General features: G+C 71.4%; 44 protein-coding genes and 9 pseudogenes (2 of these 53 running past the window's edge). 19 read left to right on the forward strand and 34 right to left on the reverse strand.

What is annotated here, in order from left to right; translation table 11 throughout:
- From BM536_RS21480 to BM536_RS21500, 5 genes and pseudogenes are all read right to left on the reverse strand, one after another.
- Positions 1-685: pseudogene (locus BM536_RS21480) on the reverse strand (SCO1860 family LAETG-anchored protein); it reaches 217 nt to the left of the window's first position.
- Between the two features lie 122 nt (positions 686-807).
- Complete coding sequence (locus BM536_RS21485; protein ID WP_094103351.1) at positions 808-1905, reverse strand: amidohydrolase family protein; 1098 nt, start codon at positions 1903-1905, stop codon at positions 808-810.
- A 22-nt stretch (positions 1906-1927) separates the two neighbouring features.
- A complete protein-coding gene (locus BM536_RS21490) occupies positions 1928-2719 on the reverse strand; it encodes an amino acid ABC transporter ATP-binding protein (protein ID WP_073494135.1) in 792 nt (263 codons plus the stop codon).
- Positions 2716-3552, reverse strand: a complete 837-nt coding sequence (locus tag BM536_RS21495) for an amino acid ABC transporter permease (RefSeq protein ID WP_073494166.1) — start codon at positions 3550-3552, stop codon at positions 2716-2718. The genes BM536_RS21490 and BM536_RS21495 overlap by 4 nt, the downstream gene beginning before the upstream one ends.
- Complete coding sequence (locus BM536_RS21500; RefSeq protein WP_073494137.1) at positions 3549-4400, reverse strand: ABC transporter substrate-binding protein; 852 nt, start codon at positions 4398-4400, stop codon at positions 3549-3551. Before BM536_RS21500 ends, BM536_RS21495 begins: the two co-directional genes overlap by 4 nt.
- A 175-nt stretch (positions 4401-4575) precedes the next feature.
- Here BM536_RS21500 and BM536_RS21505 point away from each other — a divergent pair, with 175 nt between their 5' ends.
- The 6 genes from BM536_RS21505 to thpD all read left to right on the forward strand — a co-directional run bounded on the left by BM536_RS21505 (position 4576) and on the right by thpD (position 9880).
- Complete coding sequence (locus tag BM536_RS21505) at positions 4576-5676, forward strand: pyridoxal-phosphate-dependent aminotransferase family protein (protein ID WP_094103512.1); 1101 nt, start codon at positions 4576-4578, stop codon at positions 5674-5676.
- Positions 5677-5865: 189 nt separating this feature from the next.
- On the forward strand, positions 5866-6378 hold the full coding sequence (locus tag BM536_RS21510; protein ID WP_073494139.1) for a DinB family protein: 513 nt from the start codon (positions 5866-5868) through the stop codon (positions 6376-6378).
- Positions 6379-6649: 271 nt separating this feature from the next.
- Positions 6650-7159: a diaminobutyrate acetyltransferase gene (ectA, locus tag BM536_RS21515; protein WP_073494141.1), complete on the forward strand. Its 510-nt coding sequence runs from the start codon at positions 6650-6652 to the stop codon at positions 7157-7159.
- A 75-nt stretch (positions 7160-7234) separates the two neighbouring features.
- The gene (gene ectB / locus BM536_RS21520) at positions 7235-8524 is read left to right on the forward strand and encodes a diaminobutyrate--2-oxoglutarate transaminase (RefSeq protein WP_073494143.1); all 1290 of its coding nucleotides are present in this window, start codon (positions 7235-7237) and stop codon (positions 8522-8524) included.
- 41 nt (positions 8525-8565) lie between these two features.
- Positions 8566-8970, forward strand: coding sequence for an ectoine synthase (locus tag BM536_RS21525; protein ID WP_073494145.1), 405 nt, complete (start codon positions 8566-8568; stop codon positions 8968-8970).
- Between the two features lie 7 nt (positions 8971-8977).
- Positions 8978-9880: an ectoine hydroxylase gene (thpD, locus tag BM536_RS21530; RefSeq protein WP_073494147.1), complete on the forward strand. Its 903-nt coding sequence runs from the start codon at positions 8978-8980 to the stop codon at positions 9878-9880.
- 105 nt (positions 9881-9985) lie between these two features.
- Here the strand turns inward: thpD and BM536_RS21535 are convergent, their stop codons facing one another.
- The 4 genes and pseudogenes from BM536_RS21535 to BM536_RS21550 all read right to left on the reverse strand — a co-directional run bounded on the left by BM536_RS21535 (position 9986) and on the right by BM536_RS21550 (position 14207).
- Positions 9986-11038, reverse strand: coding sequence for an aminotransferase class V-fold PLP-dependent enzyme (locus tag BM536_RS21535; RefSeq protein WP_211362924.1), 1053 nt, complete (start codon positions 11036-11038; stop codon positions 9986-9988).
- A gap of 113 nt (positions 11039-11151) precedes the next feature.
- Positions 11152-11867: pseudogene (locus BM536_RS21540) on the reverse strand (DsbA family oxidoreductase).
- Positions 11868-12027: 160 nt separating this feature from the next.
- Positions 12028-12636, reverse strand: a complete 609-nt coding sequence (locus BM536_RS21545; protein ID WP_073494151.1) for a DUF1349 domain-containing protein — start codon at positions 12634-12636, stop codon at positions 12028-12030.
- A 41-nt stretch (positions 12637-12677) separates the two neighbouring features.
- Positions 12678-14207 (reverse strand): aldehyde dehydrogenase (NADP(+)), encoded by a 1530-nt coding sequence (locus BM536_RS21550; protein ID WP_094103352.1) that lies wholly within the window; start codon positions 14205-14207, stop codon positions 12678-12680.
- A gap of 144 nt (positions 14208-14351) precedes the next feature.
- Here BM536_RS21550 and BM536_RS21555 point away from each other — a divergent pair, with 144 nt between their 5' ends.
- The 3 genes from BM536_RS21555 (at position 14352) to BM536_RS21565 (ending at position 17289) form a co-directional block, all read left to right on the forward strand.
- Complete coding sequence (locus BM536_RS21555; RefSeq protein ID WP_094103353.1) at positions 14352-15125, forward strand: IclR family transcriptional regulator; 774 nt, start codon at positions 14352-14354, stop codon at positions 15123-15125.
- 3 nt (positions 15126-15128) lie between these two features.
- Positions 15129-15599, forward strand: a complete 471-nt coding sequence (locus BM536_RS21560; RefSeq protein ID WP_073494152.1) for a GNAT family N-acetyltransferase — start codon at positions 15129-15131, stop codon at positions 15597-15599.
- Positions 15600-15840: 241 nt separating this feature from the next.
- Complete coding sequence (locus tag BM536_RS21565; RefSeq protein ID WP_073494154.1) at positions 15841-17289, forward strand: peptidoglycan D,D-transpeptidase FtsI family protein; 1449 nt, start codon at positions 15841-15843, stop codon at positions 17287-17289.
- Between the two features lie 61 nt (positions 17290-17350).
- Here the strand turns inward: BM536_RS21565 and BM536_RS21570 are convergent, their stop codons facing one another.
- Positions 17351-18802: an NCS2 family permease gene (locus BM536_RS21570; protein ID WP_073494169.1), complete on the reverse strand. Its 1452-nt coding sequence runs from the start codon at positions 18800-18802 to the stop codon at positions 17351-17353.
- Positions 18803-19075: 273 nt separating this feature from the next.
- Between BM536_RS21570 and BM536_RS21575 the strand changes: the two genes are divergently transcribed.
- The 3 genes and pseudogenes from BM536_RS21575 to BM536_RS21585 all read left to right on the forward strand — a co-directional run bounded on the left by BM536_RS21575 (position 19076) and on the right by BM536_RS21585 (position 21468).
- Positions 19076-19645: a SigE family RNA polymerase sigma factor gene (locus tag BM536_RS21575; RefSeq protein ID WP_073494155.1), complete on the forward strand. Its 570-nt coding sequence runs from the start codon at positions 19076-19078 to the stop codon at positions 19643-19645.
- Positions 19642-20510, forward strand: a pseudogene (locus tag BM536_RS21580) (hypothetical protein). The gene BM536_RS21575 and the pseudogene BM536_RS21580 overlap by 4 nt, the downstream one beginning before the upstream one ends.
- Positions 20511-20638: 128 nt before the next feature.
- Positions 20639-21468: pseudogene (locus BM536_RS21585) on the forward strand (pectate lyase).
- A 102-nt stretch (positions 21469-21570) separates the two neighbouring features.
- Here BM536_RS21585 and BM536_RS21590 read toward each other — a convergent pair.
- The 21 genes and pseudogenes from BM536_RS21590 to BM536_RS21690 all read right to left on the reverse strand — a co-directional run bounded on the left by BM536_RS21590 (position 21571) and on the right by BM536_RS21690 (position 46428).
- Entirely contained in the window at positions 21571-22725 is a 1155-nt protein-coding gene (locus BM536_RS21590) for a right-handed parallel beta-helix repeat-containing protein (protein ID WP_073494159.1), read from the reverse strand.
- Positions 22726-22877: 152 nt separating this feature from the next.
- Positions 22878-24031: pseudogene (locus tag BM536_RS21595) on the reverse strand (dienelactone hydrolase family protein).
- Positions 24018-25091 (reverse strand): pectinesterase family protein, encoded by a 1074-nt coding sequence (locus BM536_RS21600; RefSeq protein ID WP_094103354.1) that lies wholly within the window; start codon positions 25089-25091, stop codon positions 24018-24020. Before BM536_RS21600 ends, BM536_RS21595 begins: the two are co-directional and overlap by 14 nt.
- A gap of 1 nt (position 25092) precedes the next feature.
- The gene (locus BM536_RS21605; RefSeq protein ID WP_094103355.1) at positions 25093-26220 is read right to left on the reverse strand and encodes a pectinesterase family protein; all 1128 of its coding nucleotides are present in this window, start codon (positions 26218-26220) and stop codon (positions 25093-25095) included.
- 28 nt (positions 26221-26248) lie between these two features.
- A pseudogene (locus BM536_RS21610) lies at positions 26249-27554 on the reverse strand (pectate lyase family protein); the annotation flags it as partial.
- Positions 27555-27597: 43 nt separating this feature from the next.
- Entirely contained in the window at positions 27598-28392 is a 795-nt protein-coding gene (locus BM536_RS21615) for a rhamnogalacturonan acetylesterase (RefSeq protein WP_073497607.1), read from the reverse strand.
- 147 nt (positions 28393-28539) lie between these two features.
- A complete protein-coding gene (locus BM536_RS21620) occupies positions 28540-29880 on the reverse strand; it encodes an ABC transporter substrate-binding protein (RefSeq protein ID WP_094103356.1) in 1341 nt (446 codons plus the stop codon).
- Positions 29881-29948: 68 nt separating this feature from the next.
- A complete protein-coding gene (locus BM536_RS21625) occupies positions 29949-31928 on the reverse strand; it encodes a pectinesterase family protein (RefSeq protein ID WP_094103357.1) in 1980 nt (659 codons plus the stop codon).
- A gap of 33 nt (positions 31929-31961) precedes the next feature.
- A pseudogene (locus BM536_RS44015) lies at positions 31962-33505 on the reverse strand (glycoside hydrolase family 43 protein).
- A 56-nt stretch (positions 33506-33561) separates the two neighbouring features.
- Positions 33562-34413: a DUF6807 domain-containing protein gene (locus tag BM536_RS21635; RefSeq protein ID WP_073497609.1), complete on the reverse strand. Its 852-nt coding sequence runs from the start codon at positions 34411-34413 to the stop codon at positions 33562-33564.
- Positions 34413-35590 (reverse strand): annotated as a pseudogene (locus BM536_RS21640) (Gfo/Idh/MocA family protein). Before BM536_RS21640 ends, BM536_RS21635 begins: the two are co-directional and overlap by 1 nt.
- Before the next feature lie 14 nt (positions 35591-35604).
- On the reverse strand, positions 35605-36861 hold the full coding sequence (locus BM536_RS21645; protein ID WP_245873685.1) for a pectate lyase family protein: 1257 nt from the start codon (positions 36859-36861) through the stop codon (positions 35605-35607).
- A 20-nt stretch (positions 36862-36881) separates the two neighbouring features.
- Positions 36882-37784 carry a carbohydrate ABC transporter permease gene (locus tag BM536_RS21650; protein ID WP_073497613.1) on the reverse strand — a complete coding sequence of 301 codons (903 nt, stop codon included), beginning with the start codon at positions 37782-37784 and terminating at the stop codon, positions 36882-36884.
- Positions 37781-38716, reverse strand: a complete 936-nt coding sequence (locus tag BM536_RS21655) for a carbohydrate ABC transporter permease (protein ID WP_073497615.1) — start codon at positions 38714-38716, stop codon at positions 37781-37783. The genes BM536_RS21650 and BM536_RS21655 overlap by 4 nt, the downstream gene beginning before the upstream one ends.
- Positions 38717-38876: 160 nt before the next feature.
- A complete protein-coding gene (gene araD / locus BM536_RS21660; protein WP_073497617.1) occupies positions 38877-40613 on the reverse strand; it encodes an L-arabinonate dehydratase in 1737 nt (578 codons plus the stop codon).
- Positions 40610-41521, reverse strand: a complete 912-nt coding sequence (locus BM536_RS21665) for a dihydrodipicolinate synthase family protein (RefSeq protein ID WP_073497618.1) — start codon at positions 41519-41521, stop codon at positions 40610-40612. Before BM536_RS21665 ends, araD begins: the two co-directional genes overlap by 4 nt.
- Positions 41518-42174 carry a GntR family transcriptional regulator gene (locus BM536_RS21670; protein WP_094103358.1) on the reverse strand — a complete coding sequence of 219 codons (657 nt, stop codon included), beginning with the start codon at positions 42172-42174 and terminating at the stop codon, positions 41518-41520. Before BM536_RS21670 ends, BM536_RS21665 begins: the two co-directional genes overlap by 4 nt.
- 145 nt (positions 42175-42319) lie before the next feature.
- Positions 42320-43069, reverse strand: a complete 750-nt coding sequence (locus BM536_RS21675) for an MBL fold metallo-hydrolase (protein WP_094103359.1) — start codon at positions 43067-43069, stop codon at positions 42320-42322.
- A gap of 498 nt (positions 43070-43567) precedes the next feature.
- Complete coding sequence (locus tag BM536_RS21680; protein WP_094103360.1) at positions 43568-44209, reverse strand: TIGR03086 family metal-binding protein; 642 nt, start codon at positions 44207-44209, stop codon at positions 43568-43570.
- 117 nt (positions 44210-44326) lie between these two features.
- Positions 44327-45490 carry a hypothetical protein gene (locus BM536_RS21685; RefSeq protein ID WP_094103361.1) on the reverse strand — a complete coding sequence of 388 codons (1164 nt, stop codon included), beginning with the start codon at positions 45488-45490 and terminating at the stop codon, positions 44327-44329.
- Positions 45487-46428 carry a 5-dehydro-4-deoxyglucarate dehydratase gene (locus BM536_RS21690; protein WP_073496813.1) on the reverse strand — a complete coding sequence of 314 codons (942 nt, stop codon included), beginning with the start codon at positions 46426-46428 and terminating at the stop codon, positions 45487-45489. The genes BM536_RS21685 and BM536_RS21690 overlap by 4 nt, the downstream gene beginning before the upstream one ends.
- A 305-nt stretch (positions 46429-46733) precedes the next feature.
- On the opposite strand from BM536_RS21690, the gene BM536_RS21695 reads away from it, so the two are divergent.
- The 7 genes and pseudogenes from BM536_RS21695 to BM536_RS21725 all read left to right on the forward strand — a co-directional run bounded on the left by BM536_RS21695 (position 46734) and on the right by BM536_RS21725 (position 54258).
- Complete coding sequence (locus tag BM536_RS21695) at positions 46734-47543, forward strand: NAD-dependent epimerase/dehydratase family protein (protein WP_094103362.1); 810 nt, start codon at positions 46734-46736, stop codon at positions 47541-47543.
- A gap of 206 nt (positions 47544-47749) precedes the next feature.
- Positions 47750-48565 carry a DeoR/GlpR family DNA-binding transcription regulator gene (locus BM536_RS21700; RefSeq protein WP_073496816.1) on the forward strand — a complete coding sequence of 272 codons (816 nt, stop codon included), beginning with the start codon at positions 47750-47752 and terminating at the stop codon, positions 48563-48565.
- A 191-nt stretch (positions 48566-48756) separates the two neighbouring features.
- Positions 48757-50130, forward strand: a complete 1374-nt coding sequence (locus BM536_RS21705) for an ABC transporter substrate-binding protein (protein WP_073496818.1) — start codon at positions 48757-48759, stop codon at positions 50128-50130.
- The gene (locus BM536_RS21710) at positions 50127-51065 is read left to right on the forward strand and encodes a carbohydrate ABC transporter permease (RefSeq protein ID WP_073496820.1); all 939 of its coding nucleotides are present in this window, start codon (positions 50127-50129) and stop codon (positions 51063-51065) included. The genes BM536_RS21705 and BM536_RS21710 overlap by 4 nt, the downstream gene beginning before the upstream one ends.
- Positions 51062-51904 carry a carbohydrate ABC transporter permease gene (locus tag BM536_RS21715; RefSeq protein ID WP_073496822.1) on the forward strand — a complete coding sequence of 281 codons (843 nt, stop codon included), beginning with the start codon at positions 51062-51064 and terminating at the stop codon, positions 51902-51904. Before BM536_RS21710 ends, BM536_RS21715 begins: the two co-directional genes overlap by 4 nt.
- Complete coding sequence (locus tag BM536_RS21720) at positions 51901-52890, forward strand: zinc-dependent alcohol dehydrogenase family protein (protein WP_073496824.1); 990 nt, start codon at positions 51901-51903, stop codon at positions 52888-52890. The genes BM536_RS21715 and BM536_RS21720 overlap by 4 nt, the downstream gene beginning before the upstream one ends.
- A 170-nt stretch (positions 52891-53060) precedes the next feature.
- Positions 53061-54258, forward strand: a pseudogene (locus BM536_RS21725) (TerD family protein).
- Positions 54259-54359: 101 nt separating this feature from the next.
- Here the strand turns inward: BM536_RS21725 and BM536_RS21730 are convergent.
- From BM536_RS21730 to BM536_RS21740, 3 genes are all read right to left on the reverse strand, one after another.
- A complete protein-coding gene (locus tag BM536_RS21730) occupies positions 54360-54932 on the reverse strand; it encodes a TetR/AcrR family transcriptional regulator (protein WP_073496828.1) in 573 nt (190 codons plus the stop codon).
- A 241-nt stretch (positions 54933-55173) separates the two neighbouring features.
- Positions 55174-56634 (reverse strand): alkaline phosphatase PhoX, encoded by a 1461-nt coding sequence (locus BM536_RS21735; protein ID WP_073496830.1) that lies wholly within the window; start codon positions 56632-56634, stop codon positions 55174-55176.
- A gap of 341 nt (positions 56635-56975) precedes the next feature.
- Positions 56976-57396, reverse strand: partial view of a hypothetical protein gene (locus tag BM536_RS21740; RefSeq protein ID WP_094103513.1) — the 3' portion only. 1007 nt of this gene lie beyond the right edge of the window; 421 of the gene's 1428 nt are visible here — the last part of the coding sequence; the start codon falls outside the window, past its right edge — the gene reads right to left on this strand; its stop codon occupies positions 56976-56978.

Below are 57396 nucleotides of genomic sequence, written 5' to 3' on the forward strand. Positions count from 1 at the left end.
GTCACCGTGCCGGTGACCTCGGCGACGTTGAGGTTCAACGGGTTGATGGAGACGGTGAGTTCGAGGGCTGTCGCGGCGGCCGTACGGGACGTCGTCCCGCGTTCCCCGAGATCCAGCCGGACCTCGCCGACGCCCGGCACCTTCACATCGGTGGGGCCGCCGGCCGACACGGACACCCGCTTGCCGAGGACGGTGACCGCGCCGACCGGGGTGGAGGTGGCGACCGGTGCCTTCCCGGCCTCGCAGACGGCCCGGGAGGAGACGGCTCGATCTCGACGAGGGAGAGGAGAGGCAGACCGGGCACGTGCAGCTCGGCGTGGGCGAGCCGGGCGGAGGCCTCGGCCCTGCCCTTCTCGACCGTGGCCTTCGCCTCGGCCACGTCCGCGCGCAGCACGCTGAAGGGGCGGCCGCCGTCGACGCCGTCCAGTTCGACGGTCAGTGCGGTCTTCTCGGCGCTCCGCGGCGCCCGCACCTCGTTGAGGGAGACGGCGAGGGGCACGTCGACGGTCTTGTCGAGCAGGGCCACGTCGAGGCCGGTGCGCAGCACGACGGCGCCGGCACTCCCCTCGTCGGTCGCGTGCGCGAGGGGCGCGCCGGCCAGCGCCGCGGGACCGGCGGCGAGGGCGGTGGCGGCCAGCACGGTGGCGCAACGGCGTGCGGGCATGCGGAAGTTGTAGCCGTTCAAGGTGTGGGACCCCCAGAGAGGAAGCTTGGGACCTCGAAAGGATGTCGCACCGCCGCCCGTTCGACAGCGCCCTCACACGACTTCACCCCAACGTGGCACACCCGCACACGCCTTCGACGGATTCAGCCCACGATCCGCCCGTTCAGCACCACCCGCGCCGGCGCCGCCAGTACTCGTACGTCCGCTCGGGGGTCCTGGTCGTAGACCGCCAGGTCGGCCGGGGCGCCCTCGTCGAGGGTGGGGCGCCCGAGCCAGGTGCGGGCGGACCAGGTGGTCGCCGCGAGGGCCCGCACCGGGGGGATGCCGGCCTTCACCAGTTCCGCGACCTCCGCGGCGATCAGGCCGTGGGGCAGGGTGCCGCCCGCGTCGGTGCCTGCGTAGACGGGGATGCCGGCGTCGTAGGCGTTGCGGACGGTGTCGTAGCGGCGGGCGTGGAGGCGGCGCATGTGGGCCGACCAGGCCGGGAACTTGGTCTCGCCGCCGGCCGCGAGCTGCGGGAAGGTCGCGATGTTCACCAGGGTCGGGACGATCGCGACGCCGCGGGAGGCGAACAGGGGGATCAGGTCGTCGGTGAGGCCCGTGGCGTGTTCGATGCAGTCGATGCCCGACTCGACCAGGTCGCGCAGGGAGGACTCGGCGAAGCAGTGGGCCGTCACCCGGGCGCCCAGGCGGTGGGCCTCGGCGATCGCCGCCTCGACGGCGTCCCGCGGCCAGCATGCCGTCAGGTCGCCGGCGTCGCGGTCGATCCAGTCGCCGACCAGCTTGACCCAGCCGTCGCCGCGCCGGGCCTCCCGGGCGACGTAGGCGACGAGGTCGTCCGGCTCGATCTCGTGGGCGTAGCCGCGGATGTAGCGACGGGTGCGGGCGATGTGCCGGCCCGCTCGGATGATCTTCGGGAGGTCCTCGCGGTCGTCGACCCAGCGGGTGTCGGAGGGCGAGCCGGCGTCGCGGATCAGCAGGGTCCCGGCGTCGCGGTCCGTGAGCGCCTGCTTCTCGGCGACGTCGGCGTCGACCGGCCCGTGCGCGCCCAGGCCCACATGGCAGTGGGCGTCGACCAGGCCGGGCAGCGCCCAGCCGGTCACCGTGCGGATGTCGCGGGCCCCGGCGGGACGGTCGTAGGAGACACGTCCGTCGATCACCCACAGCTCGTCGCGGACCTGGTCCTCGTCCGGTCCGGCGAGGACCCTGCCCTTCACGTGCAGCACCGTGTCGTCGCTCATGCACGGCACCTTAGACCGACCCTCAGGTGGCCCCGCCGACCTGGTCCGAGGTCTCCTCCTCCACCTCGGCCATCGCCGGGTCGAGGAGGCGGGAGAGGAAGTGGCGGGTGCGTTCGTGGCGGGGGGCGCCGATGACCTGTGCGGGGGTGCCGTCCTCGACGACCAGTCCGCCGTCCATGAAGACGACCCGGTCGGCGACCTCGCGGGCGAAGGTCATCTCGTGGGTGACGACCATCATGGTCATGCCCTCGTTCGCGAGCATGCGCATGACCGCGAGGACGTCACCGACCAGTTCGGGGTCGAGGGCCGACGTGGGCTCGTCGAAGAGCATCGCCTGGGGGCCCATCGCCAGGGCGCGGGCGATCGCCACGCGCTGCTGCTGGCCGCCGGAGAGGGAGGAGGGGTAGGCGGTCGCCTTCTCCGACAGGCCGACCCGCTCCAGGTTCTCGGCGGCGACGCGCGCCGCCTCCGCCTTGCCGCGCCCGAGCACCCGGCGCTGCGGCAGCGTCAGGTTCTCGGTCACCGTCAGATGCGGGAAGAGGTTGAACTGCTGGAAGACCATGCCGATACGGCGCCGGGCGGCGTCGATGTCGACGTCGGGGTCGGTCAGTTCGACGCCGCCGACGATCACCTGCCCCTTGCTGGGTTCCTCCAGGAGGTTCACACAGCGCAGCAGGGTGGACTTGCCGGAGCCGGACGGGCCGATGACGCAGACGACCTCGCCCTGGCCGATCTCCAGGTCGATGCCGCGCAGCACCTCGTTGTCGCCGAACGACTTGTGCAGTCCTCGTACTTCGATCTCCGGTCGGCTCATTTCACGGCCTCCTGGGCCTTCGCCTCCATACGGCGCACGACGAAGCCGAGCGGGATCGTCACCAGCAGGTAGCACAGGCCGGCGACGAGGATGGGTGTGGAGTTGGCGGTCGTACTGGCCAGGTCGCGGCCGTACTTGGACAGTTCGCGTTCCTCCAGGGTGACGCCGAGGAACAGCACCAGCGAGGAGTCCTTGAACAGGAGCACCAGCTCGTTGGTGAGCGGCGGGAGGATGATGCGGAAGGCCTGCGGGATGATGATCGAGATCATGGCGCGGGCGGGTGAGAAGCCCAGCGAACGGGCCGCCTCGATCTGCCCCTTGGGCACCGCCTGGATGCCCGCGCGGATCGTCTCCGCCATGTATGCCGCCGCGACCAGGCCGAGGGCCAGGGCGACCTTGCCGTACGTGCCGCCGATGATCTCCGTGCCCGGGAAGGCCAGTGGCACGGCGACGCCGATGAAGATGAAGATCAGCAGGGCGGGCAGGCCGCGGAAGATCTCGATGTAGATGCCGGCGAGCCAGCGGTAGGGGCCCACGGACGACAGCCGCATCAGCGCGATGACCATGCCGAGGGCCAGTCCGACGGCGAAGCCGGACAGGGTGTACAGCACGGTGTTCTTCAGCGCCAGCGTGATGACGTCCGGGAACATCTGCTCGGCGATGTCCGCCTGCGCGAACTGGTTCTGCAGCCGGTCCCAGTCCGCCGAGGCCGCGAACGCGATCAGGGCGGCGACGAAGACGACGTACTGGACGCCGCGCGACAGCCTGCGCTTGTGGCTTCTCGACAGGCCCTTCCGGCGGGGCGGGGCTTCCGGCTTCGTGGCGTCGCTCATGAGGCGGACGGGGAGGCCGCGGTCGCGTCGTACGGGCCGATCCACTGCTCGTAGAGCTTCTTGTAGGTGCCGTCGGCCCTGGCGTCGGCGATCGCCTTGTTGATCGCCGCCACCAGCTGGGTGTTGCCCTTCTTCACCGTGAAGCCGTACTGCTCACCGGTGTTGAGGTTGTCGACGACCTCGAAGGCGTCGGCGTTCGCCTTGTCCTTCAGCCAGCCCTGGACGACCGGGTAGTCGATGACGACGGCCTTGACCTGGCCGGTGCGCAGGCCGTTGAGGACGGCGTCGGAGGACTCGAAGGAGACCGGGTCGAAGCCCTGCTTGGTCACGTAGTCCTCGCCGGTGGTCTGCGCCTGCGCCCCGAGCTTGACGTTCCCGGACTTGATCTCGGCGAGGGAGTCCACCCCGGCGTCCTTGTTCACCAGGACGGCCTGGGTGGCGTCGAAGTAGGGGTCGGAGAAGTCGACGTTCTTCTTCCGCTCCTCGGTGATGGTCATGCCGGCGGCGGCCAGGTCGCACTCGCCGGAGTTCAGGAAGGCGCCGGTCTTGAAGTTCTCGAACGGCGTGTCCAGGATCTCCTGCTTCACGCCCAGGTCGTCGGCGACCAGGTCGATCACGGAGACGTCGAAGCCCTGCACCTTGCCGTCGATCTCCGACTGGAACGGCGGGTAGGGCAGGTGGGTGCAGGTGGTGAGCTGACCCGCCTTGACCAGCTCCACACCGCCCGCGGCGGTCTTGGAGCCGCTGCCGCCGTCGTCGCTGGAGGTACAGGCGGCCATGAGCATGAGCCCGGCCGTAGCGGTGGTGGCGGCCAGGACACGGGTGCGACGCCCGAGGAGCGTGTTCACGGCGGGCCTTCCTGTGGGAGAACTGTAGCTTCCGATTATAAGGAGAAGTTTGAGGCTCTCAAATCAAACCCTTGGCAGCGGGGTCCGTCGACCTAAGAAGTCGCCGGTCCGGGGTGGCCGGGGTCACGCCGGTTACTCTCGTCACCCTTACCCCGTGAGTGAAGAGAGCACCGCCGTGACCCACCCCTTCCTGGATCTCGCTCCGCTGAGCGCCGCCCGGTTCGCCTCCGTCGAGGACCGGGTGGCACGGCTGCTGGACACCCGGCAGGACGTCGTGATCATGCAGGGCGAGGCGCTGCTGCCGCTGGAGGGCGCGATCCGTGGGACGGCCGGGCCGGGCACGACCGCGCTGAACGTGATCACCGGGCCGTACGGGCAGACCTTCGGCGACTGGCTGCGGGACTGCGGCGCCACGGTGATCGACCTCGCGGTGCCCTTCCACACGGCGGCCACCGCCGATCAGATCCGCGCGGCCTTCACCGAGCACCCGGAGATCGGCTTCGTGTCGCTGGTGCACGCCGAGGCGGCCACCGGCAACACCAACCCGGTCGCGGAGATCGGCGAGGTGGTGAAGGAGCACGACGCGCTGTTCTACCTGGACGCCGTGGCGTCCGTGGGCGCCGAGCCGGTGCTGCCGGACGCGTGGGGCGTGGATCTGTGCGTGATCGGCGCGCAGAAGGCGATGGGCGGTCCGGCAGGCGTGTCGGCGGTGTCGGTGAGCGAGCGGGCGTGGGCCCGGATGGCGGCGAACCCGAAGGCGCCGCGCCGCTCCTACCTCTCGCTGCTCGACTGGAAGGAGCGGTGGCTCGACGGCGGCCGCAAGGCGCTGCCGCACGCTCCGGCTCAACTGGAGATGCTGGCGCTGGAGGCTTGCGTGGAGCGCATCGAGGCGGACGGCCTGGACACCGTGATGGCCAGGCACGCGTCCGCCGCCGCCGCGACCCGCGCGGGTGCGGTGGCGCTGGGGGCCGGGCTGGAGCCGTACGTGCACGAGGCGCGGGAGGCCGCGCCCGTCGCCACGACGCTGAGGGCGCCGGCGGGTGTCGTCGCCTCGGAGCTGGTGGCGCGGGCGCTGGCGAGCGACCCGGCGCTGCCGCTGGCCGCGGGCGGGGGCGCGCTGGCCAAGGAGATGATCCGGGTCAACCACTACGGGGCGGACGCGACGCCGGGCGCGGTCCGCAGCAGCCTGACGGCACTGGGCGCGGCGCTCGCGGAGCGGGGCCTGGACGTGGACCTCGCCGGCGCGCTGCGAGCGGGGGAGCAGGCCTGGCGGTGAGGAGGGCGCCGGGTCGGCGTGATGGCGGGCGGGTCGGCGGGGTCGAGGGGCGGGCCGGTCGGCAGGGTCGCGCTCGTGGCCGAGGGGCAGGGATGGTCGGCCGGGTCGCGCTCGTGGCCGAGGGGCAGGGATGGTCGGCCGGGTCGCACTCGTGGCCGGGGTGTCAGTGGGCCCTGCCATGCTCGCCGCATGACCACTCTCCCGGACGGCCGTCCCGTCCCCCTGATGACCGGTGACGAGCGGGCCATGCTCGACAGCTGGCTCGACTTCCACCGCGCGACGTTGAAGCTGAAGTGCGCGGGCCTGGACGACACCCAGGTCCGGCAGGCCTCGGCCGAGCCCTCCTCCCTCACGCTGCTCGGTCTGGTCCAGCATCTCGCCGAGGTTGAACGGAACTGGTTCCAGCGGGTGTTCGCGGGACTCGACGTACCGCCCGTGTTCGAAAACCCCACCGGGTACGCGCTCAGCCCCGAGCGGGGACTGGGTGAGGCGCTGACGGTGTGGCAGCGGGAGATCGCGCGGGGGCGCGAGCTGACCGCGGGGCGCTCGCTGGACGACACCGGGCGGATCGACGGCGGGCCGGCGGCCGGGGCGGAGGTCAGTCTGCGCTGGGTGCTGATCCACCTCGTCGAGGAGTACGCGCGGCACAACGGCCACGCGGACATTCTGCGGGAGCGTATCGACGGGGCCACCGGAGCCTGAATTCACGGTAATTCCGCAGTTCCTTTCCCCGCCTTTCTCTCACCCTTTCCCAGGATGGGTTTCCCGAGTTCTCCTGCCCGGATCTCCCGGGCCCAAACGCAAAGATTTTTCGAGCACATTACGAGCGCGTGACGCATTGCACAGAGGTAGCGATTTGCCCCGTTTTAGCCGATACAAAACGCCACAAACCGACACCCGACCACGAGGGCATCACCAAACCATCGCCGCCTCTCCATGCATTTTTTAATTTCCCTCGGTAAGTTCAATCCGCATGACTGCCACACAAGCAGACCTGCGGATCGACCGCCCCTCGGCGGCGGACGGGGCCGCTCTCTGGCGTATCGCCAAGGAATCCGGGACTCTCGATCTGAACTCCTCCTACAGCTACCTGCTGTGGTGCCGGGACTTCGCCGGCACCTCGGCGGTGGCGCGCGCCGAGAGCGGCGAACCGGTCGGGTTCGTCACCGGGTACGTCCGTCCCCAGGCACCGGAGACGCTGCTCGTCTGGCAGGTCGCGGTCGACGGCGCGTACCGCGGCCGCGGCCTCGCCGCCACGCTGCTCGACGCGCTGACCGCGCGGGTCGCCGCCGAGCGCCCCCTCACCAGCGTCGAGACCACGATCACGCCGGGCAACACCGCCTCGGAGCGGCTGTTCACCTCCTACGCCGCCCGCCACGGTGCGGACGTCACGCGCGAGGTCCTGTTCGACACGGGACTGTTCCCGGACGGCCCGCACGATCCCGAAGTCCTCTACCGCATCGGCCCGTTGACCTCCGTCTGAGCCTTCCCCGGAGACCCGGCCCCCCACCGCCGACCGCCGCACGACTCCCCCACCGCATCGAGGAGCGTTTTCGCCGTGACCATCACCCAGCCCGACCTCAGCGTGTTCGAGACCCTCGAGTCCGAGGTGCGCAGTTACTGCCGCGGCTGGCCCGTCGTCTTCGACCGGGCGCAGGGCAGCCGGATGTACGACGAGGACGGACACCAGTACCTCGACTTCTTCGCGGGCGCCGGCTCGCTCAACTACGGGCACAACAACCCGGTTCTGAAACGGGCGCTGATCGACTACCTGATGCGCGACGGCGTCACCCACGGGCTCGACATGTCCACCGTCGCCAAGCGGACCTTCCTCCAGACCTTCCAGGATCTGGTGCTGCGGCCGCGCGACCTGCCGTACAAGGTCATGTTCCCGGGCCCGACCGGTACCAACGCCGTGGAGTCCGCGCTGAAGCTGGCCCGGAAGGTGAAGGGGCGCGAGGCGATCGTGTCGTTCACCAACGCCTTCCACGGGATGTCGCTCGGCTCGCTCGCCGTCACCGGGAACGCGTTCAAGCGGGCCGGGGCGGGCGTCCCGCTGGTGCACGGCACGCCGATGCCGTTCGACAACTACTTCGATGGCCAGGTCCCGGACTTCCTGTGGTTCGAGCGGCTCCTGGAGGACCAGGGCTCCGGACTCAACAAGCCGGCCGCCGTGATCGTCGAGACCGTGCAGGGCGAGGGCGGCATCAACGTCGCGCGGCCGGAGTGGCTGCGGGCGCTGGCCGAGCTGTGCGAGCGGCAGGACATGCTGCTGATCGTCGACGACATCCAGATGGGGTGCGGGCGCACCGGTGCCTTCTTCTCGTTCGAGGAGGCGGGCATCACCCCCGACATCGTCACCGTGTCCAAGTCCATCAGCGGCTACGGCCTGCCCATGTCGCTGTGCCTGTTCAAGCCCGAGCTGGACGTGTGGGAGCCGGGCGAGCACAACGGCACCTTCCGCGGCAACAACCCGGCGTTCGTCACGGCCACCGCCGCGCTGGAGACGTACTGGGCCGACGGGTCGGCGATGGAGAAGCAGACCCGCGGGCGCGGTGAGCAGATCGAGCAGGAGCTGATCTCGATCACCGAGGAGAACCTGGCCGACGTCAAGGAGTACCGGGGCCGTGGCCTGGTGTGGGGCCTGGAGTTCCACGAAAAGGCGCGAGCCGGGCGGGTGGCGCGCCGCGCCTTCGAACTCGGGCTGCTGATCGAGACGTCCGGCCCGGAGAGCGAGGTCGTCAAGCTGCTGCCGGCGCTCACCGTGACGCCCGAGGAGCTGGACGAGGGCATGAGCGTCCTCGCCCGCGCCGTGCGGGAGACCGTCGCCGTGCCCGAGACCGCCTGACCTTTCCGGCACACCACCTATCCAGGAGGGATCGCAACACCGTGATCGTCCGTTCGTTCAAGGACATCGAAGGCACCGACCGGCATGTGAGGTCGGCGTCCGGCACCTGGGAGAGCAAGCGCATCGTCCTCGCCAAGGAGAGGGTCGGCTTCTCCCTGCACGAGACGATCCTGTACGCGGGCACGGAGACGTCGATGTGGTACGCGAACCACATCGAGGCCGTCGTCTGCGTGGAGGGCGAGGCCGAACTCACCGACCACGAGACCGGGCTGGCGCACACCATCACGCCCGGGACCATGTACCTCCTCGACGGGCACGAGCGGCACACGCTCCGCGTCAAGGAGGACTTCCGCTGCATCTGCGTGTTCAACCCGCCCGTCACGGGACGGGAGGACCACGACGAGAACGGCGTCTATCCGCTGCTCACCGAGCCCGAGGAGGTGTGACATCCCCATGACCACTGCCACCGGCACCCACGTCACCGATCTCTACCCCAGCCGCGGCGCCACCGAGGTGCGTGTCCCCCGCCAGGACCCGGTCGTCTGGGGCGCCCCGGACGCGCCCGGCCCGTTCGAGCCGCTCGACCTCCAGTCGTTCGAGCGGGACGGCTTCGCCGCCGTCGACCAGCTCCTCACGGACGACGAGGTCGCCGTCCACAAGCGGGAGTTGGACCGGCTGGTGAACGACCCGGCGATCCGGGCCGACGACCGTTCCATCGTCGAACCGAGGACGAAGGAGATCCGGTCCGTCTTCGAGGTGCACCGGATCAGCGAGGTCTTCGCCCGGCTGGTGCGTGACGAGCGGGTCGTCGGGCGGGCCCGGCAGCTCCTCGGCTCGGACGTGTACGTCCACCAGTCACGGATCAACGTCAAGCCCGGCTTCGGCGCCTCCGGCTTCTACTGGCACTCCGACTTCGAGACCTGGCACGCCGAGGACGGTCTGCCCCGGATGCGCACGGTGTCCGTCTCGATCGCGCTGACCGAGAACCACGACACCAACGGCAGCCTGATGATCATGCCGGGTTCGCACAAGACGTTCCTGGGCTGCGCGGGGGCCACGCCGAAGGACAACTACAAGCAGTCGCTCCAGATGCAGGACGCGGGCACGCCCTCCGACGAGGCGCTGACCGAGATGGCGTCCGCGTACGGCATCAAGCTGTTCACGGGCCGGGCCGGGTCGGCGACCTGGTTCGACTGCAACTGCATGCACGGGTCCGGCGACAACATCACGCCGTTCCCGCGCAGCAACGTCTTCATCGTGTTCAACAGCGTGGAGAACGCGGCGGTCGAGCCGTTCGCGGCACCCGTGCGGCGGCCCGAGTTCATCGGAGCGAGGGACTTCACGCCGGTCCGGTGAACCCGGCCGCGGTCCGGGGGGGCGCCCCCGGACGTCACACGGCATCGGCGCCCGCGTCTTCACGCCCGGTGCACCGAGCACTCCCGCCCGGCGCATCCGGCGTGCTCAGCCCGACAGCACGTCCAGCAGCCGGTCCACGTCCGCCGTCGTGTTGAACAGGTGGAAGGACGCGCGCAGGTTGCCCGCGCGGTTGGAGACCTCGATGCCCGCGCGGCTCAACTCCGGCTGCCGGACGCCGAGTCCGGGCACCGAGACGATCGCCGAGCCCGGTGCGGGCACGGGCTCGTGGCCGAGTGTCGCGAGCCCGGCCCGGAACCGGTCGGCGAGGGCGAGGTCGTGGGCCCGTACGGCGGCGACGCCGAGTTCCTCGACGAGATCGAGGGAGCGGCGCAGCCCGGCGTAGGTGAACAGGGCGTGGCTCAGGTCGAACCGCCTTGCGGAGCGGGCGAGTTCGGCGACGGGTCCGTAGCAGCTGTCCCAGGGCGCCTCGGCGGCGACCCATCCCGCCAGTACCGGCGTGAGGTCGCCGAAGTCCTCCGGCACGACGAGGAAGGCGGCCCCGTGCGGGCCGAGCAGCCACTTGAAGGAGACGGAGACGGAGTAGTCGTACGCGTCGGCGTCCATCGGCAGCCAGCCGGCGGACTGGGAGAAGTCGACGTAGGTGCGCGCGCCGTGGGTGCGGGCCGCCTCGCGCAGGGCCGGCAGGTCCGCGATCCGTCCGTCGGCGGACTGGGCGGCGCTCACCGCGACGAGCGCGGTGCCGGGGCGGACGGCCTCGGCGATCCGCTCCAGCGGGACCGCGCGGACCTTGAGGTCGCCGCGGACGTGGAAAGGGTTCAGCACGGACGTGAAGTCGTCCTCCGCGGTGAGGACCTCGGCGCCCGCCGGGAGCGAGGTGGCGATGAGGCCGGTGTGCGCGGCGACCGAGGCGCCGGCCGCGACCCGGGTGACCGGGACGCCGACGAGCCGGGCGTACGCCGCCCGGCTGGCCTCCACGTCCTCGTACAGCGGCGTCAGCGGCCTGCCCTCGGCCCGTAGCAGCGCCGCCTCGTGCAGGGCGGTGACGGTGCGGGCGGGGAGCAGGCCGTTGCTCGCGGTGTTCAGGTAGGTGTTCTTCGGGGCGAACTCGGCGCGGACGAGGGTCTCGAAGGTCTCCATGGCCTCCACTCTGCGGCCCACGGAAGTCGAAGTCCATTGCGAATTCTTACGCGGTTTCCCTAAGGAACGCTTATGGATGGGCCCTCACCTGCACGTTTCAGGACCCCGGCGGGTCAGTGCCGCGGTACGGCGCATCCGTCGGGGCCGCAGGCCTCGGCGTCGCCCTGGTCGACGAGCTCGAGGGGCGAGCGCTCGCCCCAGGCCCGGGTGAGTGCCTGGGCGAAGACCTCGGCGGGCTGGGCGCCGGAGACCCCGTACGTGCGGTCGAGGACGAAGAAGGGGACGCCGTTCGCGCCGAGCCGGGCGGCCTCGGCCTCGTCGGCGCGGACCTCGTCGGCGTAGGCGGCCGGGTCGCGAGGACCTTCCGGGCGGCGTCGGTGTCCAGACCGGCCTCGGCGGCCAGCTCCACGAGCCGCTCGTCGCCCTCGCCGAACAGGGACCGCTCCTCGGCGAAGTTGGCCCGGTACAGGAGCTGGATCAGCTCGTCCTGGCGGCCCTGTTCCTTGGCGAAGTGCAGCAGGCGGTGCATGTCGAAGGTGTTGCCGTGGTCCCGGTCGCGGGTGCGGTAGTCGAGGCCCTCGGCGGCGGCCTGGGCTCCGAGGTTGTCCTCGCCGGCCTGCGCCTGGGCCTCGCTCATGCCGTACTTCTTGGTCAGCATGGCCAGCACGGGCTGGACGTCGCCCTTGGCGCGGCCGGGGTCCAGTTCGAAGGAGCGGTGCACGACCTCGACCTGGTCACGGTGCGGGAAGGCGTCGAGCGCCTTCTCGAAGCGGGCCTTGCCCACGTAGCACCACGGGCAGGCGATGTCGCTCCAGATCTCGACGCGCATGTCTCGGCTCTCTCAGGTATGCGGGTACGGAGACTCCCTCCGCCGAGTATGTGAACGTTCAAAGGATCGGCCTCATTCCCCGCTCGCGGACACCGCGGGAAAGGTGGTGATCGCCGGATACCACGGCCCGCCCGTCGCACCGGTTCCGGAGCGGCCCCGGTCAGCTGCCGTCGCGGAGGTCGTCCGGCCAGCTCGGGCGGAACTCCAGGTGGTCGTACGTGACGACGCAGCCCTGCCCCATCGGCGCCTGCGCCATGAAGCCGACGAGGGCCGCGCCCGTCTCCTTCTCGTCGCCCAGCGTGAACAGCCGGACGAAGACCCAGTGCTCTCCGTCGCGCGAGGCGTGGAAGGCGAAGGCCCGGCCGGTCCGGCTGACCCGCAGCCAGACCGAACTGCCGTCCACGGCGAAGGAGTTGGCGTCGTCGGAGTGGCCGCGGGTGACCACCGTGCAGACGGTGGGCACGTCCGGGGAGTACTCCAGGCACAGCTTGGCCCAGGCCCGTTCGCCGACGTGCACGTACAACACCCCGGCGTCGAAGGCACCGTTGAAGCCGACGGTCACCCGGGCGATGAACTGGAAGTCGCCCTCGGGTGCCCCCAGCAGCCGGGGGGCGTCGGCGGCCGGGTCCAGCGCCTCCCCGGTGGGCGGCACGAACCGGTCCTGGCGGGGACCGCCCCATCCGGTGAGGACCCCGTCCTCGTAGCTCCAGTGCCCGTCGGGCCCGTAGGTGCGCAGTGGGAAGGGGAGTTCGGCGAGTTCGAGGTCCATGCTCAGGGTTTCCCGGATTCCTTCTCGTCGATCGGTGCCGGTCAGCGCTCGAGGTGGTTGTTGAAGCGCCGGGGCAGGCCGAGGGGGTTGTCGTCGCGCAGCTCGGGCGGCAGCAGGGCCTCGGGGGTGTTCTGGTAGGCGACCGGGCGCAGCCAGCGCTCGATGGCCGTACCGCCCACGGAGGTGGAGGTGGAGGTGGTCGCCGGGTAGGGGCCGCCGTGGTGCTGCGCGGGGGCCACGGCCACGCCGGTCGGCCAGCCGTTCACCAGCACGCGGCCCGCGAGCGGGGTGAGTTCGGCGAGGATCTCGGCGCCGCGGCCCTCGCCGGCGGCCTCCTGCGTCGACAGGTGGACGGTGGCGGTGAGGTTGCCGGGGAGCCGGGAGAGCACGGACCGCGCCTGGTCGTCGTCGTCGTAGCGCGCCACCACGGTCACCGGGCCGAAGCACTCCTCCAGGAGCAGGTCGTACGCCCCCTCGTCGGCGAGCCTCCCGGCCGGGACCGTCAGGAAGCCCGCGCTCACGGTGTGCTCGCCGCCCGCTCCGGGCGTGACCGGCGTCTCGACCTCGGGCAGCTGCGCCCGCTCGGCGACACCGGCGAGGAAGTTGTCGCGCATGCGGTGGTCGAGCAGGACGCCCGCGTCCGTGTCGCTGACCGCGTCGGTCAGCGACTTGACGAGGCCGTCACCGGCCGCGCCGGACGGCACGAGGACCAGGCCCGGCTTCACGCAGAACTGTCCGACGCCCAGCGTCATCGAGCCGGCCAGGCCGGTCCCGATGGCCTCCGCGCGCTCGGCGGCGGCGGCCTCGGTCACGACGACCGGGTTGAGCGAGCCCAGCTCGCCGTGGAAGGGGATCGGCACGGGCCGCGCGGCCGCCGCGTCGAACAGCGCGCGACCGCCCCGGATGGACCCGGTGAAACCGGCGGCGGCGATCAGCGGGTGCTTGATCAGCTCGACGCCCGCCTCGAAGCCGTGCACCAGACCGAGCACCTCGACGGGGATGCCGTGCTCGGCGGCGGCCCGGCGGACCACCTTGGCGACCAGCTCGGAGAGGCCCGGGTGGTCGGGGTGGGACTTGACGACGACGGGGTTGCCCGCGGCCAGCGCGCTCGCGGTGTCGCCGCCGACGACGGAGAACGCGAAGGGGAAGTTGGACGCCGAGTAGACGGCGACGACGCCCAGCGGCACCTTGTAGCGGCGCAGGTCCGGCACCGGCGGCGTCGCGGTGTCGTCGGGGTGGTTGATGACGACGTCGAGGAAGGCGCCCTCCTCGACGATGTCGGCGAAGGCGCGCAGCTGGTAGCAGGTGCGGGCGAGTTCGCCGGTCAGCCGGACCGGGCCGAGCGCGGTCTCGGCGTCGGCCACCTCGACGAGCTGTTCGCGGGCCGCCTCGAGCCGGTCCGCCGCGGTGCGCAGGAAGGCCGTGCGGACGGTGCGGTCGGCGAGCGCCGCCCGTGTACCGTGCGCGGCACGGACCACGGAGTCCACCTCCTGGGCCGTGGCCTCGACCGCGACCTGTTCACGCTGCTTCCCGGTTCGGGGGTCGACACTCCAGACTGGTGCTGCTGCCACCGCGGGTCCCTCCACGTTCGTCGCCGCATCGCAATGCCGCTGTACTTACCTCACCACCAGGGACGTTCGATATACTGAACGCTGTCTGTGATGATGAATATGCTGTTGGAGACTATTTCCCGTCGAACGAAGGGGTCAAGGGCGATGTCGGCTGGCGAGACGGGGGGCGGGGCGCAGGTCAAGTCCGCGGTGCGGACGGTTGAACTGCTCGAGTACTTCGCCGGCCGCCCCGGTATGCACTCCCTCGCGTCGGTCCAGGAGGCCGTCGGTTATCCCAAGTCCAGCCTCTACATGCTGCTGCGCACGCTGGTGGAGCTGGGCTGGGTGGAGACGGACGCGACGGGCACGCGGTACGGCATCGGCGTGCGGGCGCTGCTGGTCGGGACCTCCTACATCGACGGCGACGAGGTGGTCGCGGCCGCCCGTCCGACGCTGGACCGGCTGTCGGACGACACCACCGAGACCATCCACCTGGCGCGGCTGGACGGCACCAACGTGGTGTACCTCGCCACCCGCCAGTCGCAGCACTACCTGCGCCCCTTCACCCGGGTCGGCCGCCGGCTGCCGGCCCACTCCACCTCCCTGGGCAAGGCGCTGCTGAGCACCTACAGCGACGAGCAGGTCCGCAAGCTGCTCCCGGAGACGCTGCCCGCGCTGACCGAACACACCATCACCGACCGCGAGAAGCTCATCGAGGAACTGCACCAGGTCCGTGAGCAGGGCTTCGCCGTGGACCGCGAGGAGAACACGCTGGGGCTGCGCTGCTTCGGCGTCGCGATCCCCTACCGCACCCCCGCGCGGGACGCGATCAGCTGCTCGGTGCCGGTGGCCCGGCTCACGCCCGCGCACGAGCAGATGGTGAAGGACGCGTTGTTCGACGCGCGTGACCGGCTGACCCTGGCCACCCGTAGGCTCTGAGGCATGCAGATCGCCCTGCGTCCGGTCCACGACAGCGATCTGCCGGTGTTCTACCGGCAGACGAACGACCCCGAGTCCCTGCGGATGGCCGCGTTCACCCCGAAGGACCCGGCCGACCGGGACGCCTTCGACGCCCACTGGAAACGGATCAGAGCCTCCGCGGCCGTGGTGCGCGCGATCCTGGCCGACGGTGACGTGGTGGGCAGCGCGGCGGTCTACGGCGAACCGGGCGAGCGCGAGGTCACGTACTGGGTCGACCGCGCCTACTGGGGGCGCGGCATCGCCACGGCCGCCCTGGGAGCCCTCCTCGCCGAGGTTCCCGAGCGCCCGCTGTACGCGCGCGCGGCGGACGACAACGCCGGTTCCCGGCGGGTCCTGGAGAAGTGCGGGTTCCGGGTGAGCGCGCGGACCACGGGGTACGCGCACGCGCGCGACGCCGAGATCGACGAGGTCGTCATGGTCCTGGAGGCCTGACCGCCGGGACGACGGCCCGCCGTGACCCGCCCGTCTTACGGTCCCGCGTCCGGTCCCGTCTTCCGGTCCTGCGTCCGGTCCCGCGTCCAATCCCGCTTCTGTCGCGGGCGGCGGTGCGGGCGCAGGCCGTGGGCACGCGCGCGTGCCGGTTCCGCCGGGGCCGGGCGGCTTCATGAAGGCTCGATGAGAAACCGGGCGGACGGGAACGACCGCGCCCATCCCGTTCGTCCTTCCGATCGCGATGAACAAGACGATCAGGCGCGCCTCGGTCTTCGCGCTGCTGCTGGTGTTCTCCCTGCTGATCCGGGCGACATGGGTGCAGTTCTACGAAGGCCGGGCGCTGGCGGACGACAAGGACAACCGGCGCAACGCGATCGAGACGTACGCGGAGCCGCTCGGGAACATCATCGTGGCCGGAAAGTCGGTCACCGGCTCGGCGGCCACGCCGGACAGCGACCTGGAGTACAGACGCACGTACACGGACGGCGAGTTGTACGCCGCGGTGACCGGCTACGCCTCGCAGGCCTACGCCCCGACGCAGTTGGAGGGCATCTACGCCGACCTGCTCAACGGCACGGACACCCGGCTGAAGACCGTGGTGGACTCGGTCACGGGCGAGCGGGCCGACCCGGGCAACGTGATCACCACGATCGACCCGGCCGTGCAGAAGGCGGCGTACGACGCCCTCGGCGACAAGAAGGGCGCGGCCGTCGCGGTCGACCCGGCGACGGGCAGGATCCTCGCGGTGGTGTCGACGCCGTCGTACGACCCGTCCTCGCTCACCGACGCCAACACGGCGGGCACCGCCTGGAAGAAGCTCACCGCGGACGCCGACAAGCCGCTCACCAACAGGGCGCTGCGCCAGCCGCTGCCGCCGGGGTCGACGTTCAAGTTGGTCGTGGCGGCGGCCGCGCTGGAGGAGGGGCTCTACTCGTCCGTGGACGAGAGGACGGACAGCGCCGACCCGTACACCCTGCCCGGCACGACCACGGTGCTGAGCAACGAGAACCCCTCGGCGCCCTGTGAGGACGCCACGATCCGGGTCGCGCTCCAGTACTCCTGCAACAACGTCTTCGCGCACATGGCCGTCCAGCTCGGACAGGACAAGCTGCGGGCGACGGCCGAGAGGTTCGGCTTCAACGACGAGACGCAGGACGTGCCGGTGCGGGCCTACCCGAGCGTCTACCCCTCCGGCATGGACGAGTCGTCGACCGCCCTCACCGGCATCGGCCAGTTCGACGTGACCGCCACCCCGCTCCAGATGGCCATGGTGTCGGCAGCCTTGTCCAACGGCGGCAAGCTGGTGTCGCCGCACATGGTCTCGCAGGTCACCGACGGCGACGGGAACGTCCTCACCGACTACGCCGACGAGGCCTCGACCACGCAGGTCGTCAGCTCCGACACCGCCGAGCAGTTGCGGTCGGCGATGCGGACGGTCGTCGAGGACGGCACCGGGACCAACGCCCGTATCGACGGGGCGACGGTCGGCGGCAAGACGGGCACGGCCCAGCACGGCGAGAACAACAGCAAGACGCCGTACGCCTGGTTCACGTCGTACGCCGAGGCCGACGGCAAGGAGGTGGCCGTGGCAGTGGTCGTGGAACAGTCGAACGCGGCCCGCTCGGAGGTGAGCGGCAACGGCCTGGCGGCCCCGGTGGCTAAGGCGATGATGCAGGCGGCGATCGGCTAGCGGGCACGAGGCACTGCGCGACCGGCCACGACGGCGTCGCGGACCGGTCGCGCGGCCAGGCCTACTTGACGCCCAGCACCTGCTCGATCGGGTCGATCGCGAAGTACACGACGAACAGGGCCGAGGCCCCCCACATGAGCCAGTGCACGTCCCGCGCCCTGCCCAGCACCGTCTTGATCACGACGAAGGCGAGGAACCCCGCACCGATGCCGTTGGTGATCGAGTAGGTGAACGGCATGACGGCGATGGTCAGGAAGGCGGGTATGGCGATCTCGTACCTGTCCCAGTCGATGGACTTGACCTGGGTCATCATCAGGAAGCCGACGGCGACCAGCGCGGGTGCCGCCGCCTGGAGCGGGACGATGGTGAGCAGCGGGGTGAGGAACAGGGCGAGGGCGAACAGACCGCCGGTGACCAGGTTGGAGAACCCGGTGCGCGAGCCTTCGCCGACGCCGGCCGCCGACTCGATGTACGAGGTCGCGGAGGACGAGGAGGCCGCGCCGCCCGCGACCGCCGCCGCGCCGTCGATGAGCAGCACGCGGCCCAGGTTGGGCACCTTGCCCTCGTCGTCGAGGAGTTCCGCCTCGGCGCTGACGCCGACGACCGTGCCCATGGTGTCGAAGAAGTCGGACAGGATCAGCGTGAAGACGAGCAGGACGACCGTGATGACGGTGGTCTGACCGAACGCGCCGAACAGACTGAAGTGCCCGACGAGTCCGAAGTCGGGGGTGTCGACGAGCTTGTCGGGCCACGCGGGCGTGGTCAGGCCCCAGGACTTGATGTCGGCGATCGAGTTGATGACGATCGCGAGGAGCGTCATCGTCACGATGCTGATCAGGATGGCGCCCTTGACCTTGCGGGCGAGGAGTCCGATCGTCAGCAGCACGCCGAGGCAGAAGACGAGCATCGGCCACCCGCCGAGGGTGCCGGTGGCGCCGAGCTGAACCGGGACGGTGGTGCCGGCGACGTCGGGGACGCGGCTGACGAAGCCGGCGTCGACGAAGCCGATGAAGGCGATGAACAGCCCGATGCCGACGCTGATCGCCTGCTTCAGCGGTTGCGGGATGGCGTGCATGACGGCCTCGCGCAGGCCGGTGACCACCAGCACGCAGATCAGCAGGCCTTCGAGGACGATCAGGCCCATCGCGTCGTCCCAGCTCATCAGCGGGGCGATCTGGAAGGCGACGACGGCGTTGAGGCCGAGTCCGGCGGCGAGGGCGAGCGGGAGGTTGCCGCCGACGCCCATGACGAACGTCATGACGGCGGCCACCAGGGCGGTGGCGGTGGTCAGTTGGACGGCGTCGAGTTGGTGCCCGAACTTGTCCTTGGCGCTGCCCAGGATGATGGGATTCAGGACAAGGATGTAGGCCATCGTGAAGAACGTGGCGAAGCCGCCGCGTATCTCCCGGCCGAAGGTCGACCCCCGTTCGGAGATCCTGAAGAACCGGTCGACGCTGTTCACCGCCGGGGGCGGGGGACTCGGCCGGTCGGCCACCTTCTGCGTTTCGGACATGACGGACACTCCTCGTGACCTGGTGATCAGTGTGCGGATGCTGGCTGGATTGTTCCTCCGTTGAACCCGGTTCAGGTTTTCACCGTGTTACGGAATCAGGGTTCGGTCCGTCATACGTCGTTCGAACCCCCGTACCGAACAAGCGGTTGATCACTGCTACGCTTCCGGATCTCGCCCCGACCACCTCCCCGGGGCATCCCCATGTCATTCACATGACACGCACAGCATCCACCCCCGTCGGGGTGCAGGTTCCACACCGAGAAGAGGTCACCCGTGGGCACAGTCGTCGACGACGCCGCCTCCGTGGAGTTCCATGCCTTCTTCGAACGCCACCACGCCGAACTGGCCCGGCTCGCCCATCTGTTGACCGGTGAGGCCGACGCGGCCGACGATCTCGCGGCGGACGCGCTGCTCGCGCTCTGGCACCGCTGGGACCGCGTGCGCGCGGCCGATCACCCGGTGGCGTACGCGCGTGGCGTCGTGGCCAATCTGGCCCGCACCCGGATCCGCAGCGCGGTCCGCGAGCGCCGCAGGATCGCCCTGTTCTGGTCGCAGCGCGAGGAGAAGACGGAGAACCCGGACGTCGCGGGCGTGGTGGACGTCCAGTCGGCGCTGCGTAGACTCCCCTTCCGCAAACGGGCCTGCGTGGTGCTGCGGCACGCGTTCGACCTCTCGGAGAAGGACACCGCGCTCGCTCTGGGCGTCTCGGTGGGTACGGTGAAGAGCCAGACCTCGAAGGGAATGGCCGAGTTGCAGAGGCTGCTCGGCGCCCCGGAGGGTTCGCGGAAGGTGCACGCCGTGATGGCGGCGCGCACGGGTGAGGCCGGAGGAAGGGACCGATGACGATGCAGCGGGACGTGCACGGCGAGCTGCGCGCCCGGTTGCACGGGGCGGCCGAGGCGTACGAGCCGAACCGCGAGCGGATCCTCGCCCGGATCGAGCGCGGCATGGTGGAGCAGGAACGGCCCGGCGGTCACCGGTCGACCCGTCCGGCCCTGTGGGGCTGGGCACGGATCGTGAGCGCCACGGCCGCGGTCGCGGGCATGCTCGCGGTCGGCGGCTACGCGGTGGCGTCGGCGGTGAAGGACGACCCGCCGCGGCAGCAGTCGGTCGCCGTCCCACCGCCGCCGGTGGAGTCCCCGGACGCGACGAGCCGCCCGCCGCCTCGCCGAAGGCCACGCCCGGTTCGGGCGGCGGCGGGCAGAACGAGGCCGAGCCCAGCGGTGCGCCGACGAAGTCGGCTCAGGCGAAGCCCTCCGCGTCCGCGCCGGGCCTGCTGCCGGCCGTCGACGACACCGAGGACGGCCCGCTGTGGTCGGACGGCTCGGTGGACCCGCACAGCAACGACTTCTGGGCCCAGAGCAATGTGACGATCAAGGCCTCCGGGCAACTCAGCGAGCTGACCGTGCAGTTGAAGGTGGCGCAGACCGGCGGGGTGTCCTCGGCGGGTGCCTGGCGTTCGCTTCCCGAGGGCGACTTCACGTTCACGGTCGAGGAGAGGGACGACTTCCTGATCTACACCTGGGTGCTCAAGGAGGGCCGTACGGTCCCCGAGGGCGAGTGGGTGTTCGCCGGGCAGTACGACCACGACCGAGGCGGCCGGGACGCCAAGGACGACACCTATGCGGTCGTCGGCGCGGCCGACGGCCAGGAGGGCTCCGTGGGCGGCGACTTCGCGGCCCAGGACGACGACGAGGGCGACTCGTAGAAGCCGTGCGGGGCCGTGGAAGCCGCGGAGAACGCGTGGAGAAGAAAGTTTCGGCGAAGCGGCAACCCTTTCCTCACCGGTGACGACCACAAGGCGCAAGAGTCACCACGCACTTGAGGAATCGGTACATGACTGCTCCAGCAGAACCGCGCGTCCGGCACCGCCGCAGGGTCACCAAGCGGCGCGCGCTGATCGCGGGCTCCGCCGCCTTCGCCATCTCCGGAGCCGCGATCGTCACCACGACGATGCTCTCGTCCGCGGGCGCCGCGTCGACCTGGCCGACGGCCATGGGCAGCAAGGCGGTGTCCTCGACGATCAAGGTCACGGGCACGTACGACGGCAAGCTGACGAAGTTCTCCGGTGCCGGTGAACTGGGCGGCAGCGGCCAGGACGAGGGCCAGGACCCGATCTTCGAACTGGCCGACGGCGCCGTCCTGAAGAACGTGATCATCGGTACGCCGGGCGCCGACGGCGTCCACTGCAAGGGCTCCTGCACGCTCCAGAACGTGTGGTGGCTGGACGTCGGCGAGGACGCCGCCAGCTTCAAGGGCAAGTCCGCCTCGGCGGTGTACAAGGTCATCGGCGGCGGCGCGAAGAACGGCGCGACAAGGTGCTCCAGTTCAACGGCGCCGGCACGCTGACCGTGACCGGCTTCCGGGTGGAGAACTCCGGCAAGCTGGTCCGCTCCTGCGGCAACTGCAAGACGCAGTACAAGCGCACGATCGTGCTGAGCGACATCGACATCGTGGCGCCCCTGAAGACCATCGTCGGCGTCAACGCCAACTACGGCGACACCGCGACCCTGTCGAAGATCCGCATCCAGGGCGACACCAAGAAGAAGACGCAGACCTGCGTCCGCTTCAAGGGCAACAACACCGGCAAGGAGCCCACCGCACTGGGCACCGGCGCCGACGGCAGGACCTGCAAGTTCGCGCCGTCCGACATCACGTACAAGTAGGCGCCCCCTTCTCACGCGGACCTGCCGGCCTGAGCCCCTCTCGGGCCGGCACGGAAGAACGCCCCCGCCGGCGGTCACCGGCGGGGGCGTTCGGCTGCCCGGTCAGTTCATGGTGGAGCCGATCGTGGTGGACCCGGTGGTCAGGAACGTCGTCGCCGGCAGCGCCCCGTCCGCCTCGCGGGCGCCGTACGCCGTCGTCGCGTCCGTCGACCTGAAGGCCGGGGTGCTGACGCCGCCGTCCCAGTTGTTCGCGGCGGACACCGTGGAGGAGCCCAGCTCGGACAGGCCGCCCTTGTTGCCCACGGCGAGGTTGCGGGCCAGGCGGGCCTTGCCGGTCGCGAAGTAGAAGCCGGCCCGCGCGTTGGCGTACGCCGTGTTGCGGTTCAGGACGATCGCGCCGGTGTTGGAGTTCTCGGTGAACCCGTGCAGGGTGTTGTCCCAGGCCGCGTCGTCGTTCACCACGTGCGCGACGACGACGCCTCCGCCGCCCAGCTTGAAGCCGTTGCCGTTGCCCTCGAAGGCGGCGTCGTTCCAGCGGTTCCTGCCGTTGCCGAAGGCCCACGTGTGGTCGATGGTGATCGGTGTGGAGAACTGCCACAGGTCGAGGCCGTCGTCGGAGTTGTCGTGGAGGCGGGCCCCGGTGATCCGGTTGCCCGTCCCGGAGCCGAACTTGACGGCGATGCCGTCCGCGTTCTGCCCGTGTCCGGCGGCGTCGTAGTTGCCGTGGCTGTCGAGGTTCTGCACGAGGTTGCCGACGGTGTTGTCGCCGCGCAGCGTGAAACCGGTGTCTCCGTTGTCGGCGGTGACCAGGTTCCTGAAGACGCCCCCGGTGGAGGACGTGACGACGAAGCCCTGGGCCGGGGAATTGCGGAAGGTGAGGTTCTGCACGGTCCAATAGCTGCCGTGGATCCCGGCGAGCCAGGAGCCGGCCGGCAGCCTGGACCCGTCGATCCTCACCTTCTCGCTGCCGTACGCCTGGAGCGTGATCCGGTTCGTGGCGGTGCCGCTGGCCGTGGACTTCAGGGTGGCCGTCGGGTGGTAGGTGCCGCCGCGGACCTGGATGACGGCGCCCGCGGCGGCGTTCCTCACGGCCGCCTCCAGTTGGGCGGTGGTCGACACGGTGACCGTCGCCGACGCGGCCCGGGCGCCGTCGTTCGTCAGGCCGAGGCAGACGCCGCCCGCCCCTGAGGCGACGGCCACCGCGGCGGCGATCGAGAGGGTGCGCGTCCTGCGGTGGCGTCCGGTGCTCAAACGCACGGGGCGTTCCTTTCCTGAGGGGGAGGGAGAGGAGACGCGCCGGAGGGTCCGCCCGGCCCGTTCCCGCACTCGAGTCGCCGCCATGGCCGGGAAAGGTTGCCGGGCCCCGCGAAAGGAGTCGACACTTTCGCGGTGGTCCGTCCAGGAGGGGATCAGAGGACGCGGTCGAGCCAGGTGAAGACCTCGTCCTGCATGCGGACGGTGAAGACATGGCCGAGGTCGGGCCAGGTCCTCAGGTGCAACCGCTCCTCGGCGTGGCGGGAGCGCCAGACGGCGCGCAGCTTCTCGTGGGCCGCGCGGACGCCGTCGGCGGGGAACAGCGGATCGAGGCCGCCGTCGAAGAAGAGCATCGGCCTGGGTGCGGCGATGCCCGCCACGTCGGGGAAGTCGAGGTGGCGGGAGAGTCCGGGGTGAAGCATGTGGTAGGAGGACTGCCCGCGCAGGGTGTTGTTGCCGGGGACCATCATCTCCCTGAGCCCGGTCATCCAGCAGACGGCGGCCGTGGCGGCGATCTCGTCGGTGAGCGCCGCGGCCTGCCAGGCGCGGAAGGCGCCCATGGAGAAGCCCACGGCCGCGATCCGCCGCCGGTCCACGCGCTCCAGGCGGGCGAGGAAGCCGGCGCGCGGGCGTCCTCGCGGGCCATGAGCCCGGCCAGGGAGGAGCCCAGGTGGAAGAAGTTGCTCGCGAGGGCCTGTTGCTGGTCGTAGGCGAGGGGGCCGCGGTCGCCCCAGCCGAGGGCGTCGGCGACGAGGACGACGTATCCGCGCCGGGCCAGTTCGTCGCCGACGAACCGGCCGCCGAAGCACTTCTCCGTCCAGGCCTGCGCGCAGGCCAGCCGGGTTCCGTCGTACCAGGGCCGGACCAGTTTCTCCTTGCCGATGTCGAACTTCGCGCCATGGTCGTGCAGGAGGAGCACGGCCGGGAAGGGGCCCGGCCCGTGCGGGGTGAGCAGGGCGGCGCGGACGCGTTCGTGGCGGGTGAGCGAGAGTGTCACCAACTCGCCGGTGAATCCGTCCTGTTCGGCCCGCTGCCGGAACTCGGGGGCGTACGGGGTGCCGTCCTCGCGATCGACGAGCAGGGCCTCCTCGACCTTGGCCCGAGCCGCCCGGCGCCAGGCGCAGAAGTCCCGGATCGGGGAGTTTCCCCAGGCGAGCGGGAAGGTGAGGGCGTCCTTGAGGGCGGGGTGGAAGTCGGGCAGCGGACCGTCGGCCACGGCCGCGCGGGCCACACCCGCCTGGCCGGCCGGCAGGGCCGCCCCCGTCCCGGCCACGAACGCCCGCCGGCCCACCGGTTCACGCCCGCGCATACGGCCTCCAGTCCCCCAGATAGGTGCGCCGGGTGTGGACAGCCGCCTCCGCCGGTGTCAGCTGCGGCCGGTTGTCCGGCTCCGAGATCACCGCGCCGGGGCCCGCGTTGCCGTACTCGCGAAAGCGCATGGTCTGCCAGGGGTGGGCCTCCCGCATGTCGGTGTACGGGGCGGCCGGGTCGATGCCGGGGCCGATCCAGGAGTCCCGCACGACGAGCGAGGGCCAGGCGGTCGTCTCGTACGACGGCACCCACGGCCGGGCCAGCTTGTACGCCGCGTCCTCGGCGCCGGAGGTGAACCGGCCGCGGACGGCGAGGAAGCCGTAGGGGTTGGCGCGGGCGGTGGCCGGGGCGAAGACCATGCCCTTCGGGGTGAAGGCGACGTCCCGCCGGAGGGTGTGGAAGCGGCAGTCGTCGAAGACGGCCCGCGCCCGGCCGAAGACGAAGTCGACGTCTCCCTCGATGTGGCAGCGGTGGTAGTACTGCCGGTCGAAGGCGTCCAGGGCGGTGGTGTCCGCGAAGAGGGTGTCCTGGTGGGCGAGGAAGCGGACGTCGTCGAAGCGCGAGCGGTCCCCGGTGACGTAGGCGGCGACCGCCTGGGTGCCGGTGACGCCGGGGTGGTCGGCGCGCAGCCAGTCGTTGGCGAGGGTGAGCCCGCGGACGGTGAGGCCGGGGGCGGCGGAGGTGAAGGTGGCGGAGCCGGCGGTGCCGTACGTGGTGCCGTCGGGCCTCTTCGTGCCGTTGGCGTTGTCGTACACGAGGACGGCCGCGCGCGGGTCGCGGGAGGCGCCGCGCAGGGTCAGGTCCGCCTTGCCGGCGGGGACGGCGACGACCTCGCGGTAGGTGCCGGGGTGCACGACGATCGTCCACCCCGGCCCGGGGACCGCGTCCACCGCGGCCTGGACGGAGTCGCCGGGGCGCACGTGCAGGACACGGCGGCCTCCCATGCCGGGGCCGGCCGCGAGGGCGGGGCCTCCCGTGCCGGGGCCGGCCGCGAGGGCGGGGCTGCCGGTGGCGGCGAGGCCCGCGGTGAGACCGGCCAGGAGGCTGCGCCTGCGCATGTCAGCAGCTCTCCTTCCACGGCGTCCAGTCGCCGAGGTACGCCGTCCGGGTCGCCGACTCGGCCTGCTCGGGGGTGAGTTGGGGCCGGTTCTCCGGGACGGTGATGACCGCGCCGGGTCCGGAGTTGCGATACTCGGCGAACCGCTGGTTCTGCCAGGGGAAGGCGGCCGACATGTTGGTGTAGGGCGCGACCGCGTCGATGCCGGTGCCGAGGTGGCTGTCACGGACGGTGAGCATGGGGCGGGCGGTGGTGTCGGAGCTGGGCACCCAGGGGCGGGCCAGCTTGTAGTGGGCGTCCGGGGCTTCGCTCGTGACCCGGCTCCTGCTCACCAGGTAGCCGCGCGGGTTGGCGCCGGCCGTGGAGGGGGCGAAGACGAAGCCGTAGGGGGCGGCGGCCAGGTCGGTGCGGTCCAGGGTGCGGAAGTGGCAGTGCTCGAAGACCGCGGTGCCCCGGCCGAAGACGAAGTCGACGTCACCCTCGGCGTAGCAGTGGGAGAAGTACTGCCGGGCGAAGGTGCCGAGCGCCGTCGAGTCGGCGTAGAGGGTGTCCTGGTGACCGAGGAAGCGGCAGTGGTGGAACGCGGAGCGGTCGCCCTGGACCTTGATCGCGACGGCCTGGGTGCCGGTGACACCGGGGTGGTCGGCGCGCAGCCAGTCGTTGGCGAAGGTGATCCAGCGGGCGGTGAAGCCGTCGGCCTGCACGGTGGTGGTGGCCGAGCCGGTGGTGCCGTAGGTGCCGCCGCCGGGCTTGGGGGTGCCGGCCGCGTTGTCGTACACGATCACGACGTCGCGGGGGTTCTCGGAGGCGCCGATCCAGGTCGCCTCGGTGCGGGTGATGTCGACCGCGACCGTCTCCCGGTAGGTGCCGGGGGCGAGGACGAGGGTGCGGCCGGTGCCGGTGGCGGCGGTCACGGCGTCCCGGACGCGGGTGTGGTCACCGCGTCCGCGCGCGTCGACGTACAGGGTTCCCGGGGTGAGTCGGGCGGACGGGGAGCCGAAGCGGCCGAAGGGCCGGCGGGGATTCGCCCGGACGGGGCCGGCCGACAGCCCGAGGGCGGCGCCCGCCCCGGCGCTCGCCATGAGGAAGCCCCTTCTCGACAGGGGGAGCTGGACGTGGGACGAGGGCATGCGGGTGCTCCTTGGGCAGCAGACTTTCGCCGGCGCCGGCCCGGCCGGTGACGATGCCGGGGACGGCCTTCGCGGGGTCGACCTGGTACGCAGGGTGGGCGTCCAGCCGCGCCGGACTGGAGGGTCTCGGCGGGGATCTCCGCGTTGTGCACGGCGATCAGGTCGACGGGCTTGCCGTTGACGTGGTTGCCGTCGGCGGTGACCGGCGCCTCGCTCCACTTCTTCAGGGCCTTCGCCGCGCTGACGCCGGCGGGCAGCGTGAACGCGTTGTGCTGGGCGACGAGCTGGGACTCCTTGCCGATGCCGAAGCTGTACGAGTAGGAGGCGTCGGCGACGAAGTGGTTGTTGTAGGAGTCGACCTGACCGAACCGGACCCGGGGCGCGCGCTCCACCAGCTTGGAGAACAGGTTGTGGTGGAAGGTGACCTTCAGTTTGCCCCGGTCGCCCACGGCGGTGGACTCGCTGTCGCTGTTGCCGATGAGGATCGTCTTGTCGTGCTCGGTGAAGACGTTCCAGGAGGCGGTGACGTAGTTCGAGCCGCGGACGATGTCGAGTTCGCCGTCGTGCTGCTGGTAGAGCATGCCGAAGTAGGTCGGCGCGGCGCTGTCGGGGTGGGAGCCGTCGGTGAACGTGTTGTGGTCCAGCCACACGTGCGTGGACCCGTAGACGACGGCGGTGTCGTACTCGGAGTTCCAGTTGCCCTTCGAGCCGTCGGTGGGGTCCCACTGCGGGAAGCAGTCGATGGGGCTCTCGAAGGCGATGTTGCGGATGATCACGTTGTCGACGGCCCTGATCTGGAGGCTGGCGCCCTTGATGCCCGCGTTCCTGCCCACACCGATGATGGTGGTGTTGGCCGGGACGCTGACCTTGATCGCCTTGTCCTGGTTGGCGGCGGAGGTGCGCCGCAGGCCCTCGGGGCTGTCGGCGGGCTCGGCGCTCAGGTCGGTGTCGAGACCCCAGACCTCCGGCGCGTACGCGGCGAGGTAGGCGTCGAAGTCGTAGCCGGGCGCGGCGAAGGCCTCGCATCCCTCGGAGACGGCGTCGATCGTGCCCCTGACCTTGATGATCTTCGGTGCGCTGCCGCCGGCCTCCAGGGCGGACCTGAACTCCGCCCAGGTGGTGACGGTGTACACGTGCTCGGCGTCGGCGGCGGCACCGCCGGTGGTGCCGGTGCCGTACGCGGCCCAGCCGTCGTTGGCCGGCAGGGTCTGCCGGGCGACGTCACGGGGGGAGTGCGCCTGGGCGGTGGTGCCGGTGACCGTCATGGCCAGCGCGGTGCAGCCGACCACGACGGCCGATTTTGTGGCATGCCCATGCCATCTCTGTGCGTTCACTGTGCGGCTCTCTTTCTGGGAAGGAGAAAAGGAGGAGAAGGGGTTATGCGGTGGCCGGGGGCCAGGTGATCCAGGACGGCGGGATCTCCGCGTCGAGCCGTCGCACGTCCCGCGCCGACAGCACCCGGCAGCGCAGCAGCTCGGCGGCGACGAGCCGGCCCAGCGCGATCGCGCCCGGCGGATTGAAGTGCGTGTTGTCCTGCTCGGTGCCGGTCCAGTTGAAGTACTTCTTGGTCTCCTCTACCCCGAGCTTCTGCCACAGTTCCAGCGACAGCGCCTGGAGGTCGAGCAGCGCGACGCCCTCCTCGGCGGCGAGCGCACGCATCGCCGCCGGGTAGTCGCCGTGGGTGGGAAGGGCGTTGCCGCCCGCGTCGAACCGACGGCGCTCCACGGGGGTCGCCAGCACGGGCCGCGCCCCGCGGGAACGGGCGCCGTCGACGTACAGCCGCAGGTGGTCCTGGTACGTCGTCCAGGGCTCGGTGTAGCGGGCCGGGTCGGTGGTCTTCTCGTCGTTGTGCGCGAACTGGATCAGGAGGAAGTCCCCCGGCCGGATCGACGCGAGGATCACGTCGAGGCGCCCCTCGTCGACGAAGCTCTTGGAACTCCGGCCGTTCACGGCGTGATTGGCGACGGGCCGGTCCTTGTGCAGGAAGAACGGCAACGCCATCCCCCAGCCGGTCTCGGGCGCGGCGTCGGCGAACTTCCGGGCGGCGGTGGAGTCACCGGCGAGGTAGAGGGTGCGGGGGCGCTGCGATGCCTGGGCGGTGCCGGTGGCCACGGCCCCGAGCGGGAGGGCGGCGAAGGCCGCGGTGGTGACCTGTCTGCGGGTGAGGGACACGGGGGTGCACCTTTCAACAGCGTTCAACAGGAGGGACACCGCGCCTGACGAGGGGCGCGGGGCGGTACTCAGGTGCGGCTCCGCCGCCGGGGCGGCGGCCGGCCACGGTGAACCCGCGGCCGGCCGCCCACGATCCGGACCGAAGTCCTAGCCCTTCTGTTCCTTCCACTCCGCCTGCGCCGTGTTCAGCTGGTCGGCGAGGGTGTCCAGGAAGTCCTTGGCGCTGAGCTTGCCCAGCAGGACCTTCTGGAAGTTGGGCTCGTTGTCGGACTTGGAGATGGTGCCCCAGTCCGGCAGGTAGTACGGCAGCTGCACGATCGTCGTGGACCCGTCGGACAGCGCCTGCGCGGCCAGCTTGGTCGGCTCCGCCTGGGCGATCCACGGGTCCTTCGCCGCCGCGGTGTTCGACGGCACCTGGCCGGCCGACTCGTTGAACTTCGAGTTCTCCGCGTGCGAGGTGGCGAACTCGATGAACTTCCAGGCGGCTTCCTTGTTCTTCGAGCTCTTGAACAGGCCGAGGCCGTCGACCGGGTTGGACACCTGGACCCGCTTGCCGGAGGAGCCGATCGGCTGCGGAATGCCCCGGAACTTGTCGGCGCCGAACGCCTTCACGTGGTCCTGGTACGAGCCCAGGTTGTGGTTCAGCATGCCGATGGTGCCCGAGTCCCACTGGGCGACCATCTTGGTGAAGTCGTTGTTGAGGTCGGCGGCCGGGGTGACCTTCTTGTAGAGGGCCGCGTACTTCTCCAGCGCCTCGACGTTCTTCGGGTCGTTGACCGTGGTCTTGTCGCCGTCCCAGAACGAGGTGATCCCGCTCTGCCCGTACATCGCGTCCAGCGCCTGGGCGATGGATCCGGCGCCGCCACGGATGGTGTACCCGAACTGGTTCTTGCCGACGTTCGTCAGCTTCTCCGCCGCCGTGTAGAACGCGTCCCAGGTGGTCGGCTCGGCCAGGCCCGCGGCCTTGAACAGGTCGGTGCGGTAGTACAGGACACCGTTGTTGGCGGAGGTCGGGATCGAGTAGAGCGCGTCACCGCCGCCGGCGGCCTTCAGCGACTCGACCATGGCCTCGTTGAGCTTGCCGTTGAGGGAGGACTTGGCGAGGCGGTCGTCCAGCGGCTCGAGAGCGTCCTGGGCCGCGATGCCGGCCGCCATCGACGCCCCGATCCCGCCCACGTCCGGCAGGCCGCCGCCCTGGATGGCGGTGTCGACCTTCGACCCGTACTCGGTGGAGGCGATGCCGACGTACTCGACGTCGATGTCCGGGTTGGCCTTCTCGAAGTCGGCGATGATCTCCTTCCAGATGTCGGTGCGGACACCGCCGTTGTTGTCCCAGAAGAGGATCTTGCCCTTGCCGCTGCCGTCGGCTCCCTTGTCCCCGCCGGCGCCGCTGCCGTCGTCACCGCAGGCGGTGACGGTCAGGGCGAGCGCGGCCCCCAGGGCGACGGCCGTCGCGGCGCGCCTGCTTCTGTGGATGCTGATCTTCATTGGTCGGCTCTCTTCTTCTTGTCTTCTGGATCCAACGGGCTGTGCGGGTACGTGGGGGGCGCGCGGGGTCAGCGGCGGGCGTGGGGAGCCCAGTCGTCGGTGCCCCTGAGGTAGTCGGCGACGGTGTGGGTCCGTGCCTCGGCGTCGGTCATCTGCGGCCGGTCCGCGGTCACGGCCGCGCCGGGGCCGTGGTTGCGGTACTCGGCGAACCGCGCGTCCCGCCACGAGAAGCCGCTCATGTCGGTCCACGGGGCGGCCTTGACCGCGGCGGGCAGCTCGGTGTCGCGGATCAGCACCTGGGCGACCGCGGCGGGTTCACCGCCCGGGTGCCAGGGCCGTCCGAGGTGGAAGGTCCCGGCCGGCGCGTCGCTCACGATCCTGCACCGGGTGATCAGGAACCCGTACGGGTTGCCCGTCCACGTGGAGGCGGCCGTGATGTAGCCGTTGTTGCTGTCGGACCCACGGCTGAGCGCCCGGATCACGGACCGCTCGACGACGGTCGTCGCCCGTCCGTAGACGAAGTCGACGTCGCCCTCGATGAAGGAGTCGCGGACGTAGACCCGGCTGATCACGTCCAGCCTGGGGCTGTCGGTCATCAGCGTGTCCTGGTTGCCCAGGAAGGCCGTGTCCTCGAAGACGATCCGGTCGCCGGTCGTCTTCACCGCCAGCGCCTGCTCGGCGTTCAGCTCGTGGGCGGCCTCGTCGAAGTCGTTGCTGAGGGTGAGGTGGCGGACGGTGACGTCGTCGGCCGCGATCCGGACCGTGGCGCTGCCCGTCGAACCCCCGTACGCCGCAGGCGTGTCGTAGACGATGACGGTGTCGGAACGGTCCTGTCCAGTCCCCTGCAACGAGATCTTCGGCTTGCCCGCCGGGATGAACACCTTCTCCCGGTGGACGCCCGGCGCGACGGCGACGGTGACCGGGACGGAGTTGCCCTGCGGCACGGCGTCGACGGCCGCCTGGACGGTCGGGTAGTCACCCGGCACCTGGAGCGTCACCGCGCTGCCGATCCGCTTCTGCGGTCCGGAGTACCTGGCGACCAGCGCGGGCACGGCCGCCGCCGGGTCCAGCCGGTACGTGTAGAAGTCCCGCGGCTCGAAGGCGGCACCCCACTCGTCGTGCCGGCCCGTGGTGTTCCTCAGGATCGACCCGCGCTGCACCAGCTCGGCGGTGGTGTCGGCCTGGTAGGGGTGCTGGACGTCCCGGTAGTAGCTGTTCTCGATGACCATCTTCGTCCGGCCGCGTGACCAGTTCCCGTAGGTCCACACCGGGTCGCCGGGATCGGCCTGGGCCGTCAGGTGGTTGTTGTAGAGGTGGGCGTAGGCCGCGTTGTCGACGGAGGGGTTGCGCTGTTTGGTGTTGGCGAACAGGTTGTGGTCGACGGTGATCTGCGTCCTGACGTCGGTGGTCCAGCCCAGCCCGAACGTCTTGTTGTTGTTCTCGAACCGGTTGTAGGAGACGGTGATGTACTCGCTGTCCTTGCGGACGTCGAGCTGCCCGTCGCAGATGTTCGAGAAGCGGTTGTGGTCCACCCAGACGTGGTGGACGGTGTCCATCTGGATGCCGTCGAAGTCGGTGCCCTTGCAGTCCCAGTCGCCCTCGACGGCCGAGTCGCGGATCGTCAGGTTGCGGATGATCACGTTGTGGGTGCCGGGGGCCAGGTGCAGTTCCCCGTGCACGATCTCCCCCGTGTCACCGACGCCGATCAGCGTCTTGTCGGAGGCGACGGCGATCTCCGCGCCGAACGGCTCGACCGCGACCGACCCGGCGATCCGGATGACGTACGGCTCCTCGGCCGCGGCGTACGCGGCGAGGGAGGCGTGGTCGGTGACGGTGACGACCTTGCCGCCGGCCCCGCCGGTGGTGCCTCCGGCCAGGGAGGCGAATCCGTGGGCCCGGTCGGACCAGCGCGGCGCGACGACGGTGGCCGTGGCCGGCGCGGAGTGCGCCTCGCCGACCGTGCCGAGGCCCAGCGCGGCGACCAGTCCGGCCACGGCGGCGAGAACGACGCCGGGTCTCGACAAGCGCTTGCTATGGAAGTGCGTCATTGCGGCTCCCAACAGGCTTACGACTGCGGTGGGTTAGAGGTTGCTGATCCGGAAGTGCGTGAACGTGGCCGCCCCGGCCTGTCCCGGTCCGTCGGGTGCGAGGGCGAACAGGCCGAGCAGGGCGCCGACCCACGCCACGGGGTGGCGGTGAAGACGGGGCCCGAGGGGTGCGGGCCGTCGCCGACGTCGTAGGTGAAGCGGCAGCGGGCGCCGGCGCCGATCTCGATGCGCAGGCGGACCTTTCCGTGCGGGGCGGGCCGGGGGGTGGGCCGCGTCCCGTTCCCGCTCGGCGACCGCCTCGGCGAAGCGGTGCACGAGGTGGACCGTGCCGTCGGTGCCGCGTTGCAGCCCGATCCAGGAGAAGGCGTCTCCCAGCACCGCGAGTCCGGCCCGTGCGCCGGGCTCCTCGCCGTGCAGCTCCAGCTCCACTTCGACGGCCGACGGGGTGCCGGGCAGCCGCTGGGTGAGCACGTGGGGCAGTCTGCGCAGGTCGTGCGCGTCGGCCGTACGGACGCAGGACAGGCGCAGGCCGTCGCCGGAGTGCTGGGTGGCCCAGACGTCATGGGGGTCCCCCCGCTCGAGCGAAGCCGAGAGTGGGGGAGGGTTGGCCGTCCACTGCCACTGCCTGCCGAAGCGTCCGCCGGGGAAGTCGTCGTCGGTGGCGGGCGCGGCGGCCGACTGCGGCGGCAGGTCCGGCCTGCGGTGTACGGCGACGGGGGCGCCCTCGTCACCGATCACCGGCCAGCTGTCGCTGCCCCACCGCATGGGCTGGAGGTGCACGACCCTGCCGTAGGCGCCGCGCTGCTGGAAGTGCAGGAACCAGTCCTCGCCGGACGGGGTGCGCACCCAGCCGCCCTGGTGGGGGCCGTTGACCTCGGTGTCCTTCTGCTCCAGGACGATCCGCTCCTCGTAGGGGCCGAAGAAGTCCCGGGCGCGGAAGGCGCCCTGCCAGCCGGTGTCCACTCCCCCGGCCGGGCGAAAATCCAGAACCAGCCGTCGTGCCGGTACAGCTTGGGGCCCTCGAGGGTGAACCAGCCGGGGATGCGGTCCCCGTCGACGATCAGCTTGCCCTCGTCGAGGAGCGAGGTGCCGTCGGGGTGCATCCGGTGGCCGGTGAGGCGGTTCTTGACGCCGGAGCGGGACTTCGCCCAGGCGTGCACCAGGTAGGCCTCGCCGGTCTCCTCGTCCCACAGGGGGCAGGGGTCGATCAGGCCCTTGCCCTGCTTGACCAGGTGCGGCCGGGTCCAAGGACCTCTGATCTCGGGGGCGTTGACCTGGAAGATGCCCTGGTCCGGGTCGCCCCAGAAGATCCAGAAGCGGTCGTCGTGGTGGCGCAGCGCGGGCGCCCACACCCCGCAGTCATGACGCGGGGACCTGAACTCGGCCGCCGGTTCGAGGCGTTCCAGGGCGTGCCCGACCAGGGTCCAGTTGACCAGGTCCCGCGAGTGCAGCAGCGGCAGGCCGGGGGCGCGGCCGAAGCTGGAGGCGGTGAGGTAGAAGTCGTCACCGACGCGCACCACGTCCGGGTCGGACCAGTCGGCGTCGAGGACCGGGTTCGCATACGTCTCGCCAGTCACCGTCTCGTCCGTCGCTGCCTCGTCCGTCACCGTCTCGTCCGTCGCTGCTTCGTCCGTCACTGGGTGACCGCCTTCCGGACGAGGGTGGCCGCTTCGTCGCGGCCGAGGCGGCCGTCGGCGACGACGGTGACGACACGGCGGACGGCGGTGGCGCCCGGCGCGATCGTGAGCCGCTCGGCGGAGGCGAGCGAGGAGCCGACGCCCGGGTACTCGCCGGTGCGCACGAACCAGGGGTCCCGGCGGGTGGCATCGGTGGCGCCCGCGAACACCAGGCTCCAGTCGGTGCCGGTCAGGGCGAGCCAGTCGGCACGCCCGCCGTGCACTTCGGCCTCGCCCTCGGCGTCGGCGGTGAAGACGTCCGGAGCCCGGTCCTCCTTGCGGGCGCGCCAGAAGAAGCCGCCGTAGGCCGCGCCGGGGCGTCCGTTGGTCGCCGGGCTGCCGATGGTCACCGGGTCCGCGGTGCCGTTGGTGAGGGAGAAGGTGAAGTCCAGCGCCCAGGCGGCGTGGGTGAGTTCGGTGGCGGCGACCGTACGGCGCTCGCGCAGCAGCTCGGTTCCGGCGGCCACCCAGCGCAGTTCCTCCACGAACCCGTCGGAGTCGCACAGCTGGAAGCCGACGTGCCGCTGGATGCCGTGGTTGTCGAGTTCGGTCGGACCCCGGTCGCGGACGTAGGTACGGCCGCCCCAGAAGTTGTGTCCCTCGACGTCGGGAACGGCGACACCGACGCCGAGGTGGTGGGTGTGGTCGGCGGGGCTCAGTTCGGTGACCGCCGTGCCGGCCAGGGTGGTGACGGGGTGCAGAAAGGGGCGCGGGGAGAGCCGGGCGGGCAGCTCGGGCCGGGTGAGGTAGCGGCCGACCGGGCGGCCGGCGACACGCAGCACGACGGGTGCGTCGGGTGCCTGTGCCATCAGGTGCTCACCTCTTTCGGATGCGCGGTCGGGGACGCCCAGGCGGCGCCCAGTTCGGAGAAGAGGGCGAGGGTGTCGGCGGCGGCCGCGACCAGCCCGTCGACGCCGGGGACGACCCGGCGGTCCTCACCGGGGAGCCGGTGCCAGGCGTCGTCGGGCAGTTCGAGCGGGTCGGGGGCGACCCGGACGCCTCGACGACCCGCATGAACGCCTCGGTCGCGGCCGGCGGGACCAGCAGGTCGGTGCCGTCGGTGAGGTGGTCGACGAGGTTCTCCAGCAGGTCGGTGCGGCCGTACTCGAACTCCTCGGGGCCGTGGCCGCCGCGCTGGAGCAGGACGCGGTCCTGCTTGTACCAGAAGGTGATCCTCCCCTGGCTGCCGTGGACGACGACGTAGGGGTCGTCGGGGTCCTCGGCGCACAGGGTCGCGGCGACGACGACCGGACGTCCGGCGGCGGTGGTGATCCGGACGCAGGAGGTGTCGTCGGACTCGATGGCGTTGGCGTGCGCCAGCTCGGTCTCGATGCCGGTGACGTCCTCGGCGCGGGTGACGCCGGCCAGTGCCAGGGCGGTGGCGACGGCGTGCGCGAGCGGGTTGGTGAGGGCGCCGTCGATCACGTCGACGCCGTTCATCCGCCGTTTCCCCGCCCACGGCGCGCGCCGGAAGTAGGCCTCCGGGCGGGCCCAGGCGCCGGCCCCGCCGACCCCGGAGATCTCCCCGATCGCCCCGTCGCCGATCATCTCGCGGACCGCGGGCAGGGCGTGCGAGCCCAGCGACTGGAAGCCGATCTGGCAGGCCACGCCCGCCTCGGCGACCCCGTCGGCCATCCTGCGGAACTCCGCGTACGACGGCGCCGGTGGCTTCTCCAGCAGCAGGTGCACACCCTTGCGGGCCGCGGTCAGCGCCAGGTCGGTGTGGGTGGGGATCGGGGTGCAGACCACGGCGATCCGCGCGCCGGTCGCGTCCAGCAGCGCGCCGAAGTCGGCGGACTGCTCGGGCGCGCCGAGGCCCTGCGGAATCTCGTCCGGGGTGAGCGGGGTCAGCTCGCAGATGCCCGCGAGCCGGACGATGCCCTTGTCCTGGAGCCGACGGATGTTGTCCAGGTGCCAGCGGCCGTGGCCGCGCGCACCGGCCAGGACGACCGGGACGCCCGCACCCGCCGGTTCCGGCGTGCTCATCGGTTCGGGGGTGTTCATGGGATCCTCCCTGCGCCCGCGCCGCGTGCCACCTCGCGGTCGGCCACCGCGGCGCTGTCGATCTCTGTGTGCAGGGTAGGTGTCCAGCCGACGTCCGCCGTGAGGTCGCGTTCGCCGCCGCCGTTGTAGGCGTTGTGGATCGTGAGCAGGTCGACGGGGTAGCCGTTGAAGAGGGTGCCGCTCTGGTGCAGGGCGGTGCCGTTCCAGCTCTTGACCAGGTCGGCGACCTCGATGTGGCCGGGGGTGTGGAAGGCGTTGTTCTCGGCGTGGATGCCGGACTCGGTCGACACGCCGATGGAGTACCGGTGGCCGTCGGTGACCTCGTAGCGGTTGTTGTAGAGGTGCACCTGCCCGAAGCGGACGCGGGGCGCGCGCTGGGCGATCGACTCGAACGCGTTGTGGTGCAGGGTGACCCGCAGCCTGCCGCGGTCGCCGGCGACGGTGTCGCCGTTGCCGATGAGGACGGCCTTGTCGTGCCCGGTGAACCGGCTCCAGGACACGGTCACCAGGTCGGAGCCGTTGGTGATGTCCAGCAGGCCGTCGTGGCGCAGGTAGTTGCGGGCGAAGTAGGTGGGTTCGGCCTCGTCGGGATGGCCCTTGTCGGAGGCGGTGACATGGTCGATCCACACGTGCCGCGCGCCGGTCAGCCAGATGTTGTCGTACGCCGTCTTCCAGTCGCCGAGGCCTCCGGTGTTGGGCTGCCAGACGGGGAAGCAGTCGTAGGCGTCGCGCAGGTCGAGGTTGCGGACGATGACGTTCTGCGCGTTCCTGACCTGGAGGCCGGCGCCCTTCAGCACCGCGCCCGGGAGTCCGACGATGGTGGTGTTGGAGCCGACCGACAGCACGACCCGCTCGGCCTGCCGGGCCGCCGACGCCTGGCGGGCCTCTTCCTGCGGGCCGCTCGGCCTGGCGGAACCCCAGGTGCGGGGGTCGTAGGCGGCCAGGTACTTCTTCAGGGAGTAGCCGCCGGTCGTGTAGTCGGCGCAGTCCAGGTGGTCGCCGTCGTCGTCGGTGTTGGCGTCGACGGTCCCGGCGATCCGGATGATCTTCGGGGTGTCACTGCCGTTGTCCAGCGCCCGGACCAGGCCGGCCCGGTCGGTGACGGTGTGGACGTGGTCGTCGTCGGCGGCCGCGCCTCCGGTGGTGCCGGCGCCGTACGACGCCCAGCCGTCGCCCGCGGGCAGGGTGTCGCGGGCGATGTCCCGGACCTCCGCGTGCGCGGGGACACAGAGCAGACCCAACACGCCTGCCATCACGGCGATGTGACGGAACCTCATCCCTTCACCGCCCCCGCGCTGAAGCCGGTGATCAGCCACTTCTGGATGAAGGCGAACACGAGCACCACCGGGACGGCGGCGATGATGCCGCCGGCGGCGAGCGCGCCGAGGTCGACGCTGTCCGCGCTCATCAGGGTGTTGAGGCCGACCGGGATCGTCTGCTTGCTCTGGTTGTTGAGGAACATCAGCGCGAACAGGAAGTGGTTCCAGGAGTGCACGAAGGCGAAGGAACCGACGGCGATCAGGCCGGGCCGCAGCAGCGGCAGCACGACGATGCGGAACGCCGTGAGACGGTTGCAGCCGTCGACCCAGGCCGCCTCCTCCAGGGAGTACGGCACGTTCTTGATGAAGTTGCTGATCAGGATCATCGACAGCGGCAGCTGGAACACCGTCTCGGCGATGATGACGCTGGTCAGCGAGTTGATCATCTGGAGTTCGGCGAAGATCTCGAACAGCGGGACCAGGAGCAGCGCGCCCGGCACGAACTGGGAGCAGAGCAGGGCCAGCATGAAGGCGCGCTTGACCTTGAAGTCGAAGCGGGCCAGGGCGTAGCCGCCGGCCAGCGCGACGAGGGTCGTCATCAGCAGGGTGGCGACGCCGACGAGCAGGCTGTTCTCGAAGTAGGTGCCGAAGCTGCGGTCCGTCCAGACCTTCTCGAAGTGGTCGAAGGTCATCGGCCAGGGCACGAGCGAGGTGGAGCCTGCCGGACGCAGCGCGAACAGCAGGATCCAGTAGAAGGGGATCAGCGTGAAGACGAGGTAGATCGACAGTGGCAGATAGATCTGCCAGCGCGGGGCCTCGTCCCAGGCACGGTTCCTCCCGCCGCGGGGGCGGTGCTCGGATGCGGTGGGGACGCTCACGGGCGTGGGCGCCACCTCGGTGGCCTCCTTGGTGATCACTTGGACTCACTTCCGAACTTGCTCAGCCGCAGGTAGACCATCGAGCAGAAGAGCAGGATCACGAACGCGACGGTGGTCAGGGCGGACGCGTAGCCGAAGTTGTGGGCGTCGACGGAGGTGTTGGCGATGTAGAGGGGCAACGTCGTGGTCTCACCCGCGGGTCCGCCACCGGTCAGCGTGTAGAGCAGGTCGACGTTGTTGAACTCCCACACCGCGCGCAGCAGCGTGGACAGGACGATCGCGTCCTTCAGGTGGGGCAGCGTGATGTGCCAGAACTGCTTGAACCTGCTGGCTCCGTCGACCTCGGCCGCCTCGTAGAGGTCCTTCGAGACGGACTGGAGGTCGGCGAGGATGAGGATCGCGAAGAAGGGGACACCGCGCCACAGGTCGGCGACGATCGCGGCCGGGAACACCGTCGAGGTGTCCGACAGCCAACTGGTGCCGTAGGTGCCGATGCCCATGTCCGCGAGGTAACGGGTGATGCCCGTCTGGGAGTTGTAGAGCAGCACCCAGATCGCGGAGGTCAGCACGCCGGAGACGGCCCAGGGTGAGAAGACCAGCGCGCGGCCGAGCGAGCGGCCCACGAAGGTTTGGTTGACGATGAGCGCCAGCGCCAGTCCGAACATGAGCTGGAGGCCGACCTCGACGAACACCCACTTGGCGCTGAAGGTCAGCGTGTCCCAGAAGATCGGGTCGTCGGTGAAGGCGTGGACGAAGTTGTCGAAGCCCGCGTAGCCGTTGCGCCACGGTTTCGTGGGGTTGTAGTTCTGAAGGCTGTAGTAGAAGACGCTGATGACCGGATAGGCGATGAAGCCCAGCATGAGCAGGGCGGCCGGCGCGATCAGCAGGTACGGCAGTCTGCGCGGCGTGGCGGAGGCACGGCGCCGCCGGGGTGGCGCGGGCGGTTTCGCCACGGCTACGGCTTGGGCCACGACTGTTCTCCGTTTCTGGGTACGTCGTCGTACGTCGTGCGGTGCGTGGTGCGGTGCGCGGTGCGCGGTGGGGCTTGCGTGGTACTCGGCTGGTGCTCGGGTCGTACAGGAAGCGCTTACTCGATGGACAGGGGTCCACGGGGTGGTTCCGCTGTGCGGGTCAGCCCGCGTACGGGTCCCGCACCGTGCCCGGACGGGCCAGGAACTCGAAGTCGCAGCCGGTGTCGGCCTGCGTGATCTGTTCGTTGTAGAGCGCGCCGTAGCCTCGCTCGTACCTGGTGGGCGGTGGCGTCCACTCCGCCCTGCGCCGCTCCAACTCCTCTTCATCCACGTCGAGTTGGAGGGAGCGGGCCTCGACGTCGAGGGTGATGGAGTCACCCGTGCGGACCAGGGCGAGGGGCCCGCCGACGTACGACTCGGGTGCCACGTGCAGCACGCACGTGCCGTAACTCGTGCCGCTCATCCGGGCGTCGGAGATCCGGACCATGTCCCGCACGCCCTGCCTGAGCAGACGGTCGGGGATGGGCAGCATGCCGTACTCGGGCATGCCCGGACCGCCCTTGGGGCCGGCGTTGCGCAGGACCAGCACGGTGTCGGCGGTGATGCCGAGGTCCGGGTCGTCGATGGTCCGCTGCATGGTCCGGTAGTCGTCGAAGACGACGGCGGGGCCGGTGTGCTTGAGCAGGTGCGGCTCGGCGGAGATGTGCTTGATCACCGCGCCGTCCGGGCACAGGTTGCCGCGCAGGACGGCGACCCCGCCCTCGTCGGCGACCGGGTTGTCCCGCGGCCGGATGACGTCGTCGTTGTGCACCTGTGCCCCGTCGAGCTGCTCGCGCATCGTGTCGTACGACACGGTCGGCCGCTCCAGGTGGAGCAGGTCGGTGATGCGGGAGAGGAACCCGGGCAGACCGCCGGCGAAGTGGAAATCCTCCATCAGGTACGTCTGTCCGCCCGGCCGTACGTTGGCGAGCACCGGGACCGTACGGGCGATGCGGTCGAAGTCGTCCAGCGTGAGCTTGACTCCCGACCTGCCCGCCATGGCGATCAGATGGATCACGGCGTTGGTGGAGCCGCCGAGGCCAAGGACGGTCGTCACCGCGTCCTCGAAGGCGTCACGGGTCAGGATGCTCGACAGCCTGCGGTCCCGGTGGACGAGGTCGACGATCGTCATGCCGGCCTTCGCCGCCATCCGGTCGTGCCCCGAGTCCACGGCCGGGATGCTGGAGGCCCCCGGGACGGTGACGCCGAGCGCCTCGGCGGCCGCCGTCAGGGTGGACGCCGTACCCATCGTCATGCAGTGGCCGGGCGAACGCGCGAGGCCGTTCTCCAGCTCGGCCATCTCGCAGTCACCGATCAGGCCGGCCCGCTTGTCGTCCCAGTACTTCCACATGTCGGTGCCGGAGCCGAGGACCTCGTCGCGCCAGTGGCCCGGCAGCATCGGGCCGGCCGGCACGAAGACCGTCGGCAGGTCGGCGCTGGCGGCGCCCATGAGGAGGGCGGGCGTCGTCTTGTCGCAGCCGCCCATCAGGACGGCGCCGTCCACCGGGTACGACCGCAGCAGTTCCTCGGTCTCCATCGCCAGCAGGTTGCGGTAGAGCATCGGGGTCGGCTTCTGGAAGGTCTCGCTCAACGTGGAGACCGGGAACTCCAGCGGGAAACCGCCCGCCTGCCACACGCCCCGCTTGACCGCCTGCGCCCGGTCGCGCAGATGCACATGACAGGGGTTGATGTCCGACCAGGTGTTGAGGATCGCGACGACCGGCTTGCCGAGGTGCTCCTCGGGCAGATAGCCGAGCTGGCGGGTGCGGGCGCGGTGGCTGAAGGAACGCAGTCCCTCCGTGCCGTACCACTGGTGGCTCCGCAGGTCCTCGGGGCGCCTGCGGACGGGCTCGGTCATATGGACCACCCCGCGGCGATCTCGGCGACCTCGGCCCGGTCCGCCTCGGGCAGCGGCCGGCTCGGCGGGCGGACCTCGCGGCGGCACAGTCCGAGGGAGGCGAGGGCCTCCTTGACGACCGTGACGTTGTTGGCGGAGCCGTTGGCCGCGCGCAGCTCCTCGAAGCGGCGGATCTGCTCCCAGACCTTCATCGCGGCCGGGTAGTCGCCGGAGCGCAGCGCCTCGACCATGTTCAGCGAGACGGCCGGGGCGACGTTCACCAGCCCCGAGGTGAAGCCGGTGGCGCCCGCGGAGAAGTAGGAGGGGGCGTACGGCTCGGCGAGTCCGGCCACCCAGACGAACCGTTCGAGCCCCGCGTCGCGGGCGAACGCGGCGAAGCGGGCGGCGTCCGGGACGGCGTACTTCACGCCGATCACGTTCGGGCAGACGTCGGCGAGTTCGGCGAGGCGGGCACCGGCGAGCTGCGCGTTGCGGATGTACGGGACGACGCCCAGCTCGGGCACCGACTCGGCGATGGCCCGGTGGTAGTCGACCCAGCCGCTCTGCGAGACGTAGGGGTGGACGGGCTGGTGGACCATCACCATCCCGGCTCCCAGCTCACGGGCGTGACGGGCGGAGGCGACCGCGGTGGGCACGTCGTGCCCGACGCCGACCAGGATCGCCGCCCGGTCCCGGGCCTCCTCGATCGTCAGCTCGGTCACCAGGCGACGCTCCTCGGGGGTGAGGGCGTAGAACTCGCCGGTGTTGCCGTTGGGGGTGAGGGTCCTGATCCCGCCGTCGAGCAGACGGCGCAGCAGGGCCCGGTGGGCGTCCTGGTCGACGGAGCCGTCCTCGGCGAACGGGGTCACCGGGATGGCCACGACGTCGGCCAGGGCCGCACGCTGGGTCTCGAACGCCACGCTGCTCATTCCTGACCTTCCTCTGTCCGGGCGTCGGGGAACGCTCTCCGTACGAACGACGCGATGTGGGCGTGCAGGGCGCGGGCCGCGCCGTCGGCGTCGCCGTCCAGGGCGAGCCGCAGGATCTCGCGGTGCTCCCCCGCCTCCCGTTCCCACGAGGGCGAGGCGGCCCAGGCGACGGCCGAGACCAGGGCGGCCTGGTCGCGGACCTCGTCGAGCATCCGGCCGAGCAGCGGATTGCCGCACGGCAGGTACAGGGCGCGGTGGAACTCCCGGTTGGCCAGGGAGCGTTCGGCGGTGTCGGTCGCCCCGTCGGCCATGGTGAGCGCCGCGCGGGCGGCGTCCAGGGAGGCGCCGCGCTTCACGGCCCGCTTCAGCGCCTCGGGTTCGAGGAGCAGTCGCACGTCGTAGACCTCGCGCGCCATGTCCGCGTCCACCATGCGCACCGTGACGCCCTTGTACTGGCTCATGACGACCAGTCCGGTGCCGGCCAGGGTCTTGAGCGCCTCGCGCACCGGGGTCTTGGAGACCCCGAACTGCGCGGCCAGTTCGGTCTCGACCAGCGCCTGACCTGGCGTCAGCCGCCCGGTGAGGATGCGGCGTTTGATCTCCTCCAGCACGTACTGCGTGCGGGAGGGGATCGGCGTGGGCACAGAGGTCATGCGCGCCTCTCGGTGTCGCGTATCTGATCTCGCGTATCGCGTCTCATATATGACGTACGAAGTACGACGGCTTGAAGGTAGGAGGGGCCCCGTGTTTCGTCAATGCTTCTGACAAAGGAAGTCGAGGTTGCTTTTTCCCGGCCCCTCAGAGGGAGAAGGTGTCGCCCTCGTGCGCGGCGGCGGTCCGCCCGCCGAAGACCAGGGCGGCGCGGCCGGCCGCGGCCTCCCGGGTGAGGGTGGGCCCCACGTGGGTGATGAGCAGTTCCCGCGCGCCCTTCGCGCAGGCGCCCGCGTCCTCCGGCGTGAGGTGCACGCGCTGTTCGCCTTCGCGATGCGCGTCGAGGTCGGCCTCGCACAGGAACAGGTCCGCGCCCACCGCGAGTTCGGTGAGCGCGTCGCACAGTCCGCTGTCCCCCGAGTAGGCGAGGACGCTGCCCTGGCACTCGGCGCGCAGCCCGTACGCCTCGGTGTCGTGGACCACCGAGCGGGAGGTGAGCCGGAGGTCCCGGTGGCGGACGGTGTGACCGTCGTACAGCGGCCTGAACTCGAGGATTCCGTCCAGGAACCGTACGTCCCGCCGCCCGAGGAAGCCCGCCAGGCGCCCGGCGCAGTCGCGGGGCGCGTACACCGGGATCGGGGCCGGCGGGGTCATGCCGCCGTAGGCGAACGCGTAGGCGGCGGCGAGGAGATCGGCGCTGTGATCGGCGTGCAGATGGGAGATCCAGATCGCGGTGAGCCGACGCGGATCCGTGTGCCGCTGCAACTCCGCGAAGGTACCCGGTCCCGCGTCCACCCATACCTCGGCACCCCCGCCCCGCACGAGATAGCCGGAACAGGGCCGCCCCGGCCCGGGGTGCGGAGAGGCGGTACCGAGGACGGTGAGATGGAGAGGCATGGTCGGGAGAGTACGAGCCACACGGGCGGAACGCGCCAGGGTCACGTCCGGCCACGGTCGCCCGCGCGGGAGCGGCCACGGCGTACGGGTCACGGTGGGCTCCGGGGCGTGAGCCCGCCTGGGGCCACGCCGGGCGGCGGAGCGGGTGCTGGGCGGCCCGGGTCAGGGGGGCCACACCGGGTCACCGGGGCCGGCCCGGAGCCCACCGGGTGACTGCGTCCCGACCCGTCGGCTCCCGCTCACACCGTCCCGCCCGGACCGCACGGCGCGGACGCCGCCCGCGCGGACCGCCCGACCGCCGCCGTCCAGCCCGAACGGCGCCCGCGCGGGTGCCGTGTCCATACAGCCCGAACGGCACCCGCCCGGGTGCCGTCCAACCAGCCCGAACGGCACCACCGCGGGCCGCCCCCCGCCCGGCCGCGCTCCCCCGCTCACCGGAACCGGCACCGGCATCGACACAGGTCACTGCCACCCCCCAACCCGGCCGACCGCCCGAGGTCACACCCCTGCGCGAGTCCAGCCCGGGTCGCGCCCGCTCAGGCCGATCACGCGGTCCAGGAGCGGGGCGTCCGGTGAGACCGGTACCACGGGGCCGAAGATGCCTCCGCCGCCCGTCGGGTCCTCGGCGACCTCCAGGACGAAGGCGTGGCACGCCCGGAGCGCGGGCGGGTCGGGGACGTACTCCTGGCCGGTGGCGCGGGCGAGGTCCCAGCCGTGGACGACCAGTTCGTCGATGGTCACGGCGGCGGCGACCTCGCCGGGCAGGTCGACCCCGCCGGCACGGGTCGTGCCGGTCCAGGCGGCGGGGTCGCGCCAGGCCTCGGCGAGTTCGTCGAGGACGTGGGGCAGTTCCTCGCGCCAGCCGGGGGCGATGTCGGGCACGGCGGTGTCCGGCGGGGTGTCGGTGGTCGGACCGAGATCCTTGCGGGCGGCGTCACGGAAGGCGACGGTGAGACCCGTGAGGTGGCCCAGCAGGTTGCGGACCGCGTACGCGGGGCAGGGGGTCGCGTCCCCGAGCTGCTCGTCCCGCACGCCCGCCACGAGCCGGGCCACGATCCGCGTCTGGGGTCCGAAATCGAGGATCGCCGTGTCGGTGTCGGTGTGGGTGTCGGTGTCGGTGTGGGTGTCGGTGTCGGTCATCTGCCGCTCCTCCGGTGGGTGTCTGAAGGAGAGACCGGTGGGGCGGCACGAACTCATCGCGGGACGGGCGGCGACTTCGCCGCGGTCCCGAACGGCTCCGCGGCCGGCCGTGTCGGCTCAGACCGCGCCGAGCCCCTCGCGGACGTCCTCCAGATCGCCGTCCGATGCCAGTCCGGCATGGTAGAGCCGGATCTCCGTGGCGCCCAGTTCACGCGCGCGTGCCGCGTCCGCGGCGAGCGTGCCGGGGCTGCCGCCCATGCCGGAGACGACGGTGAGGTTGGCGGCGATCACGGCGGATGGGCGGCGCTGTGCGGCGAAGGGTGTCAGGAGGGCGGGTCCGCCCGCGCAGGGGACGACCACACCGTCGGCGACGGACAGGATGTGCGCGGGGTCGACACCCGGGTTGGCGCCCACGTGGAACGACACCGGGTCGGCGTGCAGCAGCACCTGGAAGCCCTCGGGCGCCGCCGCGCGGACGGCCGCGACGGCCTCCTCCTGGAGCGAGCGGGCGGTCGCGTCCCGCCACGCGCGCGTGGCCGCCGCCGGCTCCGTGCCGAGCAGCTTCTCCACTCCGGCCCAGCCCCCGTCGTCCGGCAGCCCCTGCCACACCGGTTCCAGTGCGGTCCGTACGGCCGCCGCAAGGCCGTCGGCGTCCAGGCCCCGCTCGCCGTACCCGGCGCGGCAGGCGGGGCAGAAGCAGAGCGACATGAGGTACTGCCCGGCCTCACCGAGGCCGACCCCGCCGGTCTTGTCGTGGGCGTGCAGATGCTGGAGGCCGTACCAGCCGAGGGACTCCAGTTCGGTGCCGGCCGTGCCGGGCCGTACGGCGGCCTCGGCGGCCAGGTCGACGAGGTACGCGCGCGTGGCGGGCTGGGCGATGCACGGGGCCCACGGGTAGCGGTCGCCGTACGCGTTGACGACGGAGGTGTCCGGGTGCTCGGCGCCCAGGCGGGAGTTGTGCGCGAGGACGACCCAGCTGTGCACCTCCAGACCCGCCTCCGCGAGCGCGGCGGCGGCCTCGCCGTAGGCGTCGCCGGGGGCCCAGTCGCCGGCCGGGTGGGGGCGCAGGGCGCGGCCGTCCCAGCGGCTGTCCACCGGGTACAGCACGGCCGCGTGTTCGGCGGTCACGATGCGGTGGCGGGGGTGGCGCGGGGTGAGGGCGCGGGTGGAGTGGTAGGCGGCGGCCAGGGTGACCTGCCCGACGCCGAGGGCGGCGATGCGGCCCGGGGCCCGCGGGTCGCCGTTGACGTCCCAGGGGTAGACGAACGCCGACGCCTTCACTCGCCCTCCTCCAGCAGCGCGTACCCGCGCTCGACCAGCTGCGCGAGCTGCTTGACATGGTCCTCGCCCGGTTCGTGCAGCGGGGGCCGCACCTCGCCCACGTCGAGGCCGCGCAGCCGCACGCCCGCCTTGACGAGGGAGACCGCGTAGCCGCGCCCCTGCGCGCGCAGTTCGACGAAGGGGCGGTAGAAGCCGTCGAGCAGACGGTGCGCGGTGTCCTCGTCGCCGGTGGCGAGCGCCCGGTGGAAGGCGAGGGCGATCTCGGGGGCGAAGCAGAACACGGCGGACGAGTAGAGGGTGACGCCGATGGCGGCGTAGGCGAGCTGGGTCTGCTCCGCGGTCGGCAGTCCGTTGAAGTAGAGGAAGTCGCCGGGGGCCTCGGTGCGGACGGCGCTGACGATGCGCTGCATGAGGTCGAGGTCGCCGAGCCCGTCCTTGAGCCCGATGATCCCGTCCGTGCGGGCCAGTCCGGCGACCGTGTCGGGGGTGAAGACGGCGTTGTCGCGCTGGTAGACGATCACCGGGAGCGGGGTCGCGCCGGCCACCTCCTGGTAGTGCCGCAGCAGCCCCTCCTGGCCGGCGATCACCAGGTACGGCGGCATCGCGAGCAGCCCGTCCGCGCCGGCGGCGTGCGCGAGGCGCGCGTAACGCACGGCGAGCGCGGTCCCGTAGCCGGTGCCCGCGACGACGGGCACGCGTCCGGCCGTCTCGTCCACCGCCGCGCGCACGCACGTCTCGAACTCCTCGGGGGTGAGCGCGTGGAACTCACCGGTGCCGCAGCAGGCGAAGACCGCCGCCGCCCCGGCCTCGATCCCGCGGCGGATGTGCGCGCGGAAGGCGTCGAGGTCGAGGGAGCCGTCGAGGCCGTAGGCGGTGACGGGGAAGAACAGCGGTCCGGTGGGGACGCGCAGACGTTCGGCGAGCGGGGCTGGCGTCACGGGCTCTCCCTAGGACGACGCGTGCGTTCCTCTGACTGATGTCCACATCTATGAACGAACTCACCCTATGAAGGCCTCCAAGCCCCGGTCAAGCGCACAAACCACCAGACGGGGGCGGATTCGCCGGCTCCGCGAGAGACTTGACGCGGCGGGCGGGAGATCCTTAGCGTGTCCACGCATGTGAATAACGTCCACGCATACGGCCACCGGGCCACTCGCCCACCGCGGCCGGCGCGCCGGTCGCACCCGCCGCCCCCCGTCGCACCCGTTGACCCGTCGCCCCCGACGACCAAGGAGACCCGAGGATGCCCGCTCCGCGCACCGTCCTACTGACCGGCGCCGCCGGAGGCCTCGGCACCCTGATGCGGGAACTGCTCCCCGCGTACGGCTACGAGCTGCGCCTGCTGGACCTGCGCCCGATCGAGGGCGAGCCGGACGCGATCGTCGCGGACCTCGCCGACCGGGACGCCGTGCGCGAGGCCGTACGGGGCGTCGACGCGATCATCCACCTGGCGGGCATCTCCCTGGAAGCCCCCTTCGAGAAGATCCTCGGCGCCAACATCGTCGGCACCCACCACCTGTACGAGGCCGCCCGCGAGGAAGGCGTGCGGCGCATCGTCTTCGCGTCCTCCAACCACGCGGTGGGCTTCACCCCCCGCCCCCAGGGCGACGACCCCCTCATCCCCGTCGAGACCCCGCACCGCCCGGACACCTTCTACGGCCTGTCCAAGGCCTTCGGCGAGGATCTCGCCCAGTTCTACTGGGACAAGCACGGCCTGGAGAGCGTGTCGGTGCGTATCGGCTCCTGCTTCCCGGAGCCCACCAGCGTGCGGATGCTGTCGGTGTGGATGAGCCCCGCCGACGGCGCCCGCCTCTTCCACGCGGCCCTGACCGCCGAGGACGTCGGCCACACCGTCGTCCACGGTTCCTCCGCCAACACCCGGCTGTGGTGGGACCTGACCAGCGCGCGGGCGCTCGGCTACGAGCCGGAGGACGACTCCGAGCCGTGGGCCGAGAAGCTGATCGCCGAGCAGGGCGAGCTGGACCCCGGGAACATCGCGCACGCCCACCTCGGCGGCCACTTCGTCAGCGACCCGCCGATCTGGCCGTACTGACACCACGAGAGCATCACGCGGCGGCGGCGACCGAACGGGCCCGCCCGCCGCCGTGTACGGGCATCCGTGCTGCCCGATCCACCGCCCGGCGCCGCAGCCGTGCAGGTCCGCGGCGGGCACCGCCCGCGGAGAACGGGCACAGACGGACCGTATCGGGCCCGCGACAGGCCTGGTCACCACCCGTACCCCGCTGTAGAACTTCCCCCATGGGCCCCACCGGGCCCGAACGGGCAGGAAGCGAGGTGACGGCATTGACCCCGAGGACGGCGGAGGAGCGCCAGCGGGAGATCGTGCGGGCCGCGCGCGCCACCGGCTCGGTCGACGTCGCCGCGCTCGCCATCGAACTGGGCGTGGCCAAGGAGACCGTGCGGCGGGATCTGCGCGCCCTGGAGGACCACGGCCTGGTGCGCCGCACGCACGGCGGCGCGTATCCCGTGGAGAGCGCCGGTTTCGAGACGACCCTCGCCTTCCGCGCCACCAGTCACGTGCCCGAGAAGCGGCGGATCGCCACCGCGGCGGCCGGACTCCTCGGGGACGCCGAGACGGTCTTCGTCGACGAGGGCTTCACCCCGCAGCTCATCGCCGAGGCACTGCCCCGCGACCGGCCGCTGACCGTGGTCACCGCGTCCCTGCCGGTCGCGGGCGCCCTCGCGGAGACCGGCACCGTGTCCGTCCTGCTGCTGGGCGGCCGGGTCCGGGCCGGCACCCTGGCGACGGTGGACCACTGGACGACCAAGATGCTCGCCGGCTTCGTCGTCGACCTCGCCTACATCGGCGCCAACGGCATCTCCCGGGAACACGGCCTGACCACCCCCGACCCGGCTGTCGGCGAGGTCAAGGCACAGGCGGTGCGGGCCGCGCGCCGCACGGTCTTCGTCGGCGTGCACACCAAGTTCGGCGCGGTCAGCTTCTGCCGGTTCGCCGAGGTCGGCACGCTGGAGGCGATCGTGACGAGCACCCTGCTGCCGGCCCCCGAGGCCCACCGCTACTCCCTGCTGGGTCCGCAGGTCATCCGCGTCTGAAGATCCCACGCGCCGCGAGAGGGCGCGTCCGGAAAGCCGACGCACCACGGGAGTGCGCGTCCGGAAAGCCAACGCACCAAAGGAAGTGCGCGTCCAGAAAACCGACCCACCCCTACCCCCACAACGACATCCCCCTACCCCCTCACGCCTTCGTCTCCCCACACGTCTCCCCATACGTCCAGGAGTGATCCATGCGAACCCCGAGCCGACGGCGGCCCCCGCGAGCCACGCTCGCCCTGGCCGCCGCAGGGACGCTGCTCGCCCCGCTGCTCTCCGGCTGCTGGACCGGGGCCGGCGGGGCCGGATCAGGCGGCGATTCCCTCAACGTCCTCATGGTCAACAACCCGCAGATGACCGATCTGCAGAAACTCACCGCCGCCCACTTCACCAAGGACACCGGCATCAAGGTCAACTTCACCGTCCTGCCGGAGAACGACGTCCGCGACAAGATCAGCCAGGACTTCGCCAACCAGGCGGGCCAGTACGACGTGGCGACCCTGTCCAACTACGAGATACCGATCTACGCCCGCAACGGCTGGCTGCACGAGATGGACTCCTACGTCGCCGAGGACCCCGGCTACGACGAGCGGGACATCCTCGCCCCGATGCGCGAGTCCCTCACCGCCGACGACGGCAGGCGCTACGGCCAGCCCTTCTACGGCGAGTCCTCCTTCCTGATGTACCGCAAGGACGTCTTCGCCAAGGCCGGCCTGACGATGCCCGAGCGCCCCACCTGGACCCAGGTGGCCGAACTGGCCGCGAAGGCCGACGGGGCCGAGCCCGGCATGAAGGGCATCTGTCTGCGCGGACTGCCCGGCTGGGGCGAGGTCATGGCACCGCTCACCACCGTCGTGAACACCTTCGGCGGCACCTGGTTCGACCAGGACTGGAAGGCACGCCTCGACTCCCCCGAGTTCGGGAAGGCGGTGAAGTTCTACGTCGACCTGGTCCGCGAGCACGGCGAGTCCGGCGCCGCCCAGTCCGGTTTCGCCGAGTGCCTCAACAACATGACCCAGGGCAAGGCCGCCATGTGGTACGACGCCACCTCCGCCGCCGGTTCCCTGGAGGCGGCGAACTCCCCGGTCAAGGGGGACATGGGCTACGCCCCCGCCCCCGTGGAGCGGACCCGGACCTCCGGCTGGCTCTACACCTGGGCCTGGGGCATCCAGAAGGCCTCCCGCAACACCGACAAGGCCTGGCAGTTCGTCTCCTGGGCCTCCGGCAAGGAGTACGAGCAACTGGTCGGCGAGGAGATCGGCTGGTCGAACGTCCCCGCCGGCAAGCGCGCCTCGACCTACGCCAACGCCGCCTACCGCGCCGAGGCGTCCGCCTTCCAGGAGCGGACGAAGGAGGCCATCGAGGGCGCCCGTCCCCACGACCCCGGCGTGCAGCCGCGGCCCGCGCCCGGCATCCAGTTCGTCGGCATCCCCGAGTTCACGGACCTCGGCACCAAGGTCTCCCAGGAGATCAGCGCGGCCATCGCCGGACGCCAGTCCGTCGAGTCGGCCCTGAAGAAGGCCCAACGGCTCGCCGAGCGCATCTCCGAGGAGTACGAGGGACGATGACCGCCACGACGACGGCCCCCCTGGCCACCACTCCCGTACCGACCCGGCGTCAGCCCTCCGCCCGGCTGCGCGCCTGGGCCACCCGCGCCCCGCTGCTGCCCGCCCTGATCTTCATGATCGCCGTGACCCAGCTGCCGTTCGTGGCCACGCTGGTGATCTCCTTCTTCGACTGGAACGCCCTCTACCCCGACGCCCGCAGCTTCACCGGCCTCGACAACTACCAGCAGGTGCTCACCGACTCCGACCTGCGCCACTCCGTGTGGACGACGGTCCTGCTGACGGTCGCCGTGGTCCTGGCCAGCCTGGTCCTGGGCCTGGCCCTCGCCCTGCTCCTGGACCGCAGGTTCCGCGGCCGGGGCGTGGTGCGCACCCTCCTCATCGCGCCCTTCCTGGTCGTCCCGGTCGCGGCCGCACTGCTGTGGAAGCACGTCCTCTACAACCCCGAGTACGGGCTGCTGAACGGCCTGTTGCACTACGTCGGCGGCCCGCAGCCGGACTGGATCTCCAGCACCCCGCTGCTCGCGATCGAGGCCTCGCTGGTGTGGCAGTGGACGCCGTTCATGATGCTGATCCTGCTCGCCGGCCTCCAGAGCCGGGACCAGCAGCAGATGGAGGCCGCGCGCGTGGACGGCGCGAGCGACTGGCAGATCTTCCGCTACCTGACGCTCCCGCACCTGCGCCGCTACCTCGAACTGGGCGCCCTGCTCGGCTCGATCTACATCGTGCAGAACTTCGACGCCGTCTTCACGATCACGTCCGGCGGTCTGGGCACCGCCAACCTGCCCTACACCGTCTACCAGAGCTTCTACCAGGCCCACGAGAACGGCCTCGCCTCGGCCGCGGGCGTCCTGGTGGTCATCGGCTCGATCGTCATCGCCACCTTCGCCCTGCGCGTGGTGTCGTCCCTGTTCCGCGAGGAGGTGTCGCGCGCATGAGCGCATCGACCGTACCGGCCCGCCGCAAGGGCGCCGGTCTCGGCCTGCTGGCCTGGCTGGCCGGGATCGTCTTCTTCCTGCCCCTCGCGTGGATGGCGCTGACCTCCTTCCACTCGGAGCAGGACGCGGCGACCAACCCGCCCTCCTTCACCGCCGCCCTGACCCTGGACGGCTACCGCGAGTTCTTCGGCACGGGCGGCGGCGCGAGCCCGTGGCCGGCGCTGGTCAACTCGACGGTGGCGTCGGTCGTCTCGACCCTGTTCGTCCTGCTGCTCGCCCTCCCGGCTGCGTACGCGCTGTCGATCCGCCCGGTGAAGAAGTGGACGGACGTCCTGTTCTTCTTCCTGTCGACGAAGATGCTGCCGGTGGTCGCGGGCCTGCTGCCCATCTACCTGTTCGCCAGGAACACGGGGATGCTCGACAACATCTGGCTCCTGGTCATCCTCTACACCTCCATGAACCTGCCGATCGCGGTGTGGATGATGCAGTCCTTCCTCTCCGAGGTGCCGGTGGCGATCATCGAGGCGGCACGGGTGGACGGGGCGCGGCTGCCGACGATCCTCGCGCGCGTGGTGGCCCCGATCGCCCTTCCCGGAATCGCCGCGACGGCCCTGATCTGCTTCATCTTCAGCTGGAACGAGCTGCTGTTCGCCCGGGTCCTCACCGGGGTCGTCGCCGAGACCGCCCCCGTCTTCCTGACCGGCTTCATCACCAGCCAGGGCCTGTTCCTGGCGAAGGTGTGCGCAGCGTCGCTCGTCATCTCCCTGCCGGTGCTCGCCGCGGGGTTCGCCGCCCAGGACAAACTGGTCCAGGGCCTGTCGTTGGGAGCCGTGAAATGAAGGCCGCCGTCATCGAGTCCGTGGGCCGCGCCGTCGTCACCGAGGTCCCGGACCCGACGCCCGGTCCCCGCGAGGTCGTCGTCGAGGTCGCCGCCTGCGGACTGTGCGGCACCGATCTGCACATCCTCCAGGGCGAGTTCGCCCCCGAGCTGCCGATCGTGCCGGGCCACGAGTTCGCGGGCACGGTGGTCGGGACCGGCACCCAGGTCACCGAGGTGACGGTGGGCGACCGGGTGGCCGTGGACCCGTCCCTGTACTGCCACGAGTGCCGCTACTGCCGTACCGGCCACAACAACCTCTGCGAGCGCTGGGCGGCGATCGGCGTGACGACGGCCGGCGGCGCGGCCCAGTACGCGGTCGCGCCGGTGGCGAACTGCGTCAAGCTGCCCGAACACGTCCGCACCGAGGACGCGGCCCTGGTGGAACCCCTGTCGTGCGCCGTGCGCGGCTACGACGTCCTGCGCTCCCGGCTGGGCGCGCACGTGCTGATCTACGGCTCCGGGACGATGGGCCTGATGATGCTGGAGCTGGCCAAACGCACGGGCGCGGCGAGCGTGGACGTGGTCGACGTGAACCCGGCCCGGCTGGAGACCGCCCGCCGGCTCGGCGTCTCGGCGTCGGCGGTCGACGCGGACGAGCTGGAACGGCCCCGGGGCTGGGACGTGGTCGTGGACGCGACCGGCAACGCGGCGGCGATCCAGGACGGACTGGAGCGGGTCGCCAAGGCCGGTACGTTCCTCCAGTTCGGCGTGGCCGACTACGCGACGCGGGTCAGCATCGACCCGTACCGCATCTACAACCAGGAGATCACCATCACGGGCTCGATGGCCGTCCTCCACAGCTTCGAACGTGCGGCGGAACTGTTCGCGAACGGTGTCCTCGACCCCGAGATCCTCATCAGCGACCGCCTTCCCCTGACCCGCTACCCCGAGGCCCTGGACCAGTTCGCCGCGGGCGTGGGCCGCAAGATCGTGGTGGTGCCGTAGGCCATGACCCGAACGCCGGCCGGATGTCCCGCCGGTCCGGGGGCGCACCCGCTCCCCTCCTCTCGCCCGTCCGGGGGCACACCCGCTCCCCTTCTCTCCCCCGCCCCACCCGAATGGCGAAAGTAAGGGAACGGCAAAACGGCCTCGCTCGTTCACCCGACATGACAGCTATGACCCCCGGCTCGAACATCCCTCTCCCCGTCGCCCGCGTGGCGGTGGACGTCGCCGCCCCCGTGCGCCTCGACGTTTCGGGCCTGCTGCTCACCGCCGACGGCAAGGTGCGCTCCGACGACGACTTCATCTTCTACAACCAGCCGACCGGCCCCGGCGTGACCTACCGCTCCGGCGCCGGCACAGCCCCGGACGCGATCATCGTCGACACCTCCGCGCTGCCCCCGGGCATCGAGAAGATCGTCGTCACCGCGAGCCCGGACGCGGCAGGCCAGACCTTCCAGGGCGTCGAACCGACGGCCACGATCCGCGGCGCCGACGACAACAGCGTCCTGGCCACGTTCACGCCCCCGCGGCTGGGCGCCGAGACGGCCCTGGTGGTCGTGGAGATCTACCTGCGCAACGGCGTCTGGAAGGCCCGAGCGGTCGGCCAGGGCTACGCCAACGGTCTGGCCGGCATCGCCACCGACTTCGGCGTCTCGGTGGAGGAGCCCGCGGCGGCAGCCCCGGCCCAGCCGGTCGCCCCGCCCCCGGCCCACGACGCAGCCTCCGGTCACCCCGCCCGCCTCGCCGATGGCCGCCCCGCCCGCTCCCCCGGCACCGCCCGCCCCCGGCGCCGGGAAGGTCAACCTGGACAAGGGCCGGGTCAGCCTCCAGAAGAACCAGACGGTCTCCCTGGTGAAGGGCGGCAGCCCGCTGCTCTCGCAGGTCAAGATGGGCCTCGGCTGGGAGCCGGCGTACCGCGGCAAGGACATCGACCTGGACGCCTCGGTCATCGCGTACGGCCCTCAGCGCAACCACATCGACAGCTGCTACTTCGGCAAGCTGTCCATCGTCAACGGCGCGATCAAGCACTCCGGCGACAACCTCACCGGTGAGGGCGGTGGCGACGACGAGGTGATCACCGTCGACCTGGGCCGTCTCCCGCAGGAGGTCACGGGCCTGGTCTTCACGGTCAACTCCTTCTCGGGCCAGAAGTTCACCGAGGTCGCCAAGGCCTACTGCCGGCTCCTGGACGCCGCGACCGGGGAGGAACTGGTCCGCTTCGACCTGACCAGCGCCGAGCCGCAGACGGGCGTGATGATGGCCAAGCTGATCCGCCAGTTCACCGGCGAGTGGGACATGACGGCCATGGGCGACTTCGTGAAGGCCCGCACGGTCCGGAACATGGTGAAGCCGGCGGCACAGTCGCTCTGACCTCCGGGCCGGCCCGGCCCCCGACGACGCGCGCGGCGCCCTCCGGCAGGGGCGCCCACCGCCGACCGTCACCGCTAACCACCACGGCTCACCGCTCTCGGTCACCGCGCGGGGCCGAGTCCCTCCGTCAGCAGCGACACGTACCGGCGGATGCTGCTGCCGTCCCCGTTGGCCAGCTCCGCCGCCGTCGACACCCCGTGCGCCAGCCGCAGCACCTCGACGGGCTCGACGTCCGCGCGCAGGGTCCCCTCCCGCTGCGCCGCCTCCACCAGCCTGGCCGCCGCGCCCTGCACGGTCGTACCGCAGGCGGTGACCGCGGCGAGACTGCCGTCAGTGACGGCGGACCCCATCAGTGCCTTCATGCCGCGCACCTGGATCGTGCCGACGCACAGCTCGTTCAGCCACTCCACCAGCGCCTCACCCGGCGGCAGCCGTGCGGCGAGCACCTCGGCGCGCACGGCGAACGCCTCGATCCGGTCGACGTACGCCGCCTCCAGCAGCGCCTGCCGGGTGGGGAAGTGCCGGTACAGCGTGCCGGAGCCGACCCCCGCCCGCTTGGCGATGTCGTCGAGGGACGCGCCCTCCCCGTGCTCGGCGAAGGCCTCCGCCGCCGCCTTCAGCAACCGCTCGTAGTTGCGGCGAGCGTCCGCACGCATGGGCTTGACCCGCGTCATCCAGTTACTCCTCGCGCACCGGGGCTCTCTCCGTACTTTAGCGAGGACGATCCCGACGCGGTCGGACGGCGGCGGTCCACGCTGCGGACGGCGGCGGCAGAACACGGCCGTACCCGAACACGGCCGTACCGGAACACGGCCGTCCCGGAACACGGCCGTACCCGAACACGGCCGTGTCAGAACAGCGCGCTGTACGCGTTGAGCGCCGGCTGGCCGCCCAGGTGGGCGTAGAGCCGGCCGATCAGGCGCGCTTCTGCCGCTTCCACGGCCCCGTGATCGCCAGCAGGATGCCGGGGTCCTGGATGTTGGCGAACAGGGTCCTGCCGTCGGGGGAGAAGGTGACGCCGGCGAACTCGCTGTACTCGGGCTCCTCCTCGGTGCCGACGTTCAGGTCGTTGCGGGCGATCGGGTAGGTACGGCCGCTGTCGGTGGCACCGAACAGGTGGGAGACGCCCTCGCCGTCCTCGGCGAGGACCAGACCGCCGTAGGGGGAGACGGTGATGTTGTCGGGGCCGTCGTAGGCTCCGTCGGCCGACGGGTCGGGGTTGACGCCGAGGAGCACCTTCAGGGTGAGGGTGCGGCGCTTGGGGTCGTAGAACCAGACCTGGCCGTCGTGCTGGAGGGGGCTCTCGGCGCGGGCGTACGAGGAGACGAGGTACGCGCCGCCGTCACCCCACCACATGCCCTCCAGCTTGCGGGCGCGGGTGACCTCGCCGGCGGCGAACTGCTTGCGCACGGCGACCGACCCGGCGTCGCGGTCGGGGACGTCCACCCAGTCGACGCCGTACACCGTGCCGGTCTTCGTGGCGCGGGAGAGGTCGTCGACGAACTGGCCGCCGGAGTCGAAGCACTTGGGGGCCTGGAGGACGCCGGCGTCGTCGGCGAGGGTGCGGAACCTGCCGCGGCCGTGCTCGAAGCCGCGCGGCGGGGTCCAGCGGAAGAACAGGCCGTTGGGGTTGGAGGCGTCCTCGGTGAGGTAGGCGTGGCCGCGCTTGGGGTCGATGACGACGGCCTCGTGGTCGTAACGGCCGAAGAACTTCAGGGGCTTGGGGTCCCGGTTGGCGCGCCGGTCGCGGGGGTCGACCTCGAAGACGTAGCCGTGGTCCTTGGTCATACCGTTGACCCCGGCCCGGTCTGAGTTCTCCTCGCAGGTCAGCCAGGTGCCCCACGGGGTGCTGCCGCCCGCGCAGTTGGTGGAGGTGCCGGCGATACCGACCCATTCGGCGACCTGGCCGCCGGGGCGGACCTCGACGACCGTGCAGCCGCCCGAGGCGGCCGGGTCGTAGACGAGGCCCTCGGTGAGCGGCACCGGGTGCGTCCAGTTGGCGCGCGGGCCCTTCAGCTCGTGGTTGTTGACGAGGAGGGTGGTGCCGCGCGGGCCCTCGAAGGCGGCCGTGCCGTCGTGGTTGGACGGCGTGGGTTCGCCCGACTCCAGCTTGGTCCTGCCGCTGTAGGTGATGATCCGGTAGTCGAAGCCGGCGGGCAGCGCGAGGATGCCGTCCGGGTCGGGGAGGAGCGGCCCGTAGCCGACTCCGCCGTGGGCCGCCGAGTCCTTGCCCTCGCTGCCGGTGTCCGCCGTCTCGGTGTCCGTGGACGCGAGGGCGTTCGGCGCGCTGGCGAGCGCGCCGACGCTGCCCGCCAGCGCGACACCGGCACCGGTTACCGCGGATTTCCTGGCGAAGTCCCTGCGGGTGAGCGACATGTTGTCTCCTGAGACGCTGGTGTGCCGTGGAGGGTGGCGGACGTCGGCGCAACCGTCTCCCTCGCCCCTGAACACCGGCTGAACGCAGGGCGGCGCCTGGTCAGGCGCCCGGGAAACTACACCCCCGGGCCGGCGCCGCGGACGCGAGGGGCGCGCGGGCCCGCTCACCCGGCCCGCACCCAGCCGCCCGGCTCTCCGCTCTCATCCCTCCCTGCTGCGACTGAACGCAGGGGGCGCCCCGTCAGGCGCCCGGAAACCACACCCCAGGGCCGGCGCCACGGACGCGAGAGGCGCGCGGGCCCGCTCACCCGGCCCGCACCCGGCCGCCCGGCTCTCCGGGCTCATCCCCCCTGCTGCGAGCGCGCCTTGAACGCCGCCTTGCGGGCCTCCTTGGCGATCCGCTTGTCCGGGTGCAGACGTCCCATGGCCTCCAGGACGTCGGCGGTGGCCGGGTGGCCGACCCGCCAGGCCGCCGCGAAGAAGCCGCTGTGCTGCTGCGCGAGTCCCTCGAGGAGGGTCTGGAGTTCCTCGGAGTTGCCCTCGGCGGCCAGTTGGGCGGCGAGGGTGTCGATGGTGAGCCAGTAGACGAGGTCCGCGGAGGGCGGCGGTACGTCGGCGGCGCCCAACTCGCTCAGCCACACCCGGGCGAGCCCGCCGAGTTCGGGGTCGTCGAGGACGTCCCGTACGGCGGGTTCGGCCTGTGCGCCGACGAGGGACAGGGCCTGCTGGCAGCGCAGCCGGCGCAGCGGCGCGCCCTCGTCG

The sequence above is a fragment of the Streptomyces phaeoluteigriseus genome (assembly GCF_001896135.2).
Classification (GTDB): Bacteria; Actinomycetota; Actinomycetes; order Streptomycetales; family Streptomycetaceae; genus Streptomyces; species Streptomyces phaeoluteigriseus.

What these genes read in the sequence shown, in the direction of transcription:
- BM536_RS21485 (WP_094103351.1), bottom strand. Translation starts at nt 1,905, where the DNA reads ATGAGCGACGACACGGTGCTGCACGTGAAGGGCAGGGTCCTCGCCGGA.
- BM536_RS21490 (WP_073494135.1), bottom strand. Translation starts at nt 2,719, where the DNA reads ATGAGCCGACCGGAGATCGAAGTACGAGGACTGCACAAGTCGTTCGGC.
- BM536_RS21495 (WP_073494166.1), bottom strand. Translation starts at nt 3,552, where the DNA reads ATGAGCGACGCCACGAAGCCGGAAGCCCCGCCCCGCCGGAAGGGCCTG.
- BM536_RS21510 (WP_073494139.1), top strand. Translation starts at nt 5,866, where the DNA reads ATGACCACTCTCCCGGACGGCCGTCCCGTCCCCCTGATGACCGGTGAC.
- ectA (WP_073494141.1), top strand. Translation starts at nt 6,650, where the DNA reads ATGACTGCCACACAAGCAGACCTGCGGATCGACCGCCCCTCGGCGGCG.
- thpD (WP_073494147.1), top strand. Translation starts at nt 8,978, where the DNA reads ATGACCACTGCCACCGGCACCCACGTCACCGATCTCTACCCCAGCCGC.
- BM536_RS21535 (WP_211362924.1), bottom strand. Translation starts at nt 11,038, where the DNA reads ATGGAGACCTTCGAGACCCTCGTCCGCGCCGAGTTCGCCCCGAAGAAC.
- BM536_RS21545 (WP_073494151.1), bottom strand. Translation starts at nt 12,636, where the DNA reads ATGGACCTCGAACTCGCCGAACTCCCCTTCCCACTGCGCACCTACGGG.
- BM536_RS21555 (WP_094103353.1), top strand. Translation starts at nt 14,352, where the DNA reads ATGTCGGCTGGCGAGACGGGGGGCGGGGCGCAGGTCAAGTCCGCGGTG.
- BM536_RS21560 (WP_073494152.1), top strand. Translation starts at nt 15,129, where the DNA reads ATGCAGATCGCCCTGCGTCCGGTCCACGACAGCGATCTGCCGGTGTTC.
- BM536_RS21565 (WP_073494154.1), top strand. Translation starts at nt 15,841, where the DNA reads ATGAACAAGACGATCAGGCGCGCCTCGGTCTTCGCGCTGCTGCTGGTG.
- BM536_RS21570 (WP_073494169.1), bottom strand. Translation starts at nt 18,802, where the DNA reads ATGTCCGAAACGCAGAAGGTGGCCGACCGGCCGAGTCCCCCGCCCCCG.
- BM536_RS21600 (WP_094103354.1), bottom strand. Translation starts at nt 25,091, where the DNA reads ATGCGCAGGCGCAGCCTCCTGGCCGGTCTCACCGCGGGCCTCGCCGCC.
- BM536_RS21605 (WP_094103355.1), bottom strand. Translation starts at nt 26,220, where the DNA reads ATGCCCTCGTCCCACGTCCAGCTCCCCCTGTCGAGAAGGGGCTTCCTC.
- BM536_RS21620 (WP_094103356.1), bottom strand. Translation starts at nt 29,880, where the DNA reads ATGAAGATCAGCATCCACAGAAGCAGGCGCGCCGCGACGGCCGTCGCC.
- BM536_RS21625 (WP_094103357.1), bottom strand. Translation starts at nt 31,928, where the DNA reads ATGACGCACTTCCATAGCAAGCGCTTGTCGAGACCCGGCGTCGTTCTC.
- BM536_RS21635 (WP_073497609.1), bottom strand. Translation starts at nt 34,413, where the DNA reads ATGGCACAGGCACCCGACGCACCCGTCGTGCTGCGTGTCGCCGGCCGC.
- BM536_RS21645 (WP_245873685.1), bottom strand. Translation starts at nt 36,861, where the DNA reads ATGGCAGGCGTGTTGGGTCTGCTCTGTGTCCCCGCGCACGCGGAGGTC.
- araD (WP_073497617.1), bottom strand. Translation starts at nt 40,613, where the DNA reads ATGACCGAGCCCGTCCGCAGGCGCCCCGAGGACCTGCGGAGCCACCAG.
- BM536_RS21665 (WP_073497618.1), bottom strand. Translation starts at nt 41,521, where the DNA reads ATGAGCAGCGTGGCGTTCGAGACCCAGCGTGCGGCCCTGGCCGACGTC.
- BM536_RS21670 (WP_094103358.1), bottom strand. Translation starts at nt 42,174, where the DNA reads ATGACCTCTGTGCCCACGCCGATCCCCTCCCGCACGCAGTACGTGCTG.
- BM536_RS21675 (WP_094103359.1), bottom strand. Translation starts at nt 43,069, where the DNA reads ATGCCTCTCCATCTCACCGTCCTCGGTACCGCCTCTCCGCACCCCGGG.
- BM536_RS21680 (WP_094103360.1), bottom strand. Translation starts at nt 44,209, where the DNA reads ATGACCGACACCGACACCCACACCGACACCGACACCCACACCGACACC.
- BM536_RS21695 (WP_094103362.1), top strand. Translation starts at nt 46,734, where the DNA reads ATGCCCGCTCCGCGCACCGTCCTACTGACCGGCGCCGCCGGAGGCCTC.
- BM536_RS21700 (WP_073496816.1), top strand. Translation starts at nt 47,750, where the DNA reads ATGGGCCCCACCGGGCCCGAACGGGCAGGAAGCGAGGTGACGGCATTG.
- BM536_RS21705 (WP_073496818.1), top strand. Translation starts at nt 48,757, where the DNA reads ATGCGAACCCCGAGCCGACGGCGGCCCCCGCGAGCCACGCTCGCCCTG.
- BM536_RS21710 (WP_073496820.1), top strand. Translation starts at nt 50,127, where the DNA reads ATGACCGCCACGACGACGGCCCCCCTGGCCACCACTCCCGTACCGACC.
- BM536_RS21715 (WP_073496822.1), top strand. Translation starts at nt 51,062, where the DNA reads ATGAGCGCATCGACCGTACCGGCCCGCCGCAAGGGCGCCGGTCTCGGC.
- BM536_RS21720 (WP_073496824.1), top strand. Translation starts at nt 51,901, where the DNA reads ATGAAGGCCGCCGTCATCGAGTCCGTGGGCCGCGCCGTCGTCACCGAG.
- BM536_RS21730 (WP_073496828.1), bottom strand. Translation starts at nt 54,932, where the DNA reads ATGACGCGGGTCAAGCCCATGCGTGCGGACGCTCGCCGCAACTACGAG.
- BM536_RS21735 (WP_073496830.1), bottom strand. Translation starts at nt 56,634, where the DNA reads ATGTCGCTCACCCGCAGGGACTTCGCCAGGAAATCCGCGGTAACCGGT.